The following is a 46,748-nucleotide window of genomic DNA, read 5'->3' on the forward strand; positions in this document are numbered from 1 at the left end:
CGGCTGGAGCCCCACATCCTTCGGCGGCTCGTCGCGGAATTCATCCGGAGGCGGCTTCATGGGCGGCGGCGGCCGGTTTTAAGTGCCGAGCACCCTTAGCCGCCCGATGGAGAATGCGGTATCACGCTGGTCGTGCGCGGCAATTCGAAGCGAGGTTCGGCACTTTCGGCTTGCCATTCGCTCCACTGTGCCCACTCATCCCACTCGTCACCGGCCGCGGGGCCCACACCTGACGTCGCCTCGGCCGCACCACCATCGGCAGCGAGCTCGGGTTCCTTAGCCCAGTGGTCGTAGTCGTCCGGCGGCACGGCCACACCCCAGCTGAGCGGGACCGACAGCCCGCCAAGCATGCCCGACTCACCCCGGACCGCCGCTACGGCATCATCCGGTAAGGGCGAACCAAGTGATAGCAGCACGCTGTCCCCTTTATCCGACGCCGGTCCGCGGCACGACGGTGGGCCGGTTCTGCACCACATGCGGACTCGCGCCACCACGACCGAGCGGGCCGTTCGGCATTCCGCCACCCGGGCCGCCCATTGGCATCGGCATCATCGGCATGCCGCCGGCGGCATTGGCTCCGACGGCGGCGGCCATTTCCGCGGCGCTGGGCACACCGCCCAATCCCGACATCGCCGAGGTCACCATCCGAGCGGGCATCGACCCCTGCCATGTCGGCGGTACCGATATCGCCCCCACCAGTCGCGCCTTGCCCAACTCCGCGGCCATCCCCGCTCCACCCACCGGTTTCAGGTCAGGAGCGCCCACCAGTGTGGGCACATTCGCCAGCCCGGCGGTGGCATCGGTCAAGCCGGCCGTACCGACGTTCGCACCCTGCGCCATGCTCATCATCGGCGACATCAACATGCTTGCCGGATACATCCCGACCTGCATCAACTGCGAAGCGCCCGACGTCAGCGACGACGCGGGCAGCTGAGCCGCCATCGACTGCGCCGCCGATAGCATCCCCGGGGCGGCCGCCACGATCGCCTGCGCCTGGGTGGCCACCTGCGCGCCTATCGCCTGCGCCTGCGTGGCCATCGTCGCGCCCGCCGTCGCAACCGACGAGGACAGTTGGGCGCCGGCCTGCGACACGAACGTGCCAGCCTGCGAAACCAGCGTCGACAAGCCGGCCAGGTTCAGTGGCGGCACGCTGAACGGCGTCAACGTAGAAGCCACCGCCGTCGCTCCCGCGTGATATCCGAACATCGCGGCCACATCCTGAGCCCACATCTCCATGTAGTGGAACTCGGTTTCAAAGATCGCCGGGGTGTTCTGGCCCAGAATGTTGGTCGCCACCAGCGCCAGCAACGTCGTCCGATTCGTCGTCACCGCTGCAGGATGCACCGTCGCCGACTGCGCCGTCTCGAACGCTGTCGCCGCCGCCTTTGCCTGCGCACCGGCCGAGGCCGCCTGCGCCGCGGCCGCCGTCAACCACGCCACGTACGGCGCCGCCGCGGCCGCCATCGACAACGACGAGGGGCCGGACCACAGTCCGTCCGCCAGAGCACTGATCACCGAGTCGAACGACGCCGCCGAGGCCTGCAAATCCGCGGCTAAGCCATCCCAAGCCGTGGCCGCCGAAAACAGCGGCCCGGAACCGGCGCCGGCAAAGATTCGTGCCGAATTGATCTCCGGCGGCAACCAGGAAAAGTCCAGAAGCACTACAACCTCAGCTCAACTAAGCGCAATGTGCGCTTATCACCACCGGCGGATCATAAGGCAATCGACCACCTGAGATCTGGGCTTTTGCCAAACAGGCCCGAGGTATCAGCTGCCTTTGAGAGGCACCGCGAGGTAGTCGGCAACGTTGCTCATCGGGATGCGCTCCTGCGTCATTCCGTCGCGCTCGCGCACCGTGACGGCGTTGTCCTCGAGCGAGTCAAAATCCACAGTCACGCAGAACGGGGTACCGATCTCGTCCTGACGGCGATAGCGCCGGCCGATCGCGCCGGCGTCGTCGAAATCGATGTTCCAGCATTTCCGCAATTCAGCAGCCAGGTCGCGGGCCTTCGGACTCAGGTCGGCATGCCGCGACAAGGGCAGTACGGCGGCCTTGACCGGCGCCAGTCGCGGATCCAGCCGAAGCACAGTTCGCTTGTCCATTCCTCCCTTGGCGTTGGGGGCTTCGTCCTCGGTGTAGGCGTCGATCAAGAACGCCATGAACGACCGGGTTAAACCGGCTGCGGGTTCGATGACGTACGGCGTGTATCGACTGTCGGCAACCTGGTCGTAGAACGACAGGTCGACGCCGGAATGCTTGCTGTGCGTTGACAAATCGAAATCGGTCCGGTTCGCGACGCCTTCCAGCTCGCCCCACGGATTGCCGGCGAAGCCGAACTTGTACTCGATGTCCACGGTGCGGTCGGAGTAGTGCGACAACTTGTCCTCGGGGTGTTCGAACAGCCGCAGGTTCTCCGGATCGATACCGAGATCGACATACCACTGCAGCCGGGTGTCAATCCAATATTGATGCCATTCTGGGGCGGTCGCCGGCTCGACGAAGAATTCCATCTCCATTTGCTCGAACTCGCGGGTCCGGAAAATGAAGTTGCCCGGCGTGATTTCGTTGCGGAAGCTCTTGCCGATCTGCCCGATACCGAACGGTGGTTTCTTGCGAGCGGTCGTGACCACGTTCGCGAAGTTGACGAAGATGCCCTGGGCCGTCTCGGGGCGCAGGTAGTGCAGCCCCTCCTCGCTTTCGATGGGCCCGAGATAGGTCTTGAGCATCATGTTGAACTCGCGTGGCTCGGTCCACTGGCCCTTGGTGCCGCAATCAGGGCAGACGATCTCGGTCATCGGCACCGAATCGGGATCAGCAATCGCCTTCTTCGCCGCGTAGGCCTCCTGCATGTGGTCCTGGCGATGCCGGTGGTGACAACTCAGACACTCCACCAGGGGATCGTGGAACACCTCGACATGGCCCGAGGCCACCCAGACCTGACGCGGCAGGATGATCGAGGAATCAATTCCCACGACGTCGTCGCGGCCGGTGACCACCGAGCGCCACCATTGCCGCTTGATGTTCTCCTTGAGTTCCACGCCCAGCGGGCCGTAGTCCCACGCCGACTTCGTGCCGCCGTAGATTTCGCCCGCGGGAAAGACGAAGCCGCGCCGTTTGGCCAGGTTGACTACGGTGTCGATGACGGACGCCACGGGGTAGTCACTCCTTTCTGGTCCCTTTTGGGATTCGGGAAGGCGCATGCCGCAGCGAACCGTCGCCGCGCGAAGCCTGAGCAATGGTAGCGATCCGCGGCCGGGTCTTTGACATGCGTTGTCATGCATGTGACAGTGGATGTCAGCCGCAAGCTGGTACAAATCCTGGCACTTCCCGAGGTGATGAATCCGATATGGTGACGTCTTCCTCAACGCCGACCGCAGAAGAGGCCGCAACCGAGGCCGCTGACCTGGTAGGTGCCCATGAGCACGGCGGCGGCGGATTCACGGCATACCCCGCGCCGCCGCCGCGAGAAATTCTCGACGCGGCCGGCGAGCTACTGCGCGCACTGGCCGCACCCGTGCGTATCGCAATTGTGCTGCAGTTGCGCGAATCTCAACGCTGCGTGCACGAGCTGGTCGACGCGCTGGGCGTGCCGCAGCCGCTGGTCAGCCAACATCTCAAGATCCTCAAAGCAGCAGGCGTGGTGGCCGGTGAGCGGTCCGGACGCGAAGTTCTGTACCGGTTGGCCGACCACCACCTTGCGCACATCGTCGTCGACGCGGTCGCCCACGCCGGCGAAGACGCGACATGACCGCGAGCGCCCGCTCCACCCGCCAGCGAGCGGCGGTGTCGACTCTTCTGGAGACGCTCGACGACTTCCGCTCGGCTCAGGAAATACATGACGAGCTACGCCGTCGCGGTGAGAACATCGGCCTGACCACCGTCTACCGAACGCTGCAGTCGATGGCGACGGCGGGAATGGTCGACACGTTACGCACCGACACCGGCGAATCCGTCTACCGCCTGTGCTCGGAACACCATCATCACCACCTGGTCTGTCGCCACTGCGGTTCCACGGTCGAGGTGGGCGACCACGAGGTCGAGGCATGGGCAGCCGAAGTGGCCAGCAGACACGGCTTCTCCGAGGTCAGCCACACCATCGAGATTTTTGGTACCTGCTCGGAATGCATGGCCTGACGCGCGGACGGTCAGAGCTCGGTCGTGGCGCACCGATAGCTGCGCCGAGTGTGCTCTGAGGGTTGAAAATCGGCCGGAAAATCGCCCTGTGAGCACGTTCGGCGAGGGGCGAGTCAGGCAGCGGTGTCTTAGGAGGTCAGCGACCGTCGCACCTGAGCACCGGTATCCAGTACCAGCAGAATCAGCGTGCGCAGCGCTTCGTCGGTCAAGCCGGCGCCGGGAAAGTTGTACCGCAGCATGACGTCGGCGACCTTGGCCGTACTCTTACCCGAGTTGCGTTGCACGGCCTTCTCGTTGATTTTCTCGATCAGCGTCACCGTGCCGAGATTGGTGTCGCGCGCCTGTTTGGCCACCTGCTCGCTGAGCTTCTTGGTCAGCGGCAGGTCCCACGCCAATACCTGCGTCAATGACACGAGATCAAGGTCCTCGGCGATGTTGACCACTCGCAACGACGCGAACGTGGCGTCATGGCGGACCGTCAATCCGCCGTCGGGCTCTTCGTCGACGGGCAAGACGTCGCCGAGGATCGATGCCAGGCGTTCCTGCAAAGACGGCACTAGGCGCTCCCGAACCGTCGGCTGCGGGATGCGTACTCCTCGCAGGCCGCCCACAGATCGCGGCGGTCATAGTCGGGCCACAACTTGTCCTGAAATATGTACTCAGCGTAGGCCGCCTGCCACAACATGAAATTGCTGGACCGCTGCTCCCCCGAGGTTCGCAGCAATAGATCCACATCGGGAATGTCGGGCCATTGCAGGTGACGAGCGATCGTCGATTCGGTGATCCGGTCTGAATTCAGCTTGCCCGCCTCCGCTAGACGGGCGATTTCCTTTGCCGCCTCCGCGATTTCGGTGCGGCCGCCGTAGTTCACGCAGTAGTTGACGGTGATGACGTCGTTGTTGCTCGTCATGTCCTGCGCGATCGCCAATTCATTGATCACGCTGCGCCACAGGCGTGGCCGCGACCCCACCCACCGAATCCGGACCCCGAGCGTATTGAGGTTCACCCGGCGGAGGCGCACGACGTCGCGGTTGAAGCCCATCAAAAAGCGGACTTCCTCGGGCGACCGTTTCCAGTTCTCGGTGGAGAAGGCGTACAGACTGAGCCACCTGATCCCGAGTTCGATTGCGCCGCAGACAACATCGATGACTACCGCCTCGCCCGCCTTATGGCCCTCGGTGCGCGCCATGCCGCGCTGGGTGGCCCACCGGCCGTTACCGTCCATCACGATGGCCACATGAGCCGGTAGCCGCTCACGCGGGATACGGGGGGCGGCGGCTTTCGACGGATGTTGCGGCGGCCGGCGCGGACCGCCGTCGGGAGACAACGGCAGCGCAGGAAACACCACTGGCCAGGTCGACCTGTCGGGAAAGGTCGGATAGTCGTCGGGGGCCGGGGGCAGCTGCGGGAAGTCGCTGGGGGTCAGCTTGCGCTCGGTCCTAGCCACAGGCGATACCCTGCCCGTCCCGGGCTGCGCGCCGATCGGCGATGGTGCGATCCACCTGATAAGTCCGTTCCACCAGTGGCAGTGTTTTGAGCTGCCGTTCCAGATGCCATTGCAGGTGCGCGGCCACCAACCCGCTGACCTGGCCGCGGTGGGATTGCGGTATCTCTCCGGCGGCCTCCCAATCGCCGTCGTACAACGCGGACATCAGCTCCAGCACGCCCGGCGGCGGTGTGGTCGAACCGGCCGGGCGGCAGTGCGCGCAAACGCTGCCCCCGGCGGCGATGTGAAACGCCCGATGTGGGCCCGGTGTGGCACAGCGGGCGCACTCGGTCAGCGCCGGCGCCCATCCGGCGATGCCCATGGCCCGCAGCAGGTAGGCGTCCAACAACAGCTCGCGGGGCCGGCTTCCGTCGGCCACCGCCCGCAGTGCGCTCACCGTGAGCCGGTGCAGGGCCGGGGCAGGCGCCCGCTCCTCACCGGCCAGGCGTTCGGCGGTTTCCAGCATCGCGCACCCGCAGGTGTACCGGGCATAGTCGCTGACGATGTCGGTGGCGAATGCGTCGATCGAGACGACCTGGGTGACGATGTCGAGGTTGCGGCCGGGATGCAGTTGAGCGTCGATGTGCGCAAACGGTTCCAACCGTGCGCCGAATTTGCTGCGGGTGCGGCGAACGCCTTTGGCCACCGCCCGGACCAGACCGTGATCGCGGGTCAACAAGGTGACGATCCGGTCGGCTTCGCCAAGCTTGTGCTGGCGCAGCACAACAGCCCGGTCTCGATACAGCCGCATCCCGACATTTTCGCACCACCCCGGGACATCTCGGGTATCCGCGCCGATAGTCTCGTACTCCGTGATTGGCGCTTCCGGCTCCGTTTCCGGGTCCGCTTCCGGATCCGGCTACCAGCGCCTGCCCACTCTGACCGACCTGCTCTACCAGCTGGCCACCGGTTCCGTGACCTCCCAGGAACTGGTCCGGCGCTCACTGCACGCCATCAACATGAGCCAGCACACATTGAACGCTTTTCGTGTGGTGCTGACCGAATCCGCGCTGGCCGACGCGGCGGAGGCGGACCGGCGGCGGGCCGCCGGTGACACCGCGCCACTGCTGGGCATCCCGATCGCGGTCAAAGACGACGTGGACGTTGCTGGAGTGCCCACCGCGTTCGGCACCGAAGGCTATGTCCGGCCCGCTACCGAAGACTCCGAGGTGGTTCGCCGGCTGAGGGTCGCCGGCGCCGTGATCGTCGGCAAGACGAACACTTGCGAACTGGGCCAGTGGCCGTTCACCAGCGGACCCGGATTCGGGCATACCCGTAATCCGTGGTCTCGCCGGCACACCCCGGGCGGGTCGTCGGGCGGTAGCGCCGCGGCGGTGGCCGCGGGACTGGTCACCGCGGCCATCGGCTCCGACGGCGCGGGCAGCGTGCGCATCCCCGCCGCCTGGACGCATCTGGTTGGCATCAAACCCCAGCGTGGCCGCATCTCGACCTGGCCGTTGCCGGAGGCGTTCAACGGCATCACCGTCAACGGCGTGCTGGCCCGCACGGTGGCCGATGCGGCGCTGGTGCTCGACGCGGCCTCGGGCAATGTCGAAGGCGATCGGCACAAGCCGCCTCCGCTGACCGCGTCGGACTACGTCGGCAATGCGCCCGGCCCGCTGAATATCGCGTTGTCAACCCGATTCCCCTACACCGCTTTTCGGGCCAAGTTGCATCCTGACATCCTGGCGGCGACCCGACGGGTGGCCAAACAGCTCGAGTTGCTCGGCCACTCGGTGGTGTCGGGCAACCCGGACTACGGCCTGCGGCTGTCGTGGGACTTTCTCGCGCGGTCCACCGCGGGCCTCGTCGAATGGGAGGAGCGGTTGGGCGACCAGGTCAACTGGGACCCCCGCACCCTTGCGAATCTGCGTACCGGCCGTGTGCTGGGACAGGCGATCCTGCGCAGCGCACGCCGGAACGAAGCCGCCGAACAGCGCCGGGTGGGCTCGATCTTCGACATCGTCGACGTGGTGCTGGCACCGACCACCGCGCAACCGCCGCCGCTGGCCCGCTCGTTCGACCGGCTGAGTGGCTTCGGCACCGATCGCGCCATGATCGCCGCGTGCCCGCTGACCTGGCCATGGAACGTTTTGGGCTGGCCATCCATCAACGTGCCGGCCGGCTTCACCGCTGACGGACTGCCGATCGGCGTCCAGCTGATGGGCCCGGCCAACAGCGAGGGCCTGCTGATATCGCTGGCCGCCGAGCTGGAAGCCGTGTCCGGCTGGGCGAACAAGCAGCCAAAAGTCTGGTGGGACACCCGCGTCGACACACCGCCGATGAACGGCGCACCGCCGGTCAGACCTTAACGGTTTCGCTCGCTACGCCGCCCCGTCGAGAGTCTTTGCGCCGAGCGTGTCACCACGGCGACAGTCCGGCCGAATTCTCACCCTCAGAACACGTTCGGCGAACGGTCAACTCAAAAGCCAAGCCGGCCTAGCTGTTTGGGATCCTGCTGCCAATTCTTGGCGACCTTGACCCGTAGGTCGAGATAGATCTTGGTGCCGAGCAGCTTCTCGATTTGTTCGCGGGCGGCGGTACCCACTTCACGCAGTCGGGCTCCCCCCTTCCCGATGACGATTCCCTTCTGGCTGGGTCGTTCGACGTAGAGCACCGCGTAAACGTCGGTCAGGTCGTCACGCCCCTCGCGTGGGCTGACCTCGTCGATGACCACTGCCAGCGAGTGCGGCAGTTCGTCACGCACGCCCTCGAGCGCGGCCTCGCGGATCAGCTCGGCCATCAGAATCTCCTCGGGTTCGTCGGTCAGCTCACCGTCGGGGTAATACGCCGGGCCCGCGGGCAGTGCCGCCGCCAGCACGTCGATCAGCACGTCGATCTGTTCACCGGTCATCGCCGACACCGGGACGACCTCGGCCGCGTGGGCCGAGCTCTGTACCAGTTCGCTGGCCGCGACCAACTGCGCGGCCACCCGGTCCCTGGACACTTTGTCGATCTTGGTGACGATGACGACGAGCGTCGTGTTCGGTGCTATCGAGCGGATCTGCTCGACGATCCACCGGTCTCCGGGGCCGATCGCCTCATCGGCCGGGATGCACAACCCGATCACGTCAACCTCGGCGTAGGTGTCGCGGACCAAGTCGTTGAGACGTTTGCCGAGCAGGGTTCTCGGCCTGTGCAGGCCCGGGGTGTCGACCAGCACGATCTGGAAATCCCCGCTGCGGTGCACGATTCCACGGATGGTGTGCCGAGTGGTCTGCGGCCTGGTCGAGGTGATCGCGACCTTGACGCCCACCAGTGCGTTGGTCAACGTCGACTTGCCGGTGTTCGGTCTGCCGACTAAACACACGAAGCCGGAACGGAATTCAGTCATGTCGCGGAGGGGGTCACAGCGGGTTGCCGGCCCGATCGGTGATGATCACCGACGCCGTCGGTGACAGCTCGCGTACCGCGGCGATGCCAGGGTCGTCGGCGGATCCGGCAACAAGCACCACCGTCTCGAGCACTTTCGTCCCGCTTGATGCGGCCGCGGCAACCGCCGCCTGCAGACCGGTCAACCGCAGGGTCGACAAGTTAACCGCCGCGGCTGCATAGGTGCGGCCATCGGTGTCGCGCACAGCGGCACCACTGCCGGCTTCGGCGCGGGCCATCGCGGAGCGCGCCAGCGCTACCAGCTTGGCGTCCTCGGCATCCAGCGACTCACCCATCGTGTGCGACCTCCTCCGCTTCGGCCGGGCTCAGCAGGACGGTACCGACGCGAACCCGTCCTCGATGGTCGGGGCCGCCCTCGGCATGCAGTCGCAAGCCGTGGGATACCACCTCGGCACCGGGCAGCGGTACCCTCCCCAACTCCAATGCCAACAGACCGCCCACCGTGTCGACGTCGAGATCCTCGTCGAACTCCACGCCGTACAGCTCCCCTATGTCTTCGATCGGCAGACGAGCCGAAACCCTAAAACGCTTGTCTCCCAAATCTTCCACCGGCGCGGTCTCGGCATCGTCGTACTCGTCGGCGATCTCGCCGACGATCTCCTCCAGCACGTCTTCGATGCTCACCAACCCCGCTATCGCACCGTATTCGTCGACCAGCAACGCCATGTGATTGCGGTCGCGCTGCATCTCGCGCAGCAGCGCATCGATCGGCTTGGAGTCCGGCACGAAGACCGCCGGGCGCATCACCTGCGCCACCGTGGTGTCGCGGCCGCCGTCGGGGGCCAAAAAAGTCTTCGCGACAAGGTCTTTCAGGTAGACAACGCCGACGATGTCGTCGACGTTCTCACCGATCACCGGGATCCGGGAGTGCCCACTGCGTACCGCCAACGCGGTGGCCTCGCCGGCCGACTCGTCACTTTCGATCCAGACCATCTCCGTCCGCGGCACCATCACCTCGCGGGCCGGAGTGTCGCCGAGTTCGAAGACCGACTCGATCATCCGGCGTTCGTCGGCGGCGACCACGCCGCGCTGCTGGGCCAGGTCGACGACTTCTCGCAACTCGATCTCCGACGCGAACGGCCCGTTTCTCAGACCCGGACCAGGTGTGAGCGCGTTACCCAAAACCACCAGTAACCGGCTGATCGGCATCAATAGCCACGAGATCGCTTGCAGCGGAAGGGCAGTCGCCAACGAGATGGAGTACGCATGCTGCCGGCCGAGGGTCCGCGGGCCCACTCCGATCACGACGAAGTTCACCAGCACCATGGTGACGGCGGCGCCGAACAAACCCCAATGCAAGCCGAAGTTGTCATAGAGGAACACCACCAGCAGTACGGTGGCATTGATTTCGCACGTGATACGCAGCAGCACTACCAGATTGATGTAGCGGGGCCGCTCGGCCATTACCTGGGACAGGGCAACCGCGCCGGGCCGCTTGTCGCGCAACAACTCCTGCACCCGTGCCAGCGAGACGGTGCTCACGGCGGCGTCGATCGCCGCGAAAAGCCCACTGAGGCAGATCAGGGCGAGAGCGCCCAGCAGCTGAAGCCAACCGGTCAACTGTCGAAATACCTTGACTTGTGCACAGACTCCCCTCTGACGTTTACCTGCGGATTTACAGGCAATGTCGAAGCATAGTCGGAGAAATGATCGGCCGCGCCGAAGCAGAGAAAGCTTGATCGGGCCGCGCACACTTGCACCCTTCGGGTAATTCACGCCTTCATGGGTCGGTGGGCCAAAATGCTCCGAAACGGAATCTGGGGGCGGATGATGATTTGAGTTCTGTGTGAGGAGCGACCCGAGGTCGGGGAGGGCATCACTGATGGAGGGCACTCCGTTTGGTCGCTACCGGCTGATCGAACTGCTTGGTCGCGGCGGCATGGGCGAGGTATGGCGTGCCCACGACACCGACACCGACCGCACCGTCGCGATCAAGGTGTTGCCCGCGAGTTTGTCTGAGGACGGAGACTTTCAGCGGCGGTTCCGTCGCGAAGCCCACGCCGCAGCGCGATTAAATAGCCCACACGTCATTCCGATTCATAACTATGGCGAAATCGACGGCCGCCTCTACCTCGACATGCGGCTGATCAACGGCCGCGACCTAGCCAGCGCGCTTGCGGACGGGCCACTGGAGCCGACGCGAGCCGTACACATCGTCTCCCAGGTCGCCGAAGCCTTGCATGCCGCCCATGACGAGGGTCTGCTGCACCGGGACATCAAACCGTCCAACATCCTGCTCGACAAGAACGACTTCGCCTACCTGATCGACTTCGGCATCGCCCGCACCCTCGGCGAGACCCGGATGACTCAAACCGGCAACACCATCGGCACCTTTCAATACATTGCCCCCGAACGCTTAACCATGGGGGCTGACGAAGACGCCCGCGCCGACATCTACTCGCTGGCCTGCGTGCTCTACGAATGCCTCACTGGCGCCCCCCCGTTTCCCGGTGAGACCATGCCGCAATTGGTTGCCGCGCACCTGAGCGCCCCACCACCGCAGGCCTCTATGAACCAGCCCAATGTGCCCGCCCCGGTTGATGAGGTCATCGCGCGCGGCATGGCCAAAGACCCAAACCAGCGATACGCCAGCACAATCGAATTGGCCGATGCCGCGCGCGACGCGCTCACCGTCCCCATTCGCCGACCGGCAGCGGCTCCCACCGTCGTCCCAACGACGCAGCACGCAGGCAATCGTGTCCCGCCCCAGCCGAGGACTGTTACGGCCGACTCACCGCCACCCGCCAATCCGGTACGACATAAAAACCGTCGCCCGGCGGGTCCGCCGCCGCAAGCCCCATCGCCCACACCGGCGATGGCAGGTGGAATCAGTCGACGCCTCCTAATCACACTCATCGTTGGCGGTGTCGTCTTTGTCGTCCTTCCCGTTGCCGGAATAGGGGTCAGCATCTGGGTTGGCCACAGTTCGCAATCAGTCCCGACATCGTCGACCTCGCCAACCTCATCGGTGCGGTCCTACGGCCCTCAGATTGTGCTGCCGTTCACCGGCCTAGACCACCCCTGCGGTGCGGCGGTGGACTCCGACGGCACCCTCTACGTCGTCGACTACGGCAACAACCGGGTGGTGAAACTCGCAGCCGGCTCGAGCGCCCAGGAAGTGTTGCCGTTCACTGGCCTCTACGCCCCGCTGGATGTGGCGGTGGATGCCGCCCGCGCCGCCTACGTCGCCGACAATGCCAACAGCCGGGTGGTGAAACTCGCAGCCGGCTCGAGCGCCCAGGAAGTGTTGCCGTTCACCGGCCTCAGCCATCCGGATGGTGTGGCGGTGGATGCCGCCGGCACTGTCTACGTCGCCGACGCGGGCACCAACCGGGTGCTGAAGCTGGCGGCTGGCACAGGCAGCCAGACCGTGTTGGCATTCACCGAGTTACATGTCCCCCATAGTGTGGTGGTGGATGCCGCCGGCACCGTCTACGTCGCCGACATGGCCAACAACAGGGTGGTGAAACTCGCAGCTGGCTCGAGCGCCCCGAAAGTGTTGCCGTTCACCGACCTAAGCCACCCAACCGGTGTGGCGGTGGATGCCGCCGGCACCGTCTACGTCGCCGACGCGGACACCAACCGGGTCCTGAAGCTGGAGGCTGGCTCGGGCGCCGCGAAAGTGTTGCCGTTCACGGACCTGAACCACCCCTTCAGTGTGGTGGTCGACAGGACTGGAAACCTCTTTGTCACCGACTCCAGCAACAACCGAGTGCTGAAACTGCCGGTGCAGTAAGCCACAACGCGCATTTGGTTAGAACAGCATAGGCGGGACCTTTGACCTGGCGTCGCCAGCAACGGTGCTGTCCTAGAGCGGTTAGCTGAATCAATGTTTTTTGACGCCACAGCGTCCGTAGTTGACCTCGTTTTCGCAGTCAGAGCACAGCGTAAGGTCGCCTCAACTGTCGAAATACCTTGACTTGTCCAGCAACCGCCGGTCCCGCTCCTCTTGACGGTCCTGCCGGTAAGCCTCGACCTGATCGGCGACCCACTCCTCAAGCAGCCGATCCTGCAGGGCGAACATCTCTTTCTCCTCGTCCTGCTCGGCGTGGTCGTAGCCGAGTAGATGAAGCACACCGTGAATTGTCAACAGCGCCAACTCATGTCCGAGGCTATGACCCGCCGCCAGTGCCTGCTCGGCGGCGAATTCCGGGCACAGCACGATATCGCCGAGCATGGCCGGTCCCGGCTCGGGAGCGTCGGGCCGGCCACCGGGCTCGAGCTCGTCCATCGGGAAGCTCATCACGTCCGTCGGCCCGGGCAGGTCCATCCAACGCATGTGCAGGTCAGCCATCGCCGCGGTATCCAACAGCACCATGGACAGCTCGGCGGCTGGGTTGACGTCCATCTTGGCGATGACGAACCGCGCGACGCTGACCAGTTCCGCCTCTGAGACGTCGATGCCCGACTCGTTGGATACTTCAATGCTCATGGCACCATCATCGGCGACTGCGGATGCCGGACGCGCGCCGAGCCGCCCGATTCATACCCGAACCGGGCTCCTCGTACTTCGCATAGGCATCGACGATCTCCGAGACCAGCCGATGACGCACCACATCCACGCTGGTCAGCTCGGAGATGTGGATGTCGTCGACACTGTCCAGAATGTCGATCGCCGAACGCAGACCGGATCTGGCGCCACCGGGAAGATCGACCTGGGTGACGTCGCCGGTGACGACGACCTTCGACCCGAAACCCAACCGGGTGAGGAACATCTTCATCTGCTCGGCGGTGGTGTTCTGCGCTTCGTCGAGGACGATGAACGCATCATTAAGCGTTCTACCACGCATATACCCGAGCGGTGCCACCTCGATTACCCCGGCGGACATCAGCTTTGGGATCAGCTCGGGGTCCATCATGTCGTACAGCGCGTCGTACAACGGCCGCAGGTACGGGTCGATCTTCTCGCTCAGCGTGCCCGGCAGAAAGCCAAGGCGCTCACCGGCTTCCACGGCCGGCCGAGTCAGGATGATCCGGGTAACCTGCTTGGTCTGCAACGCGTTGACCGCCTTGGCCATCGCCAGATACGTCTTCCCCGTGCCGGCGGGCCCGACCCCGAACACGATGGTGTTGGCATCGATGGCGTCGACATAGCGTTTCTGGTTGAGCGTCTTGGGGCGGATCGTCTTGCCGCGGCGCGACAGGATGTCCAGGGTCAGGACTTCGGCCGGTGACTCGTTGCCGGTGCCGACCAGCATGGCGACACTGTGGCGCACCCCCTCCGGCGTCAGCGGTTGACCCGCGGCCACGATGGCCACCAACTCGGTGATCGCTCGCTCGGCGAGCGCGACGTCAGCCGCCACTCCGGACAGGGTGACGGCGTTTCCTCGTACATGCAGATCGGCGTTCAAGGTGCGTTCGAGAGCGCGCAGATTCTCGTCTGACGACCCCAGCAAGCCGACGACGAGATCGTGCGGAACATCGATGCTGCTGCGAACTTGAGCGTCGGCCTGCCGGGCTCCGGCTGCGTCAGCAGCGCTGGTCTCGCGGGGCGTCACGTGGTTTCCGATGCCTGCTTTCTCCGAGATCCTGACCCGGACTTCGAACCGTCAGTCTACCGCCGGTGACGACGGCGTCCCAACGATTCGGCGCCCGCCGACGGGCCGGGCGCAACCTCAGCGGGTCAGCAGCGTATTGGCCGGCAGATCCTTATCGAGCACCTTATGGGCCTGCGCCGCGCCGGTGACCGGTAGCCGAGTCTCATCCAGCTTGGTCCAGTAGATGCGCTCAGAGGCGATCTTTTGAGTCTCATGCCGGCAACCACCTCGGGCGATAATCACCGGTTCGGCGCCCGCCTGGCTTCGGACCGAGCGCGAGCCGTAGCTCGTATGTCAAGCGGTTACTGAGTGTGCGCTCAAGGCGTTCGGTGTGTCCTAACGAGATTGACTCTGCACTCAGGTAGGAGTTTTGCGAGTAAGCCGCGCCCTCACTGCAGAATCAAAAGCCTCGACTACTCCCATCGCGGGGTAAGCACACCCAGCGCACCCAACGCCACCGCGGCCGCGGTCGACGTGCGCAGCACGGTCGGACCGAGCCGGACCGCGACGGCGCCGGCGCCGGTCAGCGCGGCGATCTCGTCCGGCGCGATCCCACCCTCGGGGCCGACCACGAGCATCAGCGAATTCGCCTGTGCCACAGCATCCTTGGCAAATAAATCGGCGAGCCGGTCGGTCCCCGACTCGTGCAGGACGAGCACGGCGGCGCCGGCGGTCACCTCGTCGTGGATCCGCGCGATCAGCGCCGCGGTCGACAGCACACCGTCGACGTGCGGGATGTGCGGGCGGCGAGATTGCCGGGCCGCCGAGCGCGCCACGGCGCGCCATCGGCGCAGCCCCTTGTCGACCCGGGCGCCGTCCCAGTTCGCCACGCAGCGGGCCGCGTGCCAGGCGACGAAAGCGTCGGCGCCGGCCTCGGTGGCCAATTCGATCGCCAACTCCGCGCGCTCGGATTTGGGCAATGCCTGCACCACCGTCACCGGCGGATGCGCCGGCGCGACGCTCCAACGCTCCAGCACCCGCGCGGCCAGCCCGTCGCGTCCGGCCCGCTCTACCTGGCAGCGCGCCAGGCCGCCCGCCCCGTCGCCGAGCATGAGCTGCTCGCCGGGACGGATCCGGCGGACCGTGGCGGCGTGGAACCCTTCGTCGCCGGCTACGACGGCCAGCGCACCGATATCGGGCACTGCGTCGATGTAGAACAGCGTCGCCACCATGAGCGCGGCTCCGAAGAATTAGCGGCCGGTGAACGTCTCGCGTAGCCGACTGAACAGTCCGCTGCTGCCGTTGTGCGTGGAGCGGACCTCGGCCACGTCCCGGCTGCGTCGGCTCTTCAGCTCGCGCAACAGTTCGGCGTCGTGGTGGTCCAGCCGGGTGGGTACCACCACCTCGACGTGGACGTGCAGGTCGCCCCGCGCGCTGGAACGCAGCAACGGCATGCCATGGCCGCGCAGCGTGATGACCGAACCCGGTTGTGTGCCAGGCGGAATCGTGATCTCGCTCGTACCGTCCAGGATGGCGTCCACGGTTATCGTGACGCCCAGTGCGGCGTCGACCATCGGAACCGACACCGTGCAATGCAGGTGATCGCCGTCGCGCACGAAGATGTCGTGAGGTTGCTCGTGAACCTCGACATACAGGTCACCCGCCGGTCCGCCGCCAGGCCCGACCTCGCCCTGAGCGGCGAGCCGCACCCGCATCCCGTCGCCGACACCGGCGGGAATTTTGACGCTGATCTCACGGCGGGCCCGCACCCGGCCGTCGCCGACGCATTGGTGGCATGGGTCGGGGATCACCACGCCGACACCACGGCAGGTGGGGCACGGGCGCGACGTCATCACCTGGCCGAGCAGCGACCGTTGCACGGTCTGCACCTCGCCGCGACCGCCACAGGTGTCGCAGGGTATCGGTGCGGAGTCGCCGTTGGTGCCCTTGCCCTGGCACCGGTCGCACAACACCGCGGTGTCCACAGTCACCTGCTTGGTGACGCCGGTCGCGCATTCCTCGAGGTCGAGCCGCATCCGCAGCAGCGAGTCCGAACCGGGCCGAACCCGGCCGATCGGACCCCGGGATGCCGTACCCCCGCCGAAACCGCCACCGAAGAATGCCTCGAAAACGTCGCCCAGGCCGCCGAACCCGCCGAACCCGCCGGCCGTCGCGCCGGCGCTTTCCAGCGGATCACCGCCCAGGTCCACGATCCGGCGTTTTTCCGGGTCACTCAGCACCTCGTAGGCGGCGCTGATTTCCTTGAATTTCGCCTGCGCAGCCTCGTCGGGGTTGATATCGGGATGCAGTTCACGCGCCAGCTTGCGATAGGCGCGCTTGATCTCGGCGTCGGTAGCGTTCCTGCTCACGCCGAGCAGCCCGTAGTAGTCGCGTGCCACGCCTGATTCTCCTATGCGGGGGTCTGATGCCGCGGGTTACGCGGCCGTCCACAAGTCTGCACCGGGTGCACAGTCATCGGGCACCCAGAACTTCGCCAATATAAAGAGCAACCGCAGCAACGCTGGCAATAGTTCCCGGATAATCCATCCGGGTGGGCCCCAGCACTCCCATGCCGCCGTACACGGTGTCGGAGGTTCCGTAGGCGGTGGTCACCATCGAGGTGCCCGCCATCTGCTCGGCCGCCGTCTCATGGCCGATGCGGACGGTGATCTTGCCGGCCTCTTGCTGTGCCGCCAGCAGGCGCAGCACCACAACCTGTTCCTCGAGCGCTTCCAGGATCGACCGCAGTGAGCCACCGAAGTCGGCGGCGTTGCGGGTCAGATTGGCGGTACCGCCCATCACCAGGCGTTCTTCGGTGTGCTCTACCAGCGACTCCAGCAAAACCGTAGCCGCACGCCCGACGGCGTCACCCAACCCGCCGGCCCCGTGCAGCTGCGCGGCAAGATCGGCGACCGCGACCGATGCCGCCGAGAGCTTCTTGCCGTCCAGGGCCTGGCCGAGCATTTCGCGCAGCTGCGAGAGCTGGTGGTCGTCGATCACGTCGCCGAGCTCGACGATGCGCTGGTCCACGCGTCCGGTATCGGTGATGACCACCATCAGCAGCCGGGCCGGCGTCAGCGCGATCACTTCCAGGTGGCGGACGGTCGACGTGGTGAGCGTCGGGTACTGGACAACGGCCACCTGACGGGTCAACTGGGCCAGCAGCCGAACCGCCCGGCGCAGCACGTCGTCGAGGTCGACGCCGGATTCCAGAAAGCCCTGTATCGCACGTCGCTCAGCCGATGACAGTGGCTTGACGTCCTCAAGCCGGTCGACGAACTCGCGATAGCCCTTCTCGGTGGGCACCCGACCCGAGCTGGTGTGCGGCTGGGTGATGTACCCCTCGGCCTCCAATACAGCCATGTCGTTGCGGATGGTGGCGCTGGATACTCCCAGGTTGTGCCGTTCTACCAGCGTTTTCGAGCCGATCGGTTCCTTGGTGGCGACGAAGTCGGCGACGATCGCGCGCAGCACCTCAAAGCGACGGTCGTCCGCGCTACCCATCGGCCCCTCCCCTTCCTCGACCTGTAGAGACACCTATTAGATCCGCTCCATTTTACGGTCCGGAAAGGATGCGACCTCACCACAGGCAGCGCCAGCAGACGCAAAAGCGCCCTTTTCGCCGGCGTGGCGGGGACTTTTGTGTCTGCTCGCCGGACCGTCGGTTTACCGCTACGATCCGCGAATGATCTTCAAGGGCGTGCGGGAGGGCAAACCGTACCCCGAGCATGGGCTGTCCTACCGAGACTGGGCGCAGATACCACCACAGCAGATCCGGCTCGACGAATTGGTGACCACCACGACGGTGCTTGCCCTGGACCGGCTGCTCTCCGAAGACTCCACCTTTTACGGCGACCTGTTCCCGCACGCGGTGCGGTGGCGCGGCATCACGTACCTCGAGGACGGCCTGCACCGGGCCGTGCGCGCGGCGCTGCGCAATCGCACCGTGCTACATGCCCGGGTGTTCGACATGGACCTTCCGCTGGGTCAGCAGACCTGAAGCCCGCGCCGGTCACATTTGGGCGCCGCCGGGTGTCGACTTAATACGCACCCAAAAGGCTTAGCCTGACTTTCCGGAGGAGCTCATGCCCCGACTCAACGGAGTCTCGGACCGCGACGCCGGCCTGAGCGCCAAGATCGCCTTCTTTTTCACCAAGCGCAAACTGGCGAAGATGGCCGGACTCAAACATCTGAACGACGCGAATAACATTGAAATGCTCGAACCGCTGCGGATGTACGCGCACATCCCCCGCCTGCTCAACGCCTACGGCAGGCTGGAACAGGCGGAGTCGAAGCTGAATGTGCTCAGTCCGCGCCACCGCGCGCTGGCCGAGTTGAAGTCGGCCATGGTGGTGCGCTGCGAGTACTGCATCGACCTCGGTTCGCAGATCGCCCGCTCCTGGGGAATCACCGACGAGGAGCTGCTGGCCCTGACCGATTACCGCAACGCCGCATGTTTCTCCGAGGTCGACAAGCTGCTCCTGGAGTACGCCACCGCGGTCAGCCGCACCCCGGTGGAGGTGACCGACGAGCTTTTCGACGCGCTGCGGAAGCACTTCGACACCCCTGCGCTGGTGGGACTCACCCATGTGATCACGCTGGGCAACCTTCGCGGCCGCTTCAACGTGGCGCTCGGCATCGGGTCGTCCGGCTTTTCCGACGGCAGGGTGTGTGCACTGCCCGGCGCGGGCCGGGCATGACGGTCGGCGAGACCTCGCCCGCAGCGCTGACGGCACGATTCCAGGCCGCCCGGCCGCAGTTGGGCGCCGTCGCCTACCGGATGCTGGGCTCGATCGACGACGCCGAGGACGCGGTGCAGGAAGCGTGGATGCGGCTGAGTCGCGCCGCCGAGAACGAGGGGGTCGACGGGATCGATAACCTCGACGCCTGGCTGACGACGGTGGTCGCCCGCATCTGCCTCAACACATTGCGGCAGCGCCGCAATCGCAGTCCGGAGCACCTGGTCGCCCAACTGCCGGACCCGCTGGTGGACGCCGAAGGCGAATTCGACCCCGAACACCGCGCGATGCTGGCCGACGCGGTGGGCATGGCGCTTTTCGTGGTGCTGGAAACGTTGTCGCCGAGCGAACGGCTGGCATTCGTGTTGCACGACGTGTTCACGGTCCCGTTCGACCAGATCGCGCCCATCGTCGATCGATCACCGGAGGCCACCCGCAAGCTGGCCAGCCGCGCGCGACGGCGCATCGAGCAGACGGATCCGATGCCCGACGGCGACATCGCCACCCAGCGCGAGGTCGTCGACGCGTTCTTCGCGGCCGGCCGCGCCGGCGACTTCGACCGGCTGGTGGCGGTGCTGGATCCCGGCGTGGTGTTGCGTGGAGACTTCGGGCCGCCTGCCGAGGTCTTCCGTGCCGACGGTGCGGCCGCGGTCGCCAAACTGGCGCGCAGCTACGGCGGACCTGACCGCGACGTGCGCGCAGCCACGATCAACGGCACCGCCGGCGCGGTCATCTTCGTCGCCGGCCGGGCGACCGCGATCATGGGATTCGTGGTGCGCGACGGCCGGATCACGGCAATCGACGTGCTGGCCGATCCGCAGCGCTTGGCGCGGATCGACTTGAGCGCAGTAACCGGTTAGCTGGTCGCTGCCTGCAGCAGCGCTATCGCGGAGTCGTGCTGCAGGATCCAGTTGCCACCCTGATCGATGAACACCAGGTGCTTGGAGACCGGCCCGGCGAACTTCGGACCGGAGATGGCCACGTCGGCCTGGGCCTCGTTGGGACCGGCCGGCGCAATGTTCGTCACGTTGAAGGTCTCCGGGAACTTGCCATCCCGGTATGCCTTCCTCAGGTCGTGGTCGGCCGTGTGGCCCTCGCCTGGGCTGATGCCGTTTTCCACCAGGAGCGGAACGCCGTGGCCGCTGGACCCGGTCAAGCGAGCTGCTGTCGCCGAACGGCTGGGGATGCCCGAGCACACCGACCCGATGGAACTGCGCCGCGCTCTGTGGGAGCGCAGCAAGAGGAGCAACCCACCATGACCAAGACCAACTGCTGTGGCGCGGAATTTTCCGGTCTCAAGACCGCGCATTGCTCCGCGTGCCACGCGACGTTCTCGACCGTGAGCGCCTTCGACAAGCACCGCGCAGGTTCACACAGCGCCGACACCCGCCATTGCCTGCCGCCTGCAGCGGTCGGGCTGGTCGACGCCAACCGCACATACCCATGCTGGGCAGACCCGGCTAAGACTCGACAGGAGATCGCAGCGTGACCGTAGAGCACCCCGTTTCACCCGAGCGGTCGGATTCTGACAGCCAAACGGACCTCCCCCAAGGGCGATGGAGACCGGGGAGCAGCAGAACGGCTCTGAGGCCGACCCCTAGAAGGTCAACAAAGAGGCTCGCTACCGCGTGGAGCGCAACCAGGCCCGCGAGGAACTAGCGACGGCTAACGCCCGCATCGAGCGGATGCAACGGGCCGAGGTCGAACGGCTGGCCTCGGATGGCCTGAGCCATCCGGCCGACCTGTTCTGGCTGTCCGGCAACGAGCTGGCCGACTACCTCACCGGAGACGGGGACGTGGACGCCGAGAAGGTGGCCGCTGACGTGGCTGCGATCCTGGCCGAGCGGCCCGGTCTGCGGAAGCAGACGCCCGGCTATGACCCGTCGCAGGGTTACGGCGGCAGACCGCATCCCAAGCGTGAGCCGTCGTGGGGAGCCCTACTGAAGGACTGAACCACCCGGTTCAGAGCACAAGCTTGACCGTCATCTGTCGTCTGTGACGACCGTGGCAGTCACGTAAGCCTCTGAGAGGCAATCAAACTCCGATCCGTGATCGGCGGAAAGTTACATAAAGCCCTGTGGCCCTTGGCATCTGAGCCAGGGGCCTTACTCACTCATGTCCATAGGAGGAGAAATACATGGCAATGCAGCATTCGAGCACGAACGACGCCTTCACCCCGCAGGACTTCGGCAAGCTGCTGAACACCGCACTCCAGTCGGAGTCGGTCGCTCTACAGGTCTCGACCGTCGTCAAGACCGACAAGGTCTTGATCACCCTTCCCGATCTGGGACGAGGATCCGGCTGTGAACTGGCTGACCGAGCTGGGCTCGATCACCGCCACCGACGGCAACACCGAAGGTGTGACGGTGACCCCGAGCAAGGTCGGCGGCATCACCCCGTCTGTCGAACGAGCTGGCTGACGACGGCTCTCCCGAGGTCGCAGAGCTGGCCGTGCGCGGTCTGGTTAACCAGATTAGCCACGCCGTCGATAAGGCGTTCGTCGGCAATACCACGACCAACGGCCCGAAGGGTCTGCTGTCAATCGCGACCTCGACGGTCGATACCGGCGCGACGATCGCCAACACCGATCCGTTCGTGGAAGCGGTCTTCAAGGCCAAGGCGGTCGGCGCGAAGCTGACGCACTGGCTGATGTCCCGGCCACCGCCGAGACCGTCGCTCAGATCAAGAAAGCCGCGGCTCAAACGAATCGCTGATCGCGTTCGATGCTCGCGGCGAGCTGACGATCCTGGGCCTGCCGGTGGTGACGCACCCGAACGTGGACGCAAATACGTAGTTCTGGGGCATCCCGGAGGACCGTGTTGTGACCGTGCTCCGCAAGGACGCCGAGGTCACTCGTTCGAAGGACTCCGGCTTCTACAACGACGCCCTGGACGTGCGCGCGATCACCCGCGTCGGTGTCGGCTTCTTGCACGAAGCCGCCGTCGTTCGTGGATACGACGTGGCCTGATCTGAGTAAGCCCAACGGGGACGGCCCGCTGTAGCCGTCCCCTGCGGGGCCTAGCTAGGTCGATGAGAAAGGCCCCCGCACAGGAACCGGGCGAGGGCCTGACCTGACGCTCAGTTCTTGGTCAACTGCTGAACTAGGAGGCCACCGGTGGTTCGAAGCTTCCCGGTCTTTAGCAAGGTGTTCCTGTTGATCGTGACTGTGTTGCCATCAGGTGCTACATAGATGTAGTCGTCGCCCTGCAGGTGATATTCGAGGGGGGGACCCCCGCTTTCACTCGTTTCGGTTACGCAGCCTGAACCACACGGAGTGTAGGTCACTTGGGACGTGAAGCCTACCTTCATGCGGCCACCCCCGTCGATGATGGTCTGGGTGTATGACCCGTTCAGGTCGTCGGCCCACGCGGGCGCTGCCATCGCGACCCCAGCGCTAGCGAGAACGAGGGCGGCGCTGAGGGTGGCAAGTGATTTCATAGTGTTCCCCTTTTGTCGTTCGGTGCCGGTGTAGGCCGGGCGGCTGTCGTGGGAAACTGTCAGGCCGAGGGCGTCAGCACGGTACCCGTCATGTTCTCCCCCGCCGTTATCCCTGATACGTCACCGCATTCAGGCGATATGGGGGAGTATTCCAGGCGTTAACAGTTATGTCTCAAGAACCGGCAAATAGCTCGCCGAGCTGTAAAGCAAGTGTTGTTGGTGGACTTCCTACGATTGCTGTTAAGTGACAGCAAACTGCTGTCTCCAGTCGTCTCTTCAGCGGAGCAGCCGGTTTGGTCCTCGCGTACTCGCCGGCACGCAGACAGACAAGAGGTACGCAGCCGCTCCCTGACGGCAGCGGGCTAGGCCCCCTGCCCCGGGGGTAGGGCACCGGGGAGGCAGGCAGGCCGCTGGCTGCCTGCTTGGGACAGCAGGCTCCTCCGCCCGCGTGCTCTGCGTCCTCCTCGCGCTCCGTCTGACCTCGTCGCCTACGCAGACCTGCCCCACGGCCCCCCTCCTCCCCTGCCGGTCTCCGACCGGTCGGTACGCGGGTGCCGAATCTTGCGAGCGATAAACCCCTATTTTTCGAGAGTCAGTTAGAAAAGGTAAAACATGGGTACACCTGCAGGTTTGCAGGCGCAGGTCAACGCCCTGTGGAAGAAAATCACAGGTGAGTTCGACCTGGAAAACGAGCCAGACCGGCTCGAATTGCTGTTCCAAGCGTGCGAGACGGCCGATCAGATCGCAGAGCTGGATGAGGCAACTGCAGAGGCCCCGCTGACCGTGAATGGCAGCATGGGTCAGCCCGCGAGCCCTCAGGCCGATGTCCGGTTCGGCGCGACATCGCAGGGCCATCCGTTCGACGGTATGACCGTGACCGCGTGGGTCGACAGCCGACGCCGCAGCCGTAGCAGCGGGGCGCAGCGAGTAATGCCGTTTTGAAGAGTGGTTCGAGAAGTACGGCAAGCCCTACGAGGCAGCCGTGGTCGCCAACGGCGGAACGCCGTGGCCGCTGGACCCGGTCAAGCGAGCTGCTGTCGCCGAACGGCTGGGGATGCCCGAGCACACCGACCCGATGGAACTGCGCCGCGCTCTGTGGGAGCGCAGCAAGAGGAGCAACCCAGCATGACCAAGACCAACTGCTGTGGCGCGGAATTTTCCGGTCTCAAGACCGCGCATTGCTCCGCGTGCCACGCGACGTTCTCGACCGTGAGCGCCTTCGACAAGCACCGCGCAGGTTCACACAGCGCCGACACCCGCCATTGCCTGCCGCCTGCAGCGGTCGGGCTGGTCGACGCCAACCGCACATACCCATGCTGGGCAGACCCGGCTAAGACTCGACAGGAGATCGCAGCGTGACCGTAGAGCACCCCGTTTCACCCGAGCGGTCGGATTCTGACAGCCAAACGGACCTCCCCCAAGGGCGATGGAGACCGGGGAGCAGCAGAACGGCTCTGAGGCCGACCCCCAGAAGGTCAACAAAGAGGCTCGCTACCGCGTGGAGCGCAACCAGACCCGCGAGGAACTAGCGACGGCTAACCGGTTAGCTGGTCGCTGCCTGCAGCAGTGCCAGCGCGGAGTCGTGCTGCAGGATCCAGTTGCCACCCTGATCGATGAAAACCAGGTGCTTCGAGACCGGCCCGACGAACTTCGGACCGGAGATGGCGACGTCGGCCTGGGCCTCGTTGGGGCCGGCCGGCGCAATGTTCGTCACGTTGAAGGTCTCCGGAAACTTCCCGTCCCGGTACGCCTCCCTCAGGCGGTGGTCGGCGTTATGACCCTCGCCTGGGCTGATGCCGTTTTCGACCAGGTTCTGCTTGGTCGTGTAGGACACGCCGGGATCGGTGACCTGGGTGCACAGTGTGGCCAGTTGGTCAGGCGTCGGTAGTTGTCCCGGCGGGGGCGGGTCCTGCGGGAGTGGTGCGCCGAACGCGGCCAACTGCACCTGAGCCGGGCTGGCCGGCATGAATCCGACGGACGTCACGCCTACGGCAGCGGCTCCGATAGCGCCTATGGCCGCCATGCCGGTGGCGATCGATTTCATCGTGCTCACGGTCGGGTTCCCCCTTCGATAGGTCAGAACGTCCCTGCGAGTTGCATTGTGCACTGTGTTAGCGCCGTTTCCTAGTACCGACGGGTTGCGCTATTGCAACGTCACTCCCGGCGCGGCTGTGACCCATTCCTCGGGCAGATTAAAATTCCTCGCACCGGCTTACCGGATTTGCGTTGTTGCCGGGCGCATTGCACATGGAGAGGGTTGCGGTTGCCCGCCAGCAGATATCCCGTCGAGACGAAATTTGCCTTCCGTTCCGGTGTCACCTGTCTCACCACCCCCGCCGGCGCCGTACTGCTGAACCCTCCGCGCAACGAGAAGCTGACCCGGTTGGCGGCGGGCCAGCTGCGGGCGCTCAAGGCGCTGAACGTGGGGCCGGCAACGGTTACCGACCTGGCTGGGAGCGGCCAACCGGCAGCCGGCGATGTCGCCGGACTCATCGATCAACTCGTCGGCGGCGGATGGCTGACATTCACCGTCCGCGAGGACGCGAAGGATCGGTACACGATCCTGCCCTTCGGCCGTCCCCCGCCCCGCCCGAACCGGATGTCGGAAGCCCTCGCGATATCGAAATTCGCTGTGCTACATCGTGATTCCGAAGGTTTTGTGATCGAACATCCGCTGGCCTGGTGCGACGTGCGGATCCATGACCCACAACTGCTCGTGCTGCTGGACGCACCGGCAACGGCCGCCGAGTGGCCCGATGCCACCGCTGCACAGTTCATCGAGGATCTGCAGTGGAGCGGAATTCTGGTCCGGCCCGCCGAGGAAGACAACAGCTTCGAGGCCCTCAGTTGGAGCGCACCAGATCTGTGGTTTCACCGTCGCAGCACGCTCGGTGAACGCACCGTCACGTGGGAACATTTCGGACCGACGAAGTGGGCCAAGGGCCGTTTTCCGCAGCCACCCGCGCGCCGGCCGGACTACCCAGGTACGCCGATCGCACTGCCTGTCCCCGATCTGGCGGCCAAACGAAGTCAAGACCCGACGTTGACGGCGGTTCTCGAAGATCGGGTTTCGACAAGAACATTCGACGACGCGCACCCGATCAGCATCGACCAGCTCGCCGAGTTGCTGTATCGCACAGCGCGGACTCGCAACACCCAGCCGGCCGGTCCGGGCGAGCAACTTCTGTCTCGCCCCTACCCTTCCGGCGGCGGCATCTATGAACTCGAGCTGTATCCGGTGGTACGCAATGTGGCTAGGCTCGAACCTGGTGTGTACCACTACGATTCGTTCGATCACGTGCTGCGCCCGGTGGCCGCCGCGGATTCGCGCGCCGTGTCCCAGTTGATCAAGCCGGCCGCGGCGACGTTGACCGGAGGTGCCGAACCGCAGGTGCTGGTGGTCATGGCCGCACGCAGCGGACGCATCATGTGGACGTACGAACAGATCGGCTACGCCGCTATTCTCAAGGATGTCGGCGTGCTGATGCAGACCATCTACCTGGCCGCCACCGCGATGGGTCTGGGCGCCTGCGCGCAGGGATTCGGCGACACCGCGGCATTCGTTGCGGCCACCGGCGTCGACGAACGACAGGAATGCAGCGTCGGCAGCATCATCCTCGGCTCCCGTGCCGTGGGCTGACTACCCTTCGGCGAGAACCTCTTCGTCGGTCAGCGCGGCGACATCAAGGTAGTGGCGCGCGATGACGGCGAGCCGTTCCGGCGTGCCCCGCTGGGCTTCCCGGTGCTGCAGACGGTCGGCGAATGCCGCCACGGTCCTGGTCGCGAACAGGTCAGCGACCACCGCGTGGTCGATGTCCAGCCAGTCGCGTACCCGTGCGATGACCGAGGTGGCGAGCACCGAATCACCACCCAGCGCGAAGAAATCATCATGTACGCCAAGCGAATTCGGATGTCCCAGCACCTCGGCGACGATTTCCGCCAGGGCGGCTTCCACGTCGTCGCGGGGGGCACCGTCGTGTTCGTCCAAGCCCTTGCCGTCTGGCTCCAGCAGCGCGGCCACGGCGCGACGGTCCAGTTTGCCGTTCGGGGTCAACGGAATCTGTGGGAAGAACACGGTCCGGGTGGGAACCATGTAGCCGGGCAGCAGATCTGCGACCGCCGCGCTGACATCGCCGACCTCCTGCGGATCGCCTGCGATAGCGGCAACCAGTTTTGGTGCGCTGGCGCCGACGACGGCGGCGACGGCATGCCGCACCCCGCGCACCGTGCGCAGCGCGCTTTCCACCTCGCCCAGTTCGACCCGGTAGCCGCGGATCTGTACCTGATTGTCTGTGCGGCCGAGGAATTCGATGGTGCCGTCCGGCCAGTACCTGGCCACGTCACCCGTCTTGTACCAGCGGATGCCGTCCCGCTCGACGAAGCGCTGCGCGGTACGTTGCGGATCGTTGCGATAGCCCGCAGCGACATTGGCCCCTCCCACCCAGAATTCACCGGGCACCCAGTCGAGACAGTCACGGCCCGACGGCGAAACCACCCGGCACCGGACGTTGCGCAACGGAACACCGAACGGCACGGTCGCCCAGTGCGCCGGCGGTTCGCCCACGACTTCGCAGATGGTGTTGTGAATGGCCGTCTCCGTCGCACCCCCGAGACCTGCGAACCGGCATCCCGGCACCTGCCTGGCCAGCCTGCGGGCCAAGTCGGCGCCCACCCAGTCGCCACCCAGAGTGACCGCCCGCAACGAGTTACCCAACCGATCGCCGCCGAGCTCCAAGATCATGTCCAGCATGCTCGGCACGCAGTTGAGGATCGAAACTCGGTGGCGGCGTAGCAGTTCCACCCACGTGGCGGGATCGGCCTTCTGCTGGGCATCCACGGCTACCACAGCGCCACCGGCGGAGAACATCCCGAAGATGTCGTACACCGAGGCATCGAACTCCAGGGCGGACAGTGCGAGCACTCGATCGGTGCTGCCGACCGCGAACCACTCGTTTACGGCATCGATCGTGTTCATCGCGGCGCTGTGCGGTACGTCGACGCCCTTGGGCATGCCGGTCGAACCGGACGTGAAGATCACGTAGGCGATCTCCCCGGTATCGGGCATGACCGGCGCCGCCAACGGCCGCGGGAATTCTTTGGCCGCAGCGATGGACAAGCACGCACCGCCGCGCTCGGGCATCTTGCCCTCGATCGTCAGCGCCGCGGCGATATCGGCGGTCTGAAGAATCTTCGCGCGCCGCCCCTCCGGCTGGTCGAATCCGATCGGCACATACGTGGCCCCGGCGGCAAGCACACCGAGTACCGCCACGACTTGGTCCCGGCCTTTGGGTAGCTGAACCGCGACGGCCTCGCCGGTGCGGACACCGTTGGCACGCAACGCTCCTGCTACCGCCAGCGCGCGTTGCGCGAGTTCCCGGTAGCTCCAGACCTCGACATCGCCGGTGTCCGAAACCACCGCGGGCGCATCCGGGTTAGCGGTCGCGTGCTCGAAGAACCCCTGGTGCAGGCACCGTCCGCTGACCGGACCGTCGGTCGCGTTGACCGCCGCGCGCACCGCCGCCTGGGCGACCGGCAATCGCACCACCGCCTCTGCCTCCCAGCCGGCATGGCCCTGAGCGAGGCGATCCACCGCGTCCGCGAACCTGGCGAACATGGCATCTATCACGCCTGGCGGGAACGCCGACTCGCGCACGTCCCAGTTGACCAGCAGGCCTCCGCGCAACTCGGTCAGCTGCGCATCGAGCAGCACCTGAGGGCCCTGCGAAATGATCCACACCGGCTCACCGAAGGTCTGGATCACGTTGTCGGCGAAGAGCTCACCGAGATCGAGCGCACTGGTGAAGACCACCGGCGCCAGCACTGGCTCACCCCGGTGCCGGCCCAGATCGCGCAGCACTTCGAGCCCGGAATAGGCTGCGTGCGAGCCACTTTCGTACATGCTGCGTTGGATTGCCCGGGCCCGGTCGATGACCGAGACGTTTTCGGTGACGTCGACCTCGAGCATGATCGACGAGGTGAAGTCCCCGACCACGCGGTCGATGTCGGGGTGTACCGAATCACGGTGGAACAATGGCACATTGATCAAAAATCGGCTTTGCGTCGACCAGCCGCCGATGGTGTCGGCGAACACCGCGGCCAGCGCCATGGCGGGTGTCACCCCGCGCCGGTGTGCCCCGGCCACCAGACTCTGTCTGGCCTCCGGTGTCAGCCAGTGGTCGTAGCGGACCGTGCGATGCGGCGCCCGGCGCTCGCCCACCGGCACCGTGGGGAGCTCCGGCGCGCCCGGCATGTCGGCCAACCGTCGCCGCCACCAGTCCCGGTCCCGCTCTCGTGCCACGATGTCTTCGCCGTGCTCAGTTCGATAACGCCGGTAGCTGTAGCCGGGGGTGGGCAGCGGCACACCCCGGTAGAGGTTCGCCAGATCGGAAACCAGGACACGGTAACTCATCGCGTCGCAGGCCAGCATGTCGATGTCCAGATGCAGCCGGGACCGAATGGCACCGGAGCCGTCGTCGTACCGGGTCAGCGTGATGTCGATGACCTGAGCGTCTTCGATCGCCAAACGCTGGTGGGTTTTACGGTCGCGCAACTCCGCCAGCGCGGATTCCACCGTCGCGGAATTCTGTCCGCGCAGGTCCGCGACGGCGAACACCGGCCTGCCTGGTTGCGGCATTGTTTGTTGTGTTCCGTCGGGCAGGAATCGGGTGCGCAGCATGGGATGTGCCGCGACCAGATCGGAAGCCGCGCGCTTCATCCGATCGGGATCCAGGTCGCCGCCGTCGAATTCGACGTAAAGGTGGGCCGCAACGCCGCCCAGCTCCTGTTCGTCGTCGCGACCTATCCAGTACGCGTGCTGCATGGTGGCCAGCGGGAACGGGTCTTCTTCGGCCACCGGCTCGCGATCTGGTCGCTCCGCTCCGACCGGGCTTGTCGCGCTTGGCAGTTCATCTGCCTCGCGGCTGCACAGGAGGGAGTGCCAGGACTCGACCGTTGGCCTGGCCGCGAGTTCCGCGAAAGTGACTGTGGCTCCGTGTTTGCGCCACCCTCCTGCCAGCGCCATCATGCGGATGGAGTTCAGACCCAGCTGGATCAGGTCGTCGTGGTCAGCGACTTCTGCGGCCGGGCAACCGAGTTGGGCCGCCACCGTCGCCCTGACCTCGTCCCTGCTGATTGGTCGACGCGCGTGAGGCTGCTCGTTCAGCGGCTCCATGCAGATCCTTCCTCACCCCCGGCCACCTTGCCGGAGAGCACGGCGATTCCCCGTTGCCAGAACTGCGCCAGCCGGTCAATGTCGTTGCGTTCGAACAGCGCATCACTCCATCGCCAGTTGGTGATCAGTTGCGTGCCTTCGGACGTCGCTCCGACAAGCACACTGATGTTGAGAGCAAAGCGCAGTGGCAGATCCGGCTCCGGATCGATCGGCAGCGCGTCCAGTGCAGGTCCGGTAAGCAGCGACAAGGACTCAGGCTGAACTTGGGGCAGGCTCAGGGCGCCGGTGAGATCCAGACGACCGAGGTAGCCGAACTGGATCTGCGGTTCGGCACCGCACTGCAACTCGGGTACGCGATCGACATAGCGGAGCAGGCCATAGTCCAAGCCGTCGTTCGGGATCGCGTCGAGTTGAGCCGCCACCGATTCGAGCAGCGCCCGGGCCGCCAGCGGATCGGCTTCGGCCTGTTCGATGTCCAGCGCGGCCGCCCCCGTGCCGAGCCGAACGGGGAAGGCGGTGGTGAACCACCCGACGGTGTTGGTGGTGTCGGTGTCCAGCACGGCGTCGGCACGGCCGTGGCCCTCGAGGGCGACAAGCGTCCCCGATGCCGGATCCTGACCACGTTCGCGGCGCCAGCTGGCAACGGCGATGGTCGTTGCGGCCAGTAGGAGTTCGCGTATTCCGCCGTCCCTGCCCAGCGTGGCCAGGACTCGTTCGGTGTCTGCAACCGGCGTGGCCACGGAGGTGACTTGCAGCGTGGACCACGAATCGCGCATCGGATCCGGATGGCGCGCGCCCAATGCCGGGTCGGGGTCGCGGACCTGCGCGATCCAGTGGTCACGCTGAGCCCGCACCTGCGGTGTTGCGGCCCGCTGCCACATCAGTTCCGACCAACGGCGATAAGAAGTGAACTCGGGCAGCGTCGTTGGCCGGCTGCCGGCTTGCAGCGAACGCCACGCTGCCATCATGTCGCCGAGCATGATGTGCCACGAGACCACGTCGACCGCCAGGTGGTGGGCGGTGATAAGCAGCACCGGCCGCTGGGGGCCGGAGAACCACACCGCCCGGACCATAGCGCCCGCGTACGGATCGATTTCTTCGGTGACCTTGCGCGCGGAATACCTGACAGCCGCTGCCAATTCGGTGTCGCTCGAGTCAGCCAGCTCCACCTCGGCCAGAAGGTCGGCGGCGTTGACAACGCCGGGCTCGCGGGTCACCAAGCGGGGTCCCCGGGCCGTGTCGGTGAGGATCGACCGCAGGGTGTCGTGCCCGTCGAGCAACAATTGCAGCATCAGCTCGATTGACGAGCGGTCGATTTGGGCGGGCAATCGGAGCAGGACTGTGTGTGTGAAGCGGCGGAAATTTCCGTACTCGAACAGCCAGGACACCATCGGAAGTGGCAGCACCTCACCATAATCCGCGGTCTGGACCGTCTCCTCTGACCCTTCCACCGCGTCGACTAGGGCCGCAAGCTGACGAATCGTCGGTGCGGTGAAGATCATCCTCGGGCTCAACGGCAGACCGTGTCGCTGCGCCTTGTGCACCAACGAGATCGCCACGATGCTGTCCAGACCGAGAGCGAAGAAGTCGTCGTCGACGTGCGGTGTCACGCCGTTGAACTGCTCGGCGAATACTTCAGACAACGATCGCTCGGTATCGGTGGATGCCGATGCCGCCGCGTCCCCGGTGACCTGCGTTAGCGCCTGATCGGCCAGCGCATCCAGGGCTTGGCCATCCAGCTTGCCGTTGGCGTTCACCGGAAGTGCAGGCAGCGCCACGATCCGAGCCGGAACCATGTACAACGGCAGACGCTCGCTCAACGCGGCGCGCAGCCCGAGCAGGTCGCCGGTTCGACCCTGTTGCCATACAACGAATCCCACCAGGGTAGGGCCATTCTCCCGATGCCGGATCGCAACCGCGGCATCGTGGACCTGGGGCTGGCCGCGTAAAGCGGCTTCGATCTCGCCGATCTCGACGCGGTAGCCACGAATCTTGACCTGCGTGTCACTTCGTCCCAGGTATGCGTAACCACCGCGAGGCAGGCGACGCACCAGGTCGCCGGTGCGGTAAATGCGCTGGCCCGGGCGCATCGGGTCGGCCACGAAGCGGGCCGCGGTCATCGCGGACCTACCGACGTAGCCGCGGGCCAGTTGCGCACCGGACAGATACAGTTCGCCCACCACACCGTTGGGCACCACCCGCAGCGCGGAATCCAGCACATAGCCGAACGTTCCGGCGTTGGTCGTGCCGATCGTCGGTGCCTCGTACTCGTGGACCGGTGCCACCACCGCCTCGACCGTCATTTCGGTGGGCCCGTAGCAGTTGTAGACCGCGGTGCCGGTCAGCGCGCGCAACCGCCCCCACAGCGCGGTGTCGATCGCTTCCCCGCCGAGGGCCAGCACCGTCAAGCCCTGGTCCAAAAGCCCAGCGGCAGCGAGTTGCACCAACATCGACGGGGTGGTGTCGATCATGTCGATCCGGTGCGTGGCAATGCCTTTCACCAGCCGGTCGGCGTCGCGCATCTCTTCGGCGTCGAACAGATGCAGCCCGTGGCCGTCGAGCAGGCCGACCATCGGCTGCCAGGAGGCGTCGAAGCTCAACGACCACGCGTGGGCGATACGCATCGGCCGGCCCAGCCGCGCGCGCGCCGGGCGGTAGACGCGCTCGCGGTGGTCGGCGAAATAGCTGAGCAGCGCGGCGTTGGTGCCGATGACGCCCTTGGGTTCACCGGTGGAACCGGAGGTGAAGATGACGTAGGCGCTGTGTTGGGGATGACGACGCACTGCGGGTGCCACGGCCGGGTACCGCGAGATGCGCTCGGCCACGGCAGGTTCATCGAGCAGCAACGTGCGGCAACCCGCCGCGTTCAGCTGCACGTGTCCGGACTCGGCAATGACAAGTGCCGGATTAGCTTGGCGGAGAATGGATTCGATGCGCACAGCCGGCAGCGTGATATCGATCGGCAGATAGGCGCCGCCGGTGGCGAGCACGGCCAGGATGGCGACAATGGACTGGGCTGAACGGGGCAGCAACAGCGCGACGACATCTTCTGGCCCTATTCCCCGCGCAGCCAATGCGCCCGCCATCCGTGTTGCCGCGCTGTGCAATTCGGCGTAGCTGTAGCGCTGCCCACCGGAGGCGCTGAGGGCGTCGGCGTCAGGAGTGGCGTACACCTGCCGCTCGAACGCCTCCCACACGGTGCCGCTCTGCACATCCGGCACCGGCAATGCCGTGATATCGCGGAATTCGGCGCGTTCTGCCGCGGTGAGAACATCCAGCACATCGGGCGTCTGGTCGCCGACATCGGGCAGCTGTCGCAACACGGCCAGCAATCGCTCGCCTAGCGCTGCTGGCGAGAGGTGCGGCAGCGCTTCGCGAATCGCCTCGACAAGCACCACCAGCGCGTCGTCCTTCAGGTGCGAGACAACCGTCAACGGGTAGTGCGTCAGGCTTTCCATCTCCACCGGGTGAAAGCGCGCGCCGTCAGGTGTGCTGACGGGGCGGATGGCGTCTTCGATCGGGGCGTTTTCGAATACGAAGAGGGAGTCGAACAGGGTTCCGCGGCCGTGTTCGCGCTGTAATTCCGACAGGCTCAGGTAACCGATTTCGCGCATGGCCGAAGACTCGCGCTGCAACCGCGCGCACTGCTCGACCACCGATGCGGTGCCGCTCAGCTGGTGCACGACGGGCACGGTGTTGATGAACAACCCCACCATGGTCTCCACCCCGGGCAAGCTCTCCGGGCGGCCGGAGACGATGGTGCCGAACACGACGTCGCGACGGTCGGTCAGCCGGCCCAGCACGACGGCCCAGGCGAACAGCACCGCGGTGTTGAGCGTGAAGCCGTTGCGCGCCGCCCATTCCCGCAATCGTGCCGTGTCGGCCACGGGCAGCAGCAGTTCCGTCTTTTTCGGCACCGCGCCACCGGGAGCTCTCCCACCGGCACCAGCGTCGGCAACCATGAGCGGCCCGGAAACGCCCCGCAAATATTGCGTCCACTTCGCGATCGCGGCGCTCCGGTCTTGTCCGGCGAGCCAGACGATGTAGTCGCGGTAGGGATGTGGCGGCGGTAGCCTGTCCGCCGCTCCGCCCGCCCGGTATACGGCGAGCATCTCAGTGAAGAACACCGCAAGGGCCCAACCGTCGACAAGAATGTGGTGCGCGGTGAAGATCAGCCGCCGCCGGGTCTCGCCCGGCACGGTGAGCAGCACCACCCGCAAGGCGGGACCGCGGCTCAGGTCAAACGGGCGGCGCCGCTCCGAGCGCGCGATGGCGTCGAATTCACTTGGTGTTGCGATCCGTTCGGACCACGGCAGCTCGGCGTGTGCCGGCACGACCTGCACCGGCTTGGGAACGTCACGATCCCAGAACGCAGCGCGCAGGTTCGGGTGCCGGACCAGCATCGCCTGCGCACTGCGGCGCAGCAGCTCGGTATCAATCGGCCCGTCGACATCGACCACGAACTGCATGCTGTAGAGGTCGATACTGTCCTCGGCCAGCCGGTAGAGCGCGAACAAGCCTTCCTGTAGCGGGCTGAGGGCGAGAACGTCCTCGATCGGTGGCGGCGCCAGCCTCACATCAGTCACGACTGCTGGTGCCATGATGCGGTGAGATCGGCCAGCGCGTCGGGGCTCAGGCCCGAGGCACTCATCGGCGTGTAGTCCTGCGTCGGCGCCGAACCCTCAACGGCCACAGGCTGATCCGCGGCGACCTCGACTGCGGCGGCCAACTCGGCGATCGTCGGGTGCTCGAACACCATGGGTGGGGTCAACGGCAGCCCCTGCGCATTGGCCTGAGCGGACCATTTGATCGAGACGATGCTGTCGCCGCCGAGAGCGAAGAAGTTGTCCTCGGCATCCACACCGGTGATGTCCAGCAACTCCTCCAGCAACCCGATGAGGGCCCGTAGGGTTTCCGGACTCTTCACCGAACCGCTGACGGCGGGTTGCGGTCGCGGTGCCGGCTCTGGTGCAGCGAGCAGCTTCGCCATGTCCGCCCCGGGCAGCAACTGCAGCGTGGACACCCGGGCATCCGGCGTCGTCGCGAAGGCGTCGAGCGTGCGGTCGAGGGCATCGGCGATGAGCGCCACGGTGTCGGGCTGGTAGAGATCGGCATTGGCTACCACCCGTACCTCGAGCTCGCCGTCCGGCGTCACCGTCATGCCGAGGTCCAGGTCCAGCAGCGACACCTCGAAGTCCATCCGAAGTGGGACGACGGTTGTTTCCGCGCTGAGGTCGCGCGGGACGAGGGCCCAATCCTCGCCGCGGAAGTGCAGCATGTTCTGGAACAACGGATTTCGGGATCGCGAGCGAGGTGGGTTGAGGGCCTCGACCAAGCGCTCGATGGGCAATTCCTGATGCGCGAACGCGTCCAGCACCGCATCCCGGCTGCGCGCGATCATCGTGCGCGGACTTGGATCGCCGGACAGGTTGTTGCGCAGCACCACCATGTTGGCGAACAGACCAATCAGATGGTGGGTGGCCGAATCGATCCGCGATGCGACCGGGCTGCCGACCGGGATGTCCGTGCCGCCGCCGAACTTGTGCAGCAGTACCGCAAGGACGGCCTGGTAGACCATGAACTCGGTGGCGCCGTTCTGCTCGGCCAGTTGGGTGAGCGCTCCGCGACGCGCCGCAGACACGGTGAAAGTGACCACTGTGCCGTGTTTTCCGAGCACCGACGGGCGGGTGTGGTCCGAAGCGACCGAGATCTCGTCGGGCAGCCCGGCCAACGCCTCCCGCCAGTAGGCCAGCTCGGCCTGCCCCCATTCGGTGTCGAATGCACTTCGTTGCCACAGCGCATAATCCGCGAACTGGATGGGCAAATCTGGCCAGTGCGGCGCCCGACCCTCCACCCGCGCGCGGTAGGCGGTGACGAGGTCGTCGAAAACGATGCCGAGTGAAGCGTGATCACTCACGATGTGGTGGACCAGCAGCAGCAGCACATGATTTTCCGGGCCGAGTTCCAGCAGCGTGCCCTTTAGCAGCGGGCCGGCCTCCGGCGTGAACACATGCCGGCGCAGCGCGGTCACGGTCTCGTCGAATTGTTCAGCGGAGACGTTGAGCACCGGAATCCCGACCCGCAGAACCGGGTGCACAAACTGATATGGAACGCCCTGGTACTCAGCGAAATTGGTGCGCAATGCCTCATGACGGCCCACCACGTCGTTGAGCGCTTGGGTCAGCGCGGCAGCGTCCAGCGGGCCGCTGAAGCGCAACGCAAAGGGCAGGTTGAATCCGTCGCGTGCACCCTCCATCCGGTACTGGAACCACATCGCGAGCTGCGAGTAGGACAACGGCAGCCGCTCTGTGCGAACGGCACCGGCAAGCTGCGGCCGCCCCGGCTGCGATGTGTATGAGGAGTCGAGGGGCCCGTCGTCGGTGAATTCCTCTCCGTCGTAAAGTGTTTCAAGCTCGTCGATCTCATCCAGGTCGATGTCGAATTCCGAGCGGAACTGTTCGACCAGCCGAGCGGCCAACCCGGCCGGAGTCGGCGTGTCGAACACGGCGCGAACGGTCAGCTCCACGCCGAACTCCGCGCGGATCTGTGCCACCAGCCGCGCCGCCAGCAGTGAATGCCCGCCCAGCCCGAAGAACGAGTCTTCGGCGCCGATTCGGTCCCATCCGAACATGCGGGCGAAGATCGAGCACATGCGGCGCTCGGTAGGCGTGGCGGGCTCGCGGTAACGACGAACCGCGACCGGAGTTGGCGCCGGCAGCGCCCGCTTGTCCAGCTTGCCGCTCACGGTGAGCGGGATCTCGGGGATCACCGCGAACGCGGTGGGAACCATGTATTCGGGTAGTACCGACGCGGCGTGTGCGCGGATTCGGTCCAGGTCCAGCTCTCCCAAAGAGCTTGTGGCGCCGGATCCTTCATCAGTCACAGGCACCAGGTAAGCGGCGAGCATGGGTCCGGCTTCGTTCTCTTCGGTGACGACGAGGCAGTGCCGCACCGCAGGATGTGCCGCGATCACCGACTCGACTTCACCGAGCTCGATGCGGAAGCCGCGAACCTTGACCTGTTCGTCGGCGCGGCCCACGAATTCCAGGTCGCCAGAGATGTTGCGACGGACCAGGTCTCCCGATCGGTACAGACGCATGCCCGGGTTGAACGGGTCGGCGACGAATCGCTGCGCGGTCAGCGCCGGACGCCCCAGGTACCCGCGCGCCAACTGCACACCCCCGAGGTACAGCTCACCGATCACCTCGGCAGGTACGGGTTGCAACTCCTCGTCCAGCACGTAGGCGTAGACGTTGCGGTTCGGCACGCCGATCGGCACCACCCGCGCGCCGTGTGATCCCTTGACATCCATGTGCGTAGCGCAGACCACGGCCTCGGTCGGGCCGTAGTGATTACGCAATTGCGCGTCGAAGTAGCCGGTGAATTTCTCGGCCACCTCACCCGCCAGCGCTTCGCCACCCACTGGTACGTGGCGCAGTTGGCGCCATGCGTCACTCTCATCCAAAACGCCGAGAACCTGCGGCATCAGCAAGACGGTGCTGAGCATGGACGGCACCATGTGCAGCACGGTCACACGGTGTCGGCTGATCAGCCCAGCAACATAAGCGATGTCGCCGAACGCATCCGGCTTAGGTACGACGAGCGTTCCGCCCAGCGTCAACGGGATAAGGATGTCGGAGAGCGAGGCGTCGAAGCTGACCGACGAGGACTGCAGCAACCGGTCTTCGGCGGTGATGCTCCACTCGGCGACGAAGGATTCGACGTGCTCGGCGATCGCGCGATGCGAGACGGCCACGCCTTTGGGCTTGCCGGTGGAGCCGGACGTGTAGATGACGTAGGCCAGATTTTCTGGACGTAATGGACGAACCCGGTCGTCGTCTGTGACCGGCGCGTCCGACAACCGCGCGGCGGCCGTTTGCGCGGTGCCGAACTCGTTCGGGCCGATCACCGCACGGGGGTGGGCATCCGCGATCAGGTAGTCGATGCGGTCGGCCGGGTAAGCCGGATCGATCGGCAGGTACGCCGCGCCGGCCTTCAGCACAGCGAGCATCGCGACGATGAAGTCGAACGACGTGGTCATGCGCAGGCCGACGATGTCCTCGGTACCGAATCCCTGGTCGATCAGCCAGCGCGCCAAGCGATTCGAGCGCCGATGCAACTCGGCGTACGTCAGTTCGTCCTCGTCGGAGACCAGCGCCGTCGCGCCCGGAGTCGCAACCGCCGTGTCTTCGACGAGCGCGACGATCGTGGTGGCGGGGATGGCGACGAGTTCACCGTGCGACTGCGCAAGCACCGTTTCGCGTTCGCCGGTGCCGAGCATGTCCAGACTGGTGAGGCGACGCTGCGGCTGAGCCAGTGCGTTGTCCAGCAGCTGTGCGTAGTGAGTCAGCATCTGCTCGACGAGCGCCGAATTCAGCACATCGGTTTGGTATTCGAACTCGATGAGCACTTGCGTGTCGAGCACGACGGAAAGGGAGAGCGGTAGATGCGCGGTCACCGCGCCCAGTTCGAGTTGGCGCACAGTCACGCCGTCGAGCGCAAATCCGGCGGCGCTTTTACGCATGGAAAAGCCCAGTCGGACAAGCTGGTCCATGCCGTCGTGGCCCATCCGCTCCGGATTGGCCTCGCGCACCACCCGATCGATGCCGACCGCCTGGTGAGCGAAACCGGCAAGGCACGTTTCACGCACCGCGCCGACGAACGAGGTGAAGGTTTCCGTCGGGCGCGTGGCTATCCGCAACAGCAGCGTGTTGCCGAAATACCCGACGGCGCCCTCGGCCGCGGCCCGGCGATCGGTCACCGGCACCGAGATCAGGAAATCCGGTGCTCCGGTGTACCGACGCACCAGCACTGCGTACGCCGCCAGCAGCACCATGAACGGCGACGCGGAATGCGCGCGGGCAAAGTCCTCGACCCGGCCGAACAGCTCGGCGGGCAACGCCGTGGTGCGACGGTGCGCCTGCCGCGACGCGTGCGCGGCGGCCACCCCGGGCAGCTGCAGCGGTTCGGGTAGCGGACGCAAGACGTCAGCCCAGTAGCCGACATCGGCCATCGTGGGTTCGGCAGGCGCATCGAGCACCTCAACCACGACGTACTGCGGTACTTGATCGTCCGGGCGACTCGGTTGCCGACCGTTGTAGGCCGCACTCAGGTCCTGGGCGAGAACGGCCCACGAGTCGTCGTCCCAACTGATGTGGTGCACGACCAGCAGCAGCACGAATTCGCCTGCACCCGCGCGGATTAGGGTGAGGCGCAACGGCAACTCGTCGATCAGGTGGAATGGCCGGCCGAACTCCTCCCGCGCCAGAGCCTCGATCCGCTCATCGCGATCGCCTGGCGACAGATCAGTCAGATCCACTACCTGCCAAGTGATTTCGACGTTGTCGGAAAACACTTGGTACGGCTCGCCTTCGGAGTCCACCCCGTAGCCGGTACGCAAAATGGCATGGCGGCCGGCGACTTGTTGGAAAGCCGAATGCAGACGGGCCTCGTCAAGGGCACCCGTCAGTCGGTAGGCGACACAGATGTTCAGGGTGGAGTCGGTCGGGTCCATCGTCTGCAGGAACCACATGCGGCGCTGACCGGCCGACAGCGGATAACGCTCACCGGCACACACGCGCGGTTGGGCGATCCGTCCACCGGCGGCCAAACCGCTTTCGGCGACGCGTCTGCGCAACAGCTCGCGGCGACGTTCCTGCAACGTCTTGGCGTCGTCTGCCATCACCGCGAAACCCTTCAACTCTGCACTGCCGGCCAGGGCCGGGCCCATGTTTCGGTCCGCTGTCGCCGCGACCGATTACAAGTTCAGCAGCTTATGTTAGCCTTCGCTAAGTTGCATAGGTCTTGCGGCCGTCGCGGCTAGGAGGTACCGGAGGTACGGGAGGTAATCGGTGAGCTCGCCGGCCTCGCGGCGCTACGCCGCCGCACTGGACCATCAGGTGTTCGCGGGGAATTTCTCGCTGCGCCGGGCCGACCCGCACCAGGACCTGGAACTCGTCCACTCGTGGATGAACGATCCGGAGGTGGCCCGGTTTTGGAAGATGCCGTGGCCTCTGCATGAAATAGCGTCCTACCTGCATCGACAAGACACCAGTCTGCACTCGACACCGTACCTGGGCTTTCTCAACGGCGTCCCGATGAGCTACTGGGAGGCTTACTGCGCCGATCTTGACCCGCTCGCCCAGCACTACGCCGCGCAGGAGCACGACGTGGGTCTGCATATGCTGCTGGGTCCCGCCGAATGCCGTGGACGCAGACTGGCCGCTGGCCTGATTCGGGCGGTCTCGACCCGGCTGCTGAGTCGAGATCCGCGCACCCGCGTGGTCGCCGAACCTGATGTCGAAAACACGCGGGTGATTCGCATTCTCGAAGGTCTCGGGTGGCGGCGGGCCGCGGATTTGGATCTGCCGAACAAGCGCGCCGCGCTCATGATCCTCGAGCGCGACCAGACCCGATAACCCGCGCCCGAATAGAGAGGTAGCAGCCATGCCGCGCACACTGGGCTGGATCAGGCAGTTCCACGCACCAGAGTCGCCCGACAGCCTGCCCCTGCTGGTTTTCCCGCATGCCGGTGCGGGCGCATCCGCCTACCGCGAATTCTCGAAGCTGCTCAGCCCGAAGTTCAACGTGATCATCTTCCAGTATCCGGGTCGCCAGGACCGGGCAGCCGAAGCGTCGCTGCTCACGCTTCCTGAGATCGCCGCCGGAGCATTCGGCGACTTCTCGACCTCGGATCACAATCGTGGCCTGCCGATCGTCACATTCGGTCACAGCATGGGCGCGCTGGTCGCGTTCGAGTTCGTCCGGCTCGCGGAAGACACGGGCATCGATGTGCGACGGCTCAACGTTTCGGCGGCGGTTGCACCGAGCAACGTCGCCGGCAAGCCACCACATCCCAGAGACGACGAGGAAATCCTCAACCATCTCGCGGCGCTCGAGGGTACCGACTCGGATGTGATGGCGAACCGCGCCCTGATGAGGTTGGCGCTTCCCGTGATCAAAGCGGATTACCAGGCCTTCGACGCCTACTCGTGCGCGGACGACGTCAAGGTCGCCGCCGCGATCCACGCGATGGGCGGTGACCAGGACCCGTATATCACGCTGGGCGATCTGTACGGATGGGGCAAACACACCGACTCCGTCGATGTCACGATGTTCGACGGCGGCCACTTCTACCTGCAGTCACACATCGACGCCGTCGCAGAGCTGTTGGTCTCGAACGCCCAGTGCGAGCAGACAACTTGAGCGACCGGGGTGCTGCCGTCGCATCGGCAACCGATCCGATCGTCATCTCCGGGATGGCGGTCGAGGCGCCGGGCGGGATAGACAGCCCGGGCGCGCTGTGGTCGGCACTCGCCGAAGCGCGGGAGCTACTCGGCCCGTTCCCACGGGATCGGGGCTGGACGGTCGACGATCTGCTGTCGGCGTCCCGGGTTGCGGAAGGCTGGCGCCAGGTCTGTGATTCCGGCGGATTTCTCGACGGCGCAGCGACATTCGATCCGTCCTTCTTCGGCCTCACCGATCACGAGGCAACGGTCATGCACCCACAGCAACGCGTCGCGATGCGGGTGGCGTGGCAGGCACTGGAGAACTCCGGAATCAATCCCGGCATGCTCGACGGATCCGAAGGCGGCTGCTTCGTCGGAATGTCGATGACCGAATACGGCTCGCGCACGGCCGTGGCTGACGATTACACGGGATTTCGGACCGTCGGCATGGGACAGCTGGGCGGCGCCGGCCGGATCTCGCACTGCCTTGGCCTGGTGGGCCCGTCGATGACCGTGGATTCGGCGTGCGCATCCTCGTTGACGGCAGTGCAACTGGCAGCCAACGCGATTCAACTCGACGAGTGCGATTGGGCAATTGCCGGAGCCGCATGCGTTCTGGGAGAGCCGACGGCGTTCTACGAGTTCTCCCGACTCAATGCCATATCCGTGGACGGCCATTGCCGCGCCTACTCCGACGACGCCAGCGGGACCGTCTGGGGTGAAGGCGCGGGAATGGTTGTCGTCGAACGTGAATCGCGAGCAAGACAGTTGGGGCACCGGATCTACGGCCGCATTCTGGCCATCCGCACCAACCACAACGGCAAGGGCAAGCCGATCCTGGTGCCCCGGGGGCGCGCGCAGGAGCAGTTGGTGCGCAAGACCATCGACGCGTCGGGAATCGACCCCGCCGACGTCGGCATGGTCGAAGGACATGGCACCGCCACTCCGGCAGGCGACCCCCAGGAGTTGACCGCGCTGCACAACACCTACGGCGCGGCGGGATCCGAGGCGCTGCTGGGTTCGATCAAGTCGAATGTCGGCCACGCGCAAGCCGCGTCCGGCATCCTCGGACTGATCAAGTTGCTCCTCGCGGGGCAGCACGGTCATATTCCGCCAACCCTGTTCTCCGACAACCCAACCAAGACCGTCGACTGGGATGTGACGGGCCTGCGCCTCGCCACGAAACTGCACCCCTGGGAGCCGAAAGACGGCATCCGCTACGGCGCTGCCTCGTCGTTCGGCGCGGGAGGCTCCAATGCGCACGCGATCATTGCCATGCCCGCGAGCGGCGGGGAGTGAGCAGGTGAAGCCGCTTACCTATCGGCTGCCGGACGGGAGCATTCCCGTTCTGCTGTCCGCGGATACCACCGAGTTGCTCCACGGCGAGGTGGCGGCCCTGCTTTCGTATGCGACAGAGCATCCCGCAGTGGAGCCGCAGGCGATCGCCGACATGCTGTTCCGGACGCGCCTCACCCGCCGGCACCGGGCACTGGCCATGGTGACCGGCCGCGACGAAATGCTCGGCGCCCTGCGCGCGGTGCTCGATGGCCTCGAACATCCCACGGTGGTACACACCGACGCGGCCGCGATGGAGTGCCGGCTCGCCTACGTCTTTCCCGGGCAAGGCGCCCAGCGTCCGGGGATGGGCCGGCTCTTCTACGCTTCGATCCCGGCTTTCCGCACCGAAGTAGATCGCTGCGCCGCGGCCTTCGCGAATCGCTTCGACGAGTCACCGCTGGAATACCTGCTCGACGAACATGCTTCGGCCCAAGACGACGCCCGCACCGTGCAGCCGGCGCTGTTCACCCAGATGGCCGGACTGGCCGCGACGTGGCGATCATTCGGGATCACGCCAAAGGCCACCGTCGGACACAGCCAGGGCGAGATCGCCGCAGCCTACGTGGCCGGCATGATCACCCTGGACGACGCCGCCAGCATCGTCGGGATACGCGCGCATGCGGCCGACGAGTTCGAATCCGGAGACTACGCAATGGCCGTCGTCGCCTCCGACCGCGACACCTGCGAGGACCTGCTGGCGCGCCGCTCCGGGTGGGCACAGCTGTCGGTAATCAACTCACCCGGCATGGTGGGAATCTCGGGTGATCGGGAAACGGTGCAGGACATCGTCGACACGCTAACCGACCGCGGCACCTTCGCGCGGGTCATCCGCGTCCACTATCCCGCGCACACCAGCGTGATCAATGCGCTCGCCGAAAAGGTGCGCGCTGTTACGCAACGCGAACTGCAGAATCAGAAGTTTCTCGACACCGACATCGACTGCCTGGGCGCCACCCTCGGCACTCCCATCACGCCAGAGCTTTCGCTCGAACACTATTGGTTCCTGAACCTGCGCAACACCGTTCGGTTCGACAAGGCGATCGCCGCCGCGGTGGCCCTGGGCATCGACACCTATGTCGAACTGGCCGAGCATCCCACACTGCAGCTGGCGATTGAAGAAAATCTCGCCGTTCTGCACGACGAACACGAACGCACCACCCGGGTTGTCGGCACCTCACAGCGGACGGCCACGGATCTGCGCGAGTTCACCCGCAATCTCGCGCAGATTGCCGTGCACGACCTGAACTATCGGTGGGAGTGCCTGGGCGCCGAGCCCGACGGCCCAATCCCGTTGCCGTTGACCGATTTCCCAAACACTCGCATGCGCGAGGTGCGGCTGTGGCAGTTGTACCGCCCGGTACTTTCCCCGGCAGCGACTCCGGAGCCAACCCCCGAAGCCACACCGGCTCGGCTCTTCGTCGAGAAGTGGGTACGGCTATCGCAACGCTCGCTGGTAGCGCCTCGGGCCATCGGCATCGTCGATCACACCGGATCCCACGCGGAACTGGCCTCCGCCCTGCAGCGCGCCGCCGAAGACATCGGCGCCACGGCTCGGCAGGTCGACGCCGACAGCGTCCCAGCCGATCTCAACACGTTGGTCATCCTCCTTCCCCACTCCCCCAGGCTGGACGACTACGCCGCCGCGGCCGAGGTTACGACGTTCTTTTCCCATCGAACGTGGTGGCCGGGCGTCGTCGACGCGATCACCGACTACTGGCTGATGACGATCGGCGGCGAGACAGTCGTGGCCGCAGACGTGCCACCTGATCCCGTCCACGCGGCGGCGAGCGCCGGCTTCCGGAGCATCGGTGCGGACCATCCGGGCAAGGGGTTCAAACACCTCGATCTGCCGGCAGAAGCGTCGAAATCAGAGGCGTCCGAAGCGATCATCGCTGCGCTGCACACCGGAAAAGAAACGGAGCTGGCGCTGCGCAACGGCGGTCTCTACGCTAAGCGGATCGTCGAAGGCGAACCCGTGCCCGAACCCGACGACACCGCACCCGAGCATGCGCTGATCATCGGCGGCACCGGCAACCTGGGGCTGGAGTTCTGCGATCACTTCGCCCGGCGCGGGGCGCGACGGATCACCTTGGTGAGCAGGTCGGGCGACGCGGTCGCCGGCGTTACGGATCGACTGCGTGAAATCCGTTCCGCCACAACCACTGACGTCCGTGTCGCTCGGTGCGACGTGAGCGACGAAGCGGCGGTGGTGCAACTGGCGGCCGAACACTGCGACACGCCGGCAGATCTGATAATCCACGCCGCGGTGGACTATTCGGCCGTCGAACTCAGCGAGATCACCGCCGAGAAGGTCGACCGGGCGTTGAGGGCCAAAGTCGTCGGGATCGCACGGGTACTCGAGACGTATCCCCGGACCGACAAATGTCGGGTCGTGCTCTGCTCCTCGGCAAGGGCGACGATCGGCGGTCGCGGCCAAGTCGTCTACGCCGCTGCCAATCGAATGCTCGATGCCATGGCGCACCGCCTCCGCACCGAAGGCCTGGATTGCGTTTCTGTGCAGTGGGGGCAATGGACAGTCCACTTCGATCTGGATGCAACCAGCACGGCGCAACTCGATGCAATCGGTGTCATTCCGATGAAACCCGCTGACGCGCTCGCATTGGGCACCAAACGGTTTCACGAGAATGCCATCATCCTGGCGTACGACTTCGACCGCGCGCGCCCGATACTGGAGGCCTACGGCTACAGGCCCTTGATATCCCAGCTGACGCAGCCAGAATCGCGGTCCAGCGAAGTCAAAGCGCCTGCGCCCAAAAGGGATATCTCGCGTCGGCTGCTCGGACTGCTTGCGGCGGCCATCGGTGAAGGCCGCGCCGAGAACATCGACACCACAATGCCTATGGTCGCGATCGGCTTGGATTCATTGCAGGCCCTTGAGCTGCGCCGTCGGGTCAAGGTCGAGTTCGATCACGATCTGGAGGTGTCGGATCTCTTGGGTGGGGCGACGATTGCAGATGTCCTGGCCAAGCTGGGCGGCTAGCGGGCAGACGCAAAACGGTATTTTGGCCGTAAGCTAGAGCTCTTGCATGGCGGTCGGCGCATCCCCGGGCCCGCCCGTCACTGCAATCTCCGGACAGGGAGGATGTGCACACTGCGCGGGGATGAACTGACGGCTTTCGGAGTGAACTGACGGCTTTCGGTGTGACTGTAGGGCGGGAATCGGCGCGATTTTCCACCCAGGCTGCACACCCAAAGCCAAGGATGCACACCCAAAGCCATGCATTCACTCTCAAACCTGGGAGAAACTCGCGAACACATTGACATGGGCCCTTTTCCGCCTCGCGCCGACAAATCATTTGGTGTGCAGTAGTTGTCGCGCTGAGGCGGACAAAAAGGCACACGCGGCGGCGTTGCGACCAGCCGGACTTACGATGAACGCTAGGCTGGGAGCTTTTGCGTCTGCTCGTCATGCCTCGCTATATGTCAAACGGATTGGTACTCACCGCTTTCCACCGGGGACGCGTCGGCTACCCCGATGTGCGCTCCCAGCACCCGGTCGGACATCAGTCCCAGGCAGCTCAGATTCGGAAATCCAGGGCCCTCATTGAGGCCAGAAAGGTTTGGGAGAATCAGTTTCGGCGTGATACCGGCAACGGCCAAGTCGTGACCGATCGACTCCTCCAGCCGCTCACCCGTCAGCGGGCCGCCCAATCCGAGCTCCATCAAATCCACGGCATCGGGGCTGAACAGCGGCATGAACCACAGTGCGTCAGCGCCGGATCCGTCGATGACGAGGTCGAAGCGGTGCAGTGTCTCCAATGGCTCTCCGGAGCGGTCGGTACACAGCGTGATCCAGATCGTGCTGTCCCGATCTGCCACGCGAACGACGCGCCCGCGCAGATGCTTGATTCTCTCGTCGGCCAGCAATGACTCTTGAACTCGGGCCGAGAAGACCCCCCGGTCGGTACGGGCAATGCAATCGCGTCGCTCGGCTTGGCTGAGGCTGCGCCAGCCGGTGGGATCGGAGAACAGCGAGTTCTCGAAGAAGCCTTCCCCGCGGGTGAACAGAGTTGCTTGCGGCGAGATAGCCGTGATCGACGAAACTCTGTGGTGGAAAAGCTCATTGAGCATCGACGCGGCGGTCTCGCCCCCGCCGACGACTGCCACGTTTTCGGCGACGATGCGGTCGTGCCGCGAGGCACGCTCCCAGAACTGCGCGATGGACAGCACTCGCGGATCGCCCGGACGGATACAACGCTCCGCTTGGCCGGGCCCGGTGATCATGACCGCATCGGCGGACAACCGTGCCTCGGGCGTCTGCAACTCCCACCGCGGTCCGGCCACCGAAAGCTGAACCACTTCGCCGCGAACGACACCACAAT

At 65.5% G+C, this 46,748-nt stretch carries 36 protein-coding genes and 2 pseudogenes; 17 read left to right on the forward strand and 21 right to left on the reverse strand.

Annotation, left to right across the window (positions count from 1 at the left end; translation table 11 throughout):
* Positions 1-95: 95 nt before the first annotated feature.
* The 3 genes from A5791_RS20150 to A5791_RS20160 form a co-directional block, all read right to left on the reverse strand.
* Entirely contained in the window at positions 96-416 is a 321-nt protein-coding gene (locus A5791_RS20150) for a hypothetical protein (RefSeq protein ID WP_082967038.1), read from the reverse strand.
* 10 nt (positions 417-426) lie between these two features.
* Positions 427-1,662, reverse strand: coding sequence for a PPE family protein (locus tag A5791_RS20155; protein WP_067240594.1), 1,236 nt, complete (start codon positions 1,660-1,662; stop codon positions 427-429).
* A gap of 105 nt (positions 1,663-1,767) precedes the next feature.
* Positions 1,768-3,201 (reverse strand): glycine--tRNA ligase, encoded by a 1,434-nt coding sequence (locus A5791_RS20160; RefSeq protein WP_197504740.1) that lies wholly within the window; start codon positions 3,199-3,201, stop codon positions 1,768-1,770.
* 146 nt (positions 3,202-3,347) lie between these two features.
* Between A5791_RS20160 and A5791_RS20165 the strand changes: the two genes are divergently transcribed.
* Both A5791_RS20165 and A5791_RS20170 read left to right on the forward strand, forming a co-directional pair.
* Complete coding sequence (locus A5791_RS20165) at positions 3,348-3,749, forward strand: metalloregulator ArsR/SmtB family transcription factor (protein ID WP_067240598.1); 402 nt, start codon at positions 3,348-3,350, stop codon at positions 3,747-3,749.
* The gene (locus tag A5791_RS20170) at positions 3,746-4,135 is read left to right on the forward strand and encodes a Fur family transcriptional regulator (RefSeq protein ID WP_067240600.1); all 390 of its coding nucleotides are present in this window, start codon (positions 3,746-3,748) and stop codon (positions 4,133-4,135) included. The genes A5791_RS20165 and A5791_RS20170 overlap by 4 nt, the downstream gene beginning before the upstream one ends.
* Positions 4,136-4,263: 128 nt before the next feature.
* Here the strand turns inward: A5791_RS20170 and A5791_RS20175 are convergent, their stop codons facing one another.
* Genes A5791_RS20175 through recO form a run of 3 tightly spaced genes read right to left on the reverse strand, consistent with a single transcriptional unit; the run spans position 4,264 to position 6,372 of the window.
* On the reverse strand, positions 4,264-4,692 hold the full coding sequence (locus A5791_RS20175) for a hypothetical protein (protein WP_067240603.1): 429 nt from the start codon (positions 4,690-4,692) through the stop codon (positions 4,264-4,266).
* Positions 4,692-5,582 carry a decaprenyl diphosphate synthase gene (locus A5791_RS20180; RefSeq protein ID WP_067240605.1) on the reverse strand — a complete coding sequence of 297 codons (891 nt, stop codon included), beginning with the start codon at positions 5,580-5,582 and terminating at the stop codon, positions 4,692-4,694. Before A5791_RS20180 ends, A5791_RS20175 begins: the two co-directional genes overlap by 1 nt.
* Positions 5,575-6,372: a DNA repair protein RecO gene (recO, locus tag A5791_RS20185; RefSeq protein WP_067240607.1), complete on the reverse strand. Its 798-nt coding sequence runs from the start codon at positions 6,370-6,372 to the stop codon at positions 5,575-5,577. Before recO ends, A5791_RS20180 begins: the two co-directional genes overlap by 8 nt.
* Before the next feature lie 61 nt (positions 6,373-6,433).
* Here recO and A5791_RS20190 point away from each other — a divergent pair, with 61 nt between their 5' ends.
* Positions 6,434-7,933 (forward strand): amidase, encoded by a 1,500-nt coding sequence (locus tag A5791_RS20190; protein WP_067240609.1) that lies wholly within the window; start codon positions 6,434-6,436, stop codon positions 7,931-7,933.
* A 110-nt stretch (positions 7,934-8,043) separates the two neighbouring features.
* Here A5791_RS20190 and era read toward each other — a convergent pair whose 3' ends face one another.
* The 3 genes from era to A5791_RS20205 are packed head-to-tail and all read right to left on the reverse strand — an operon-like array spanning position 8,044 to position 10,574.
* A complete protein-coding gene (era, locus tag A5791_RS20195; protein ID WP_067240612.1) occupies positions 8,044-8,955 on the reverse strand; it encodes a GTPase Era in 912 nt (303 codons plus the stop codon).
* Between the two features lie 13 nt (positions 8,956-8,968).
* Entirely contained in the window at positions 8,969-9,289 is a 321-nt protein-coding gene (locus A5791_RS20200; RefSeq protein WP_067240614.1) for a cytidine deaminase, read from the reverse strand.
* Positions 9,282-10,574 carry a hemolysin family protein gene (locus tag A5791_RS20205; protein WP_067240616.1) on the reverse strand — a complete coding sequence of 431 codons (1,293 nt, stop codon included), beginning with the start codon at positions 10,572-10,574 and terminating at the stop codon, positions 9,282-9,284. Before A5791_RS20205 ends, A5791_RS20200 begins: the two co-directional genes overlap by 8 nt.
* 262 nt (positions 10,575-10,836) lie before the next feature.
* On the opposite strand from A5791_RS20205, the gene A5791_RS20210 reads away from it, so the two are divergent.
* Entirely contained in the window at positions 10,837-12,750 is a 1,914-nt protein-coding gene (locus A5791_RS20210) for a serine/threonine-protein kinase PknD (RefSeq protein WP_067240618.1), read from the forward strand.
* Positions 12,751-12,912: 162 nt separating this feature from the next.
* Here A5791_RS20210 and ybeY read toward each other — a convergent pair whose 3' ends face one another.
* The 6 genes from ybeY to hrcA all read right to left on the reverse strand — a co-directional run bounded on the left by ybeY (position 12,913) and on the right by hrcA (position 17,995).
* On the reverse strand, positions 12,913-13,446 hold the full coding sequence (gene ybeY / locus A5791_RS20215) for an rRNA maturation RNase YbeY (RefSeq protein ID WP_067240620.1): 534 nt from the start codon (positions 13,444-13,446) through the stop codon (positions 12,913-12,915).
* A gap of 7 nt (positions 13,447-13,453) precedes the next feature.
* A complete protein-coding gene (locus A5791_RS20220; RefSeq protein WP_067240622.1) occupies positions 13,454-14,512 on the reverse strand; it encodes a PhoH family protein in 1,059 nt (352 codons plus the stop codon).
* A gap of 117 nt (positions 14,513-14,629) precedes the next feature.
* Positions 14,630-14,794 (reverse strand): hypothetical protein, encoded by a 165-nt coding sequence (locus A5791_RS26585; RefSeq protein ID WP_156661525.1) that lies wholly within the window; start codon positions 14,792-14,794, stop codon positions 14,630-14,632.
* Positions 14,795-14,964: 170 nt separating this feature from the next.
* Positions 14,965-15,723: a 16S rRNA (uracil(1498)-N(3))-methyltransferase gene (locus tag A5791_RS20225; RefSeq protein ID WP_067240624.1), complete on the reverse strand. Its 759-nt coding sequence runs from the start codon at positions 15,721-15,723 to the stop codon at positions 14,965-14,967.
* 18 nt (positions 15,724-15,741) lie between these two features.
* Positions 15,742-16,890 (reverse strand): molecular chaperone DnaJ, encoded by a 1,149-nt coding sequence (dnaJ, locus tag A5791_RS20230; RefSeq protein WP_067240626.1) that lies wholly within the window; start codon positions 16,888-16,890, stop codon positions 15,742-15,744.
* A 73-nt stretch (positions 16,891-16,963) separates the two neighbouring features.
* The gene (hrcA, locus tag A5791_RS20235; protein ID WP_067240628.1) at positions 16,964-17,995 is read right to left on the reverse strand and encodes a heat-inducible transcriptional repressor HrcA; all 1,032 of its coding nucleotides are present in this window, start codon (positions 17,993-17,995) and stop codon (positions 16,964-16,966) included.
* 181 nt (positions 17,996-18,176) lie between these two features.
* Here hrcA and A5791_RS20240 point away from each other — a divergent pair, with 181 nt between their 5' ends.
* From A5791_RS20240 to A5791_RS20250, 3 genes are all read left to right on the forward strand, one after another.
* Entirely contained in the window at positions 18,177-18,491 is a 315-nt protein-coding gene (locus tag A5791_RS20240) for a type II toxin-antitoxin system VapB family antitoxin (RefSeq protein WP_067240651.1), read from the forward strand.
* Positions 18,492-18,576: 85 nt separating this feature from the next.
* Positions 18,577-19,191: a carboxymuconolactone decarboxylase family protein gene (locus A5791_RS20245; protein ID WP_067240631.1), complete on the forward strand. Its 615-nt coding sequence runs from the start codon at positions 18,577-18,579 to the stop codon at positions 19,189-19,191.
* A complete protein-coding gene (locus tag A5791_RS20250) occupies positions 19,188-20,090 on the forward strand; it encodes a sigma-70 family RNA polymerase sigma factor (RefSeq protein WP_067240652.1) in 903 nt (300 codons plus the stop codon). The genes A5791_RS20245 and A5791_RS20250 overlap by 4 nt, the downstream gene beginning before the upstream one ends.
* Here A5791_RS20250 and A5791_RS20255 read toward each other — a convergent pair.
* Positions 20,087-20,353: pseudogene (locus A5791_RS20255) on the reverse strand (hypothetical protein); the annotation flags it as partial. The gene A5791_RS20250 and the pseudogene A5791_RS20255 sit on opposite strands and share 4 nt — an antisense overlap.
* A 505-nt stretch (positions 20,354-20,858) precedes the next feature.
* Between A5791_RS20255 and A5791_RS20265 the strand changes: the two are divergent.
* The 5 genes and pseudogenes from A5791_RS20265 to A5791_RS26880 all read left to right on the forward strand — a co-directional run bounded on the left by A5791_RS20265 (position 20,859) and on the right by A5791_RS26880 (position 23,797).
* Positions 20,859-21,182 (forward strand): hypothetical protein, encoded by a 324-nt coding sequence (locus tag A5791_RS20265; protein WP_231995965.1) that lies wholly within the window; start codon positions 20,859-20,861, stop codon positions 21,180-21,182.
* Between the two features lie 493 nt (positions 21,183-21,675).
* Positions 21,676-21,828: pseudogene (locus A5791_RS27345) on the forward strand (phage major capsid protein); the annotation flags it as partial.
* Positions 21,829-22,051: 223 nt separating this feature from the next.
* The gene (locus A5791_RS27350) at positions 22,052-22,198 is read left to right on the forward strand and encodes a hypothetical protein (RefSeq protein WP_231995966.1); all 147 of its coding nucleotides are present in this window, start codon (positions 22,052-22,054) and stop codon (positions 22,196-22,198) included.
* Between the two features lie 1,100 nt (positions 22,199-23,298).
* Positions 23,299-23,610, forward strand: a complete 312-nt coding sequence (locus tag A5791_RS20280; RefSeq protein ID WP_156661526.1) for a hypothetical protein — start codon at positions 23,299-23,301, stop codon at positions 23,608-23,610.
* A gap of 40 nt (positions 23,611-23,650) precedes the next feature.
* Positions 23,651-23,797, forward strand: a complete 147-nt coding sequence (locus A5791_RS26880; RefSeq protein ID WP_197504741.1) for a hypothetical protein — start codon at positions 23,651-23,653, stop codon at positions 23,795-23,797.
* Between the two features lie 414 nt (positions 23,798-24,211).
* Here the strand turns inward: A5791_RS26880 and A5791_RS20290 are convergent, their stop codons facing one another.
* On the reverse strand, positions 24,212-24,721 hold the full coding sequence (locus A5791_RS20290) for a hypothetical protein (protein WP_067240642.1): 510 nt from the start codon (positions 24,719-24,721) through the stop codon (positions 24,212-24,214).
* A gap of 210 nt (positions 24,722-24,931) precedes the next feature.
* On the opposite strand from A5791_RS20290, the gene A5791_RS20295 reads away from it, so the two are divergent.
* On the forward strand, positions 24,932-26,308 hold the full coding sequence (locus A5791_RS20295) for a SagB family peptide dehydrogenase (RefSeq protein WP_067240654.1): 1,377 nt from the start codon (positions 24,932-24,934) through the stop codon (positions 26,306-26,308).
* Here the strand turns inward: A5791_RS20295 and A5791_RS20300 are convergent, their stop codons facing one another.
* From A5791_RS20300 to A5791_RS20310, 3 genes are read right to left on the reverse strand one after another with little or no spacing between them, the layout of a single operon-like run.
* A complete protein-coding gene (locus A5791_RS20300) occupies positions 26,309-29,839 on the reverse strand; it encodes a non-ribosomal peptide synthetase (protein ID WP_067240644.1) in 3,531 nt (1,176 codons plus the stop codon).
* Entirely contained in the window at positions 29,827-34,416 is a 4,590-nt protein-coding gene (locus A5791_RS20305; RefSeq protein ID WP_231995968.1) for a non-ribosomal peptide synthetase, read from the reverse strand. Before A5791_RS20305 ends, A5791_RS20300 begins: the two co-directional genes overlap by 13 nt.
* Before the next feature lie 5 nt (positions 34,417-34,421).
* Positions 34,422-39,521 carry a non-ribosomal peptide synthetase gene (locus A5791_RS20310; RefSeq protein ID WP_067240656.1) on the reverse strand — a complete coding sequence of 1,700 codons (5,100 nt, stop codon included), beginning with the start codon at positions 39,519-39,521 and terminating at the stop codon, positions 34,422-34,424.
* A gap of 169 nt (positions 39,522-39,690) precedes the next feature.
* On the opposite strand from A5791_RS20310, the gene A5791_RS20315 reads away from it, so the two are divergent.
* The 4 genes from A5791_RS20315 to nbtC are packed head-to-tail and all read left to right on the forward strand — an operon-like array spanning position 39,691 to position 45,406.
* Positions 39,691-40,257, forward strand: a complete 567-nt coding sequence (locus A5791_RS20315; protein WP_067240647.1) for a GNAT family N-acetyltransferase — start codon at positions 39,691-39,693, stop codon at positions 40,255-40,257.
* 28 nt (positions 40,258-40,285) lie between these two features.
* The gene (locus A5791_RS20320) at positions 40,286-41,044 is read left to right on the forward strand and encodes a thioesterase II family protein (protein WP_067240649.1); all 759 of its coding nucleotides are present in this window, start codon (positions 40,286-40,288) and stop codon (positions 41,042-41,044) included.
* The gene (locus A5791_RS20325; protein WP_082967040.1) at positions 41,041-42,366 is read left to right on the forward strand and encodes a polyketide synthase; all 1,326 of its coding nucleotides are present in this window, start codon (positions 41,041-41,043) and stop codon (positions 42,364-42,366) included. The genes A5791_RS20320 and A5791_RS20325 overlap by 4 nt, the downstream gene beginning before the upstream one ends.
* Before the next feature lie 25 nt (positions 42,367-42,391).
* Positions 42,392-45,406, forward strand: a complete 3,015-nt coding sequence (nbtC, locus tag A5791_RS20330; protein ID WP_369828108.1) for a nocobactin polyketide synthase NbtC — start codon at positions 42,392-42,394, stop codon at positions 45,404-45,406.
* Positions 45,407-45,849: 443 nt separating this feature from the next.
* Here nbtC and A5791_RS26885 read toward each other — a convergent pair.
* On the reverse strand, positions 45,850-46,748 hold an 899-nt coding region (locus tag A5791_RS26885; protein WP_082967041.1), incomplete at its 5' end, for a lysine 6-monooxygenase.

This window comes from Mycobacterium sp. 852002-51163_SCH5372311 (genome assembly GCF_001667115.1).
Lineage (GTDB): Bacteria > Actinomycetota > Actinomycetes > Mycobacteriales > Mycobacteriaceae > Mycobacterium.

Coding starts and splice junctions, on each gene's coding strand:
- A5791_RS20160 (WP_197504740.1), bottom strand. CDS start 3,201: ATGCGCCTTCCCGAATCCCAAAAGGGACCAGAAAGGAGTGACTACCCC.
- A5791_RS20225 (WP_067240624.1), bottom strand. CDS start 15,723: ATGGTGGCGACGCTGTTCTACATCGACGCAGTGCCCGATATCGGTGCG.
- A5791_RS20170 (WP_067240600.1), top strand. CDS start 3,746: ATGACCGCGAGCGCCCGCTCCACCCGCCAGCGAGCGGCGGTGTCGACT.
- hrcA (WP_067240628.1), bottom strand. CDS start 17,995: ATGGGTAGCGCGGACGACCGTCGCTTTGAGGTGCTGCGCGCGATCGTC.
- recO (WP_067240607.1), bottom strand. CDS start 6,372: ATGCGGCTGTATCGAGACCGGGCTGTTGTGCTGCGCCAGCACAAGCTT.
- A5791_RS20200 (WP_067240614.1), bottom strand. CDS start 9,289: ATGGGTGAGTCGCTGGATGCCGAGGACGCCAAGCTGGTAGCGCTGGCG.
- A5791_RS20240 (WP_067240651.1), top strand. CDS start 18,177: ATGATCTTCAAGGGCGTGCGGGAGGGCAAACCGTACCCCGAGCATGGG.
- A5791_RS20250 (WP_067240652.1), top strand. CDS start 19,188: ATGACGGTCGGCGAGACCTCGCCCGCAGCGCTGACGGCACGATTCCAG.
- A5791_RS20245 (WP_067240631.1), top strand. CDS start 18,577: ATGCCCCGACTCAACGGAGTCTCGGACCGCGACGCCGGCCTGAGCGCC.
- A5791_RS20300 (WP_067240644.1), bottom strand. CDS start 29,839: ATGGAGCCGCTGAACGAGCAGCCTCACGCGCGTCGACCAATCAGCAGG.
- A5791_RS20310 (WP_067240656.1), bottom strand. CDS start 39,521: ATGGCAGACGACGCCAAGACGTTGCAGGAACGTCGCCGCGAGCTGTTG.
- A5791_RS20165 (WP_067240598.1), top strand. CDS start 3,348: ATGGTGACGTCTTCCTCAACGCCGACCGCAGAAGAGGCCGCAACCGAG.
- A5791_RS20320 (WP_067240649.1), top strand. CDS start 40,286: ATGCCGCGCACACTGGGCTGGATCAGGCAGTTCCACGCACCAGAGTCG.
- A5791_RS20210 (WP_067240618.1), top strand. CDS start 10,837: ATGGAGGGCACTCCGTTTGGTCGCTACCGGCTGATCGAACTGCTTGGT.
- ybeY (WP_067240620.1), bottom strand. CDS start 13,446: ATGAGCATTGAAGTATCCAACGAGTCGGGCATCGACGTCTCAGAGGCG.
- era (WP_067240612.1), bottom strand. CDS start 8,955: ATGACTGAATTCCGTTCCGGCTTCGTGTGTTTAGTCGGCAGACCGAAC.